Origin of the sequence: Mesorhizobium sp. BR1-1-15 (assembly GCF_020165475.1) — a bacterium.
Classification (GTDB): Bacteria; Pseudomonadota; Alphaproteobacteria; order Rhizobiales; family Rhizobiaceae; genus Mesorhizobium.
In genome coordinates, this window is sequence record NZ_JAIUIF010000019.1 from 1 (window position 1) to 55063 (window position 55063).

Here is a 55063-nt window from a genome sequence, read left to right on the forward strand (position 1 = left end):
CCCCCCCGCCCCGCCCCAACGCCCGGGTCTAAGGCGCCGGCCCCGGCCCCGGGCCGGCTCCGCCATTTCTGGCGGAGGCCTAGACCTTCTCCAAACCCGCCTTGAAGCGCCTGCCGTTGGCGACATAGTGCGCGGCCGAGGCCCGCAACCTTGCAATCGCAGCCTCGTCCAGGACCCTGATCGCCTTGGCCGGCGAGCCGACGATCAGCGAATTGTCCGGGAATTCCTTGCCTTCGGTGACCAGCGCGCCGGCGCCGACCAGCGAATTCTTGCCGATCCTGGCGCCGTTGAGCACGATTGCGCCCATGCCGATCAGGCTGTTATCGCCGATGGTGCAGCCATGCAGCATGGCGCGGTGGCCGATCGTGCAGCCTTCGCCAATGGTCAGCGGGAAGCCGGGATCGGTGTGCATGACCGTGTGCTCCTGCACGTTGGTGTCGGCGCCGATCACGACAGGTTCATTGTCGCCGCGGATGACGACGCCGAACCAGAAGCCGGCATTGCGGCCGATGCTGATGTCGCCGATCAGCGTCGCATCGGGCGCGATCCAGTTTGAGCCCGCATCCGCGAAGTTCGGTTCGGTGCCATCGATCGCATAAAGCGGCATTTCTGGTCTCCGATTCGTCTCAAGCCTGGAAGTCGAACGACCCTAGGTTGACACCTCCCAACACGCAACGGCCACAAGAACGATGCCGAGCGCCAGCGTCCAGGCGACCGCCGTGCAGCCACAGGAAATCAGCGCCACCGACGAAATGCGACCCTCGCGGCGGGCGTCCAAGGCATCGTTGACCAGCATGAACGGCCCGGCGCACGCCGTGGCGGCGAGCGAACGCAGTACGTGCGCGGAGGACACATAAGGCTCGGTGAACGCGACCTTGCGCCCGGCAACCAACTCCATCGCCGATCCGACCAGCCCGCAAGCCGTCAACCCGACAAGAAAAGCGAACGCAGTTAGCTCAACCGGGCCCATCTTTACCTTCCGTTTACCATGAAATCGCACAGTCGCTGGAAGGACTGCAAGAGCCGTGCCGTGCGATGCGTGCCGTCACGGGACAGGAATCCGGGGACAGAGATGAAGCAGGCAGCGATCGCCGACGACCCCCAATTCACCGTGGTCGATTCCACGCTGATGAAGCGGGTGTTCTACGCCTTCGCAGCACTCGCCCTGCTGTCGGTCGCAATCAGCCTGGGCGGCAAATGGTTCGGCCATTCGATCGCCATGGCCGGCTACACGGATGATGCGACGATGCGCAAGGTGGTGATCGGCAACAATGTCATCGCCGTGCCTGCCAACTTTATCCGTTTCGAACAGGCGCGGCGCGACGGCATCGCCTCGCGGCTCGACCTCTACCTGCGCTATCCCCAGATGGATGGCTACAGCGAAGCTGCCCGCGGCGATTTCAATCACACGGGGCCAGCCAAAAGCATCGTCTTCCTGTCCTTCGAACAGCAGATGATGTCTCGCGACATGAGCGGACGTTTCGGGCCGATCTACAGCGCGTTGATCGTGCAGCCCGGCACGGCAGGTCCGGGCGGCACGACGATTTACGGTTTCAACGCGAAATCAGGTTACCTCAACGAGGTGCTCGTTGTCGGCAACCGGCCCGGCAAGGACCCGTTCGTGGCCCGCTGCCTGAGTGGGCCGGCAGCCGAACAATCGCTGGCGCCTTGCGAGCGCGACATCCATGTCGGCGAGGATCTCAGCCTCACCTATCGCTTCCCGAAGGAATTTCTGGGGGATTGGCAGGCGCTTGACGCGGCAATCACCGCCGAGGCCGGGCGTGTCCTAAAGGCCGGACGTTGACGGGAAAGGCCGGTCGCGTTTGCGTCCGGCATCGCCATGGGATGCAAGGATCAGCCCAGATCGATGTCGAGGATCGCCATCGAGAAATTGTAGTCGCCGTCATCCTCGTCCTTGAAGACGATGCCGAGGAATTCGTCGCCGACATAGACTTCGGCCGAATCCTCCTTGCGCGGCCGTGCCTTGACCTCGAGCTTGGGATTCTGGAAGACGCGCTTGAAATAGGCGTCCAGCTTTCTGATTTCGTCAGGCTTCAACAGTCTTCTCCGATCATCGGGCTTGCTCGTTTGAACGGCGCTTCTGACACGTCGACGATGGCCATGTAAAGGCAAGCTCGCCGTATTGCACGGCAATCGGACCCGTCGACGCGAGCAGTGCGAAACTCCCCGACGCCCTCAGTAAAATTAGATGTCGAAGCTGACGACCTGGTCCATCGTCTGCGACGGCAGAAGCTGGTCCATCTGGCGCGACGGCTGGTCGCAGCCGGTCTCGCCGACGACGCGAGCCGGCACGCCTGCGACCGTCTTGTTATGCGGCACCGGCGACAGCACCACCGAACCGGCGGCGATCTTGGAGCAATGGCCGATTTCGATGTTGCCGAGAATCTTGGCGCCGGCACCGATCAAGACGCCACGACGAATCTTGGGGTGACGGTCTCCGCCGGCCTTGCCGGTGCCGCCGAGCGTGACACCGTGCAGGATCGACACGTCGTCCTCGATGACCGCTGTCTCGCCGACGACCAGGCCGGTGGCGTGGTCGATGAAGATGCCCTTGCCGATGCGGGCCGCCGGATTGATATCGGTCTGGAAAACCGAGGACGAACGGCTTTGCAGATAGAGCGCGAAATCCTTGCGCCCCTGGTTCCACAGCCAATGCGCCAGCCTGTGGGTCTGGATGGCGTGAAATCCCTTGAAGTAGAGCACCGGCATGATGAAGCGGTCGCAGGCCGGATCGCGGTCGTAATAGGCCTGGATATCGACACGCACGGTGGTCGGCCAATCCTTGTCGTCGGCCAGCATCGACTTGAAGGTCTGGCGGATGAGATCGGAACCTATGTCCTGGTGCGCCAACCGCTCGGCCAGCCGGTGGATGACCGCCTCCTCCAGGCTCTCCTGGTTGAGGATGGTCGAATAGAGGAAGGCGGCGAGCAGCGGGTCGCGATTGACCGCGTCCATCGCTTCGTCACGGATCGAGCGCCAGATCGGATCGACCGGCTGCAACGCGCTGTGTCGGGAAATGCTGATGCTGTTCATCGACGTCGTCCTGCCGCCTTGCCTAATATCGGGCCGCACATATAAGCCAGATCATAGCACGATTGAACTCAATTTTCCTTAGTGCTCTGTCAAATGGATTTGGTTCGCGGGAATTCAAGCCGCCATGGAAAATGAACTCTTGCTCGACAATGCCCTCAAACGCGAGCTTTCCGCCCACTATAAGGGACAGGATCGCCACTACCACAACCTTGCCCATATCGAGGCGATGCTGGCGCTCGCCGGCGAGTACCAGAAGCTGCTCGGCGATCCCGAGGCCGTCGAGGCGGCGATCTGGTTCCACGACGCCGTCTATGACAGCCGGGCCAAGGACAACGAGGCGCAAAGCGCAGCGCTCGCGGAAAAAAAGCTCGCGGGCCGCATCGACGCCCAACGCCTCGGCTGCATCTGCGCCATGATCCTTGCCACCGCAACACACCAGTTGCCGGACTTCGAAGACACGGCCGCGGTGCGTGACGCCGCTCTTTTCCTGGACATGGACCTGTCGATCCTCGGCGCAGCGCCGGATGCATTCGATGCCTATGAGCGCGCGATCCGCGCCGAATATCAATGGGTGGAGGAGCCGATATGGCGGGCCGGACGTGGCGCGGTGCTGAACAGCTTCCTGACACGCCCGCACATCTTCCACAGCGAGGAATTCCGCCGGCGCTTCGAGCAGCAGGCTAGGCTGAATCTCACCCGGTCGCTCGAAGCGCTGCAAAAACCGGCGTGATATCGGGCTTGTGCCTTTCGGTTTATCGGGCTCTTACGCCGGGTCAAAGCGGATTTTCGGCGTAGAATTCCAGCACACGCCGCTTGAAGGTCTTGTCGCCGACGGCCAGCATATGGTCACGGCCTTCGATGTGGAAAGCCTTGGCGTTGGGCATCAGTGCGGCAAGTTCGTCGGGCGAGCCGCCAATGTCATCGGTGGTGCCGACGGCGATCAGCGTCGGCTGGGCGATCCGGGCAATTTCATCCTCGCTCAGCAACTCGCGAGAGGTGGCGATGCAGGCCGCGAGCGCCCGGCGGTCGCTGCGAGTCTGGTCGGCGAAGGCGCGAAACGAACGGCCGCGGGGATGAGTGGTCTTGGCCGGATCGTCGGCAAGAAGGGCTGCCGCGATCGGATCCCAATCGCCGACGCCGTCGATCATGCCGATGCCGAGACCGCCGAAGACCAGCGTCGCCACCTTGTCGGGATCCGACAGCGCCAGGAATGCCGCTATCCTCGCGCCCATCGAATAGCCCATGACATGGGCGCGCCCGATGCCGAGATGATCGAGCAAAGCAGCCGCGTCCGAGGCCATCCGGGCCGGGGTGTAATCTGCCTCTTCGTAGCTTTTCGATGACGAGCCGTGGCCGCGATTGTCCAGCGCAATGGCGCGGTAGCCGTCATCGTTCAGCGTCTTGAACCAGCCGGGCGAAACCCAGTTGACGTAATGGCTGGAGGCAAAGCCATGGATCATCAGCACAGGATCGCCCCGGCCCGATTCCGGCTGGCGGTCGAGGAAGGCGATATCGAACCCGTCATGGGAAAAAAACTGCATCGGCTATACTGCCCGCGTCCTCAACCGCCACCGCCGTTCGGCGCATCGCCATTGTCCGATGGCGGCACCTCGGGGCCTGATATGGTGCCAACGGCCGGATGGCGCACCAGGTCGCCATAATCGATACCGTTCCTGGCGGCGGTGCCCGCCTTGAGCTCAAGCACGAAGCGCACCGGCACGCCGGGCGAAATCAGCGCCTGGGATTGCGGCTCGCCGTGCTTGACCGCCCGGATCTTGCCATCCTGGCCGATAAAAACCAGGTCAAGCGGCATCGGCGTGTTCTGCATCCAGAAGTTGACCTGCTGCTGCATGTCGAAGACGAACAACATGCCGTGATCGTCCGCCATGTCCTGGCGATACATCAAGCCGGCCTCGCGTTCAGCATCGGTGTCGGCGATTTCGATGGAAAAGGAGCGATCTCCGCCTTTCGTCGCCACGACCAGCGGCGTCGGGTCCACCGGCAGGGTCATCACCCGGCTGTCGGCCGCCGTCGGTGCAGGCAAATAGAAATAGGCGCCCGCGGCGACGATGACGGCAGCCAGGACGCACATTGCGCCCGCCGTCAGCCAGTTCCTATGTGTCATGCGAAAATCCTCGGCAACCGCCCTAATGCGCGACCGGCAAGGTTCCCATATCGGGGTGGATTTCGGCAGCCATAAGGCCTTTGTCGCCGCGCCCGAAGCGGACAAGCACGACCTGCCCCGGCCGAAGCTCGGTGATGCCGTAGCGACGCAAGGTTTCCATATGGACGAAGATGTCCTCGGTGCCCTCGCCCCGGGTCAGGAAACCAAACCCCTTGGTGCGGTTGAACCACTTCACCAAGGCACGTTCCAGCCCGCTTTCGGGTGTCACCGAGACATGGGTGCGCTGTTCCTGCATTTCCGCGGGATGGACCGCTGTGGTGACATCCATCGAGAGAACCCGGAAAGCCTGCAATCCGCGCTCGCCCTGCTTGACGAGGCAGACAACGCGCGCTCCCTCCAGAGCAGTCTGGAAACCATCCCGTCTAAGGCATGTCACATGGAGGAGGATGTCGCCTGAAACGCCGTCATCCGGGAGGATGAAGCCATAGCCCTTGGCTACATCGAACCACTTGATGGCGCCGGATATTTCGGTCAGATCGACGGCATCGCCGCCTTCCTCGCGCTTCATGGCGTCGCCAAGGGTTTCGGACCGCCCCGTCAAAGAGGCTTTTTCCCCCATAAGAATGCCCCCTTTTTTCAAGAACACCGCAACTGATTCTTGACACCAGATTAACACTGCGGCTTCCGGTGAGTGCAAGACCTGACGTGCCTTTTTTCACGGTTCATTATGCGAATACCGGATTTGTTCTTTGGCGGCGCCGGCAGCCGCCTGGGATTTGCCCTTTGGACGGCCCACCCCTATGTTGCGCCGCAACCCAACAAGTCGAGGAAATCACATGCGCTATCTGCACACCATGGTTCGCGTCGCCGACATCGATGCTTCGCTCGATTTCTACTGCAACAAGCTCGGCCTGAAGGAAGTGCGCCGCTACGAGAACGAGCAGGGCCGCTATACGCTGATCTTCCTGGCCGCGCCGGAAGACGAGCAAAGCGGCATCGACGAGAAAGCACCGCTGGTCGAGCTCACCTACAATTGGGACCCGGAAGACTACAAGGGGGGCCGCAATTTCGGCCACCTCGCCTATGAAGTCGACGACATATACGCCACCTGCCAGCGGCTGATGGACAGCGGTGTCACCATCAACCGGCCGCCGCGCGACGGCAACATGGCTTTCGTCAAGTCGCCGGACGGAATCTCGATCGAACTTCTGCAGAAAGGTCCGGCGAGGGCAAAGGCCGAACCGTGGGCGTCGATGCCGAATACCGGAAGCTGGTGATCGATCACCTTTTAGAGCGGTCGGCAGCCGGCCTATGGCGGCGGGCGAGCTTGCGCCTATCTATCCGGCGATAGCGCCCGCTTCGAAAGCGGCCGCCGTTTCGTGCGTTTCACCCTCGGAGATCCCTTCATGACGATCAGCCATGCCGATGTCACCACCGCACATGCAAGCCGTTATCTGCAGCAATTGTGCAAACATTGGGCGCACAAATTCCCCGTGGAATTCGATCCCAACCATGGCGCCATCGACCTTTCGCTCGGCCGCACCATCATGGATGCCGATGGAGCTGCGCTGCACATCACCGTATCGAGCGACGACCCCGGCTCTATCGAACGCCTCGAAAGCGTCGTCGCCGACCACATCAAACGCTTTGCGTTTCGCGAGGAGCTGACGTTCGACTGGAAACGCGCCGAGGCGGCGTAGGCTCTTGTCTGCGTATTACGGCAGGCATTAATCAGCCGCCGCCGGGCTTGCCGGCCATCTCCAGCAGCGCCAGCACCGAGCGCCAGTTGCGCGCAGTGCCAGGTACCTTCAGTACGCGTGGGATCAGATTGGCAAACACCGATTTGCCCAGTCCGCCGGGTGCATGCAGGTAAAGCACGTCGCCCTTGATCTCGAACCGCTCCGGACCCGTACATTTTTCGGCCAGCCGCGCCGCCTCCTCGGCGGTAGGCGCGCGCTCCAGCGCATACGCGTGCAGCTTTGTCGGCTCCTCGGCAATCTCCGGATAGGGATTTTCCCTGACCAGCCGTTCGACCCAGCCGAGATCGCGCACCATGATGCGCGAATGAAAACCCCATTTCTCCTCGAAAGCCGCTTCGATCTGTTTGGTCAGCGTGGCGGCGTCACCTTCCTTGGCCCGGAACACCGCATTGCCGCTCTGCACGTAGGTAGCGACATCGCAAAACCCGAGATCCTCCAAGAACGCCCGCAACTCGGCCATCCTGACGATGCGGTTGCCGCCGACATTGATGCCTGAAAACAGGGCGATGAAGACGTTTCTGCTCATATGATGAACCCGGCCAATGTCTCGTTGTCGGTGATATCCTGATACTGGACGCCTTCGGCCTCGAAATTCGATTTCAGCAGGTCGAAATTGCGGCGATCCTTGGTTTCGATGCCGATCAGAACCGAGCCGAAATTGCGTGCCGACTTCTTCAGATATTCGAACCGGGCGATGTCGTCGTCCGGCCCCAGCATTTCAAGGAAGTCGCGCAGCGCGCCCGGCCGCTGCGGAAAGCGGATGATGAAGTATTTCTTCAGGCCCTCGAAGCGCAGTGCCCGTTCCTTGACGTCCGGCAGCCGTTCGAAATCGAAATTGCCGCCCGAAACCACGGCCACGATGGTCTTGCCGCGGATTTCCTTCCTGGAAAAATCCTTCAGCGCATCGATAGCCAGCGCGCCGGCCGGCTCCAGCACCACGCCCTCGACATTGAGCATCTCGATCATGGTCGCGCAGAGCCGGTTTTCCGGGATCAACCGCACCGTGTCGGTGGCGAAGTCCTTGAGGTGACGCAGGGGCTCACGGCCGATCTCGGCGACCGCCGCGCCGTCGACGAAATTATCGACCTTGGCGAGTTTGAGCCGTTTTCCCGCCGCAAGGCTCTCGCGCAGGCTTGGCGCCCCTGCCGGTTCGCAAAAGACGAAGCGCGCCTCACGCCCCTGATCGGCGAAGTAGTGCGTCACCCCTGCGGCCAGACCTCCGCCGCCGACCGGCAGCATGACGATGTCGGGCATGCCCGCGCCGGGCATCTGGTGGGCGATCTCATAGGCGACCGTCGCCTGTCCCTCGATGATGTCCTTGTGGTCGAAGGGCGGCACCATATGAGCGCCGGCGCTTTCGGTGAATTCGATGGCGGCGCGATAGCAATCGTCGAAGAAATCGCCGACGAGCCTGATCTCGACGAAGTCGCCGCCGAACAGCCGCGTCTTGTCGATCTTCTGCTGCGGCGTCGTCACCGGCATGAATACAACGCCCTTTTTGCCGAAATGACGGCAGACGAAGGCGAAACCCTGCGCATGATTGCCGGCGGAAGCGCAGACGAACAGTTCGGCCTGATTGCCTTCGCCAAGTGCCTTGCGGAAGAAGTTGAACGCGCCGCGGATCTTATAGGAGCGCACCGGGCTCAGGTCCTCGCGCTTCAAAAGCACCCGCGCGCCGGTCTTCTTCGACAGATAGTCGTTCTCCTGCAGCGGCGTTTCCGGAAAGATCCGGCGGATCGCGGAAGCAGCGGTGGCAACACGGGAAGAGAAGCTGGTCATCGGAAAGCCACCTTGAACGCATGTCGTTTGGGAACGTCTATCATCGATTGGCTGCGGAACGCCCTTTTGTCGCGAGCCTTGCCGCCAAGCAACCCGATTCCGTCTATTGCACAGGCGACCCCGTGAAACCATTGCCCGTCACTCATGTTCCCAAGCGGTCGGCGTTTAGTGACATATTTGCCGTTAGTTGGAGGTGATTGTTCATGTAATTCTTAAAATCCATGCGGGTGCCAAGGCCCGTCGGGGCTCGCCCTGATGCAGTCTGGCTTTCGTGCAACACTGCGGCGGCGGTCGCGAGACGCCGACCGCTTTTCGGCTGGGCACGACTTACTTCCGCCGCACTTGCGCTGTCGGGGGAGACTTGCGGAGGCGATTGGCCTTTTCGGGCCGGAGTGGAATTTCAGACGTGCCGTTGAAGACGATTTTTGCCATTGGCCTAGCCTTGCTTGTCGCGGGCTGCGCGGGACAGCAGACCCAGGAACTGCTCGGCAGCGCCATCGTGGCAGCGCCGGTGACCGAGATCGCCGGCAATCACAGCATCTTCATCGCCACCACGCGCAAGAAATCCGACGATCCGAACAAGGTCTTCGACGGCGAGCGATCGGCCACGCTGAACTACGCCCGCGTCAACGTCACCGTGCCCGGCATCCACCAGACCGGGCAGATCGAACGCCGCTCGCGCGGCAAGTCGAACGATCCGGCCAAGTATTTCATGGCCTCCGAGGTCGTCGGCTACGACACCCAGCCGAAATTCGCCAATGCGCTAAGTGCTGACATCGCGGCGCGCGGCGACCGCGTCATGGTCTTCGTCCATGGCTACAACACCGGCTTTGACGACGCCGTTTACCGCCTGACCCAGATCGTCCACGATTCCGGCTATCCCGGCACACCCGTGCTGTTTTCCTGGGCATCCGGCGCCAAGACCACCGACTATGTCTACGACAAGGAAAGCGCCAGCGCCGCGCGCGACCAGCTCGAGGTGACGTTGCGCATGCTGGCGCAGACCGGCGCGCGGCGCATCGACATCGTCGCCCATTCAATGGGAACCTGGGTGACCATGGAGACGCTGCGCCAGCTCGCCATCACCGGCGACCGTGATCTCGGCGGCAAGCTCGGCGACGTCGTGCTCGCATCGCCCGACATCGATGTCGACGTGTTCAAGAGCCAGATGCGCCGCTATGGCAAACCCAACAAGCCGTTCATCCTGTTGTTGTCCGATGATGACCGCGCGCTCCGGCTCTCCGGTCTGATTGCCGGCGCGCGGCCACGCGTCGGCGACTACAAGGACGCCGCCGACCTTGCATCCTACGGCGTAACGGTCGTCGACCTCTCCAAGATCAAGGGAGCGGACAGTTTCAACCATACGAAATTCGCCGACAATCCCGCGCTGGTGAAGATGATCGGCCAACGGCTGCGCGAAGACGATGGATTTGCCAGCGACCGCGACGTGACCGACCGCATCAGCCTGCTCGGGCAATAGATGCATCGCCGCGGGTTCGCGTGGCCCGCTCGGCCTTGCGGACGGTGTCGACCAACTTTGAACTGGACCGCGCCAGCCTCTGGCCTTATCGAAATATCCAGCGACGTCACGCGTTTGACGTCCTCCTTTGCGGGAGCCGGCGTGTGACGGTGCATTCGAAGAGTTTCGTCGTCATTGCGTTCACGCTGCTGGTCGCGGGCTGCGCCGGCCGAAACACGCACGATCTGCTGAACAGGACGACGGTTGCCGTACCCGCGTCCGACATCGCGGCCACCCACGAGATATTCGTCGCCACCACCCGCCAGAAGGCGACCAAAGACCCGCGGCAGGTGTTCGACGGCGATCGCTCCTTGACCACCAGCTTCGCCCGGGTCGACGTCACCGTGCCGAAAAGTCACAAGGTCGGCATGATCGAGCGTGTCCGGGGGTCTGCCAACAGCAATCCAGCCAAGGATTTCACCGCCAAGGATGTCGCGTTCTATGCGGATGCGCCGCAATTCGCCAAGGCGGTCGGTGCCGACATCGCCATGCGCGGCGACCGTGCGCTGGTTTTCGTGCACGGGTTCAACAATGGTTTCGACGACGGCATCTACCGGCTGACGCAGATCGCGCACGACACGAAATATCCGGGCACGCCGGTGCTGTTCTCCTGGGCCTCGAGCGGCAAGACGACGGGCTACATCTATGACAAGGAGAGCGCCAACGCGGCGCGTGACGACCTTGAGGCAACGCTCAGGATGCTGGCCAAGACGCGGGCTAAGAGCATCGACATCGTCGCCCATTCGATGGGAACATGGGTGACCATGGAGGCGCTGCGCCAGCTTGCCATCACCGGCGACCGCGATCTCGACGGCAAGCTTGGTTATGTCATCCTGGCCTCGCCCGACATCGACGTCGACGTGTTCAAGAAACAGATGATCCGCTACGGCAAGCCGGACAAACCGTTCGCCATCCTGCTTTCCGCGGACGACCGGGCGCTCAAACTGTCTTCCCTGATTTCGGGCGACAAGCCCCGCGTCGGCGACTATGGCGACGCGGCCGATCTGGCCAGCTATGGCGTGTCTGTGGTCGATCTCAGCCAGACCAAGGGTGGCGACCGGCTGAACCACGCCAAATTCGCCGACAATCCGATCCTGGTTCAGTTGCTCGGCGACCGGCTGCGGGCCCCGGCCGGCCTGGCGTCGGACGAACCTCCAGTGCAGCTCAACAATCTCGGCCAAGGCCTCGGCAAGGCCGTCGGCTCGGTTGCCGAGATCGTCATCACCACGCCGTTCAAGGTGCTGACGATCGCCACCGGCGGATGAGCGAAGCGACCGCAACTGCTCTTATACGAAGAGGTCGACCTTCTGGAAGGTCGTCACGTCGATCAGGCCGACATCGGAAATCCTGAGCTCCGGAATGACGACCAGCGCCAGCAGCGAGTGCTGCATGTAGGCGTTGTTCAGCGAGCAGCCCATCTGGCGCATGGCCTCGGTCAGTTTGTCGGCCTTGGCCGCGACGATTTCGGCCCGCTCGTCCGACATCAGCCCGGCGATCGGCATTTCGACCAGTGCCAGTTCCTTACCCTTGGAAAACAGCACGACGCCGCCACCGACCTCGCCCAGTCGGTTGACCGCCAGCGCCATATCCCGCTTGTTGGTGCCGACGACGATGATGTGGTGGGCATCATGCGCCACGCTCGACGCCATCGCGCAATCGCCGATGTAACCGAAGCCGGAGACAAAGGCATTGGTGACGCCGCCGGTACCCCTGTGGCGCTCGACCAGCGCGATCTGGCAGACGTCGTTGCGGCGATCCATGGCGACCAGCCCGTCCTCGACGGCGAGATCCGCTTCCAGCGCCCGCGTCGGTGCCTGATTTTCGATGACCCCGATGACCCGGACCCGGACTTCGTTCGCGCCGTTGGGTGCCGTGATGTCGAAATCGTGGGCCTTCAGCTTCTTGCCGAGCTTGACGGTGTTCTTCGCCGCCTTGGGATAGTCGTAGACCGGAATGTCGATGTCGAGCTTGCCGGCCTTGGCCAGCCTGACGCCACGCGCATAGACCTCGTCGATGGTCATTTCGGCGAGATCCGAGACGATTAAAAGGTCAGCCAGCCGCCCCGGCGCGATCGATCCGATCTCGCGCTCCAGCCGGAAATGCTGAGCGGTGTTGAGCGTCGCCATCTGGATCGCGGTCACCGGTTTCAAGCCCTGGCTGATGGCGTGGCGGACCACGCGGTCCATATGCCCCTGGTGAACCAAGGTGCCGGAATGGCTGTCGTCGGTGCACAGGATGAAATTGCGCGGATCGATGCCGCCCTCGGTAACCGCCTTGATCTGCGAGGCGACGTCGTACCAGGCCGAGCCCAGCCGAAGCATCGCCTTCATACCCTGGCGCACGCGGGCGATGGCATCTTCGGCGCGCGTGCCCTCATGGTCGTCCTCCGGGCCGCCGGCGACATAGCCATGGAACGGCAAGCCGAGATCGCGCGAGGCATAGTGCCCGCCGACGGTCTTGCCGGCTTTCACGGTCGCGGCGATCTCGCCCGACATCACAGGATCGTTGGCGGCGACGCCAGGGAAATTCATCACCTCGCCCAGCCCGATGATGTTTTCCCAGCCCATCGCCTCGGCGACGTCGGCGACCGTCAGTTCGGCGCCGGCATGTTCGAGCCCGGGGGCCGAGGGCACGCAGGACGGCATTTGGACATGCACGTTGATCGGCATGGCGACGGCCTCGTCATGCATCAGCCGCACGCCGGGCAGGCCGAGCACATTGGCGATCTCGTGCGGATCGATAAACATCGAAGTCGTGCCGTGCGGGATCACCGCGCGGCAGAATTCGGTCACCGTCACCATGCCGCTCTCGACATGCATGTGCGCGTCGCAAAGACCGGGCACCAGATAGCGCCCGCCGGCATCGACCACCTTGGTGCCCTGCCCGATGGCATGGCCGGCATTCGGGCCGCAATAGGCGAAGCGGCCGCCGGCAATAGCGATGTCGGTGCCGGCTACGATCTCGCCGGAGTGAACATTGACCCAGCGCCCGTTGCGGATGACGAGATCGGCGGGTTTCCTGCCCATGGCGACATCGACCAGATGCGTTGCCATTTCAGTCCATGGTCTGGGTTTGCTGCCCGACGGCGTGTTCGCCATGAAGCGACTCCTGTTTGCCCGACTGTGCCAAGCCGCCACGGTTTTGACCAGCCTTACACTTTCTCCCGATTGTTCCAAGACCGACGGAGAGCGTAAATCGGCCGCACAGAAATGCGATTCCGTTTTGCCGCAAATCGGGTTACCGTGCCTGCCAGGATCTTCCAGCTCTTCGTTCGGGCAGTTCGATGCGTCGCCTAATGCTTGCAAGTGTCGGTTTTCTTGCCGCTCTGGCCGCACCGGCTTTCGCAGCCGAACCTGTGGCCGATGTGCCGATGACCGCCCCCGGTTTCGACTGGACCGGCTACTATGCCGGCCTGCAAGGCGGTTATGGCTGGGGCAGTTCCGACATCTCGGGAACCGAGGGCGAGCCGTTTGCCGCCTCGCCAGACCTCGACGGCGGTTTCGTCGGTGGCCATGTCGCCGGTCTGTGGCAATTCGACGAGGCTGTGCTCGGCGCCGAAGCAGAGCTTAACTATTCCTCGGCAAAGGGCGCCGAAGAACTGGGTGCGGGAAATCTGCTCGGCACGGATGTCAAGTGGTTCGGTTCCATCAATGCCAAGGCCGGCTATGCGATGGATCGGTTCCTGATCTACGGCATCGGCGGCGTCGCCTTTGCCGGCATCGAAACCTCCCAAGATGCCGGTACTTCGTTCGACAACACGCGAACCAGCATAGGCTGGACGGTTGGGGCCGGCGTCGACTATGCGCTGACCGACAGGTTCGTCGTCGGGGCGCAGTATCGCTACTATGATTTCAGTAAGGAGCATTTTGATGCGCCGGACGATTTTCTCGATCGCGACCAGAATGTGAAGCTGAATACGGTCGGCATCAATCTGAGCTACAAGTTCTGAGCCCCATCGCCGCGCCCGGTCACCGGGCAGGATCATGCTCGATCTCGCATGGTCCGCGACGGCAATTCTACGGCAATTCCAAGGACTGAGGGGCCGGCGTCCCCAGTGGGCGGGGGGATGGGTTGGGCCTGGTAGACGCCGGCCTCGACGGATCAGATCCGCCGCGCAGACACCGTATCATTGCCTGCGGCGCGCGGAATTGCGTGATCGCACCAGTATCACCATGCCCGCTTGTCTGAACGTCACCGGCGCAGCACTTGATGCCGCGTGCCGTTTATGATCCTGCCCTCGCACGCAGGCGCGCGTCCGCCATCGCAGTACCCGCGCCCGATCGCGCAGTGAACACTCAAAGAATTGCAGCGAGAAAAGAGCCATCGAACCCGCAAGTGCGGACGAAGGTCCAAGAACATCAGCAAGACCTTGGTCCGAATACCTACAGCAGAGGTCCGATCAGCTCTCCTGCAAGGAACGTACTCGCATTCCTTTCATTTGTTGAACGGGTGCAGCAATGGTCCTTCATGTGCCCACGAGAGCAGGGTTGCCATCATTGCACCCTCAACCCCCTGCTCAGTTCGCAGGCAGAAAGCTCAAATCGAGATCTCGTGCGGCTTGAGCTGTCGTGAAACTACCCCGAGGGATCTGGAATGGAGAAACACTTATGAAAGCGATTTTTCTGACAAGTGCCATGGCGCTCGTTTTCGTTGCAATGCCGGTTGTCGCTTCGGCGGCAGAAGCCGACGTCGTCATCAAAACCCATCGCCATCATCACCGTCACGTGGCAGTGATCAACGATCAGGGCCAGCGCCTCCATCATCGGCGCCATGGCACGGTGGCTTTCTATGACCAAGGTCGCCGGCATCATCGCCGCGACACCGTCGTCATAACGGGCTCAACTGAACGCCGTCACCACCGGCGTCACCCAGTGGTGATCTACGACAGCAACGACTAATATTGTGCAATCCGGCCCGGCTGATCGCCAACCCTGCCGGGCCGTGCCCGCGAGCGGCGGACCGACAACAAGGGAAGGAAGCCAGGCGGGTCTTCCCTGTTGAAAATGAGTGCTTAATCGCAGCCCGGGTATGAGAGGCCGGTCGTGCTCTCCAGCTTGAGCTTCTGGTCCCTCAAGAGGGCGCCAGTAAAAAATAAACGCCGGCGACCAGTGTCGATGTCAAACAAATCGCCATTGCCACGACCACCTTGGTCGCGAACCGCTCGGCTCTCGCGCAAAGCGCGTCAGCAAAATCGTCGCTCTGGATACTTTTCAAGAGCGGCTTGGTGTCGACGCCAGCCATGTGATTGTCGTTGTCGGGGATTGTGACACGGTCACGGCCATCAGTTTTGATGGAACCAGGGGTCATGCTTTGCCTCACGAAGCGTCGGATTGACATCAGCCACCGTTCGACGGAGCTGCCGGATTCGCCGATGCGGACGGCACTTTGGCTTTGGGAGCGTCAATCTTGACGCCAAATATTTTTTCCGCCTGCCAGAACAATGGCCACGGCAGCGCTGCCGCCAGAATTTACCACAGCGGGGCCGGCTGCCATGATCGGCCTCCAGTTGAAGATCATTAGCAAACGCAACGCACGCTTCCTACCGGCGGTTCCACTGCTGGGGCTTGGGTCCTATTGAACATGCGACCAAAGTCAGATCGTGGCGCGCAAAAGGCCCAAACCCACGGTTGTTTGGAACCCACGCGTCTAAGAGCGATTGCCTGACAGGCCATTGAACGATGGTTCCCCTGATCGATGGCCAGCATTGGGAGCCCTTGCCAACCCTGGCAATCCTTCGGGCGCCACCGCGCTTCGCGTCAAGCCCAACGAGAGAGAAAGGAAGCAACAATGAGAACCGATCTTACAACCGTCGTAGCGGGATTCCTGCTGCTTGCCGGCATCGGTGCCGCCGCCGCACAGGATGTGGTCATTCAGCCGCAGGACGAAACCGTCATACAAGAATACGTAAAGAAACAGCCTCTGGCCTCAGTCAAGATTCCCGGCGTTGAGCTCAATGTCGGGACCGCCCTGCCCGATACAGTCGAGCTTCATGAAATTCCCAACGTCAAATATCGCTATGTCGTCGTGGACAATCACACCGTCGTCGTGGATCCCGGCACACGCAAGATCGTAAAGATTATCCAGTGAGCGCTTGAACGCCACGATCCGCCGTTTCAGGTCGGCGGATCGTGGCAACGTTCGCCGAGGGCCCATAGCCGACGGCGCGCCTCGGCGCACGGTCGCCGAGCCGCCGCTAGAAGACCCGGGTGGCACCCGTTGGTGGCGGCTAGGCTCTGCAGAGCATTGAAGTAGAGTTAAGGTGGTGCGGACGACGGGAATCGAACCCGTACGATCAGAGATCGAGGGATTTTAAGTCCCTTGCGTCTACCAATTCCGCCACGTCCGCGCGCCTTTCGTTTCAACTACCTAGGCGATCTCGTCAATTAGGGCCATGCAGTCCCAAAAAAGCGTTGTGCAAAACACGTTCGTTTTCATTCGCCCCGCACCGATTCTTCGTCCCGCAGGGGCGACCGGTATCGGTCAAACAGCGATCGGATGGAGCTTCAGATGCTGGATCAGGATGATGGTCTTGGCGTCGATGATGCGGCCATCGGCAATGCCGGCCAGAGCCTCGTCGAGCGGCATTTCCAGCACCTCGATGTCCTCGCCTTCGTCCGCTGCGCCGCCACCGGCCGAAATGCGGTCGGCGGGCGAATAGAGGGCGGTGAAGAACCAGAGCCGCTCGGTGACGCTGCCTGGGCTCATGTAGGGCGAAAACAGCCGCTCCACATGGTTCAGCCGATAGCCGAGCTCTTCCTCCGCCTCCTTGCGGATGCAGGTCTCCGGATCGTTTTCGTCGAGCAGTCCCGCGCAGGCCTCGACCAGCGGCTCGCGGTGGCCGGTGACATAGGCGGGATAGCGGAACTGGCGCACTAGGAGCACGGTCGAACGATGGGGATCATAGGGCAGGATCACCGCGCCATCGCCGCGATCGTAAGTCTGGCGGATTTGTGTCTCCCATTGTCCGTCGCGGCGACGGTAGTCGAGGACGGTCTTCTTCAGAACCGCCCAGTCGTCGGATAGGATTTCTTCAGAACGGATGCGGATACGATCTTCCATCGGCTGCCTCCACGTTGCCCGGGAGGCGTAGCCGCGAACCAGCGTTCACGCAATCGGGGCAGCGGTTGGTCCAGCAAGCATTTCACTCTCTCGTGTGTGGCATGGCGGCGATCGATCGCCTAAATAGCGCATCCTATTCCCGGAGTTTCGTTCATGACCACATCGCTTTTCCAGCCGATCACGCTCGATGGCTTGAGCTTTCCCAACCGCATCGCCGTCGCGCCGATGTGCCAGTATTCGGCCGAGGACGGCTCGGCGAGCGACTGGCATCTCCACCACTGGATGAACCTGGCAATGTCCGGCGCCGGCATGGTGACGGTCGAGATGACCGATGTCGAGCGGCGTGGCCGCATCAGCCATGGCTGCCTCGGCCTCTATTCCGAAGACAATGAAGCCGCTGCGCGCCGCGCCCTGGACGCAGCAAGGCGCGTGGCCGCACCCGGCACCAAATTCGGCACTCAGCTTGCCCATGCCGGCCGCAAGGCCTCGAACCGCAAGCCTTGGGAGGGCGGCGGACCGCTGCAGCCGAACGAGGATCCCTGGCAGACCGTCTCGGCTTCGGCAATCGCCTACGATACCGGCTGGAACGTGCCGCGAGCGCTGGAGGAAGAGGAGATCCTCCAGCTCATCGAGCGGTTCGCCGAGGCGGCGAGGCGGGCCGAACGCGCGGGCTTCGACTTCATCGAGCTGCACGCGGCGCACGGCTACCTGATCTTCCAGTTCCTGTCGCCGCTCTCCAACCAACGCACGGACAGCTGGGGCGGCTCGCTGGAAAACCGCATGCGTCTTGTCGTCGAGATCGCCAAGGCGGTGAAAAAGGCAGCGCCAAAACTGATGCTGGGCGCCCGGCTGTCGGTCAAGGATTGGGTCGATGGCGGTTTCGACGTCGAGGATGCGATCGAAGTGGCGAAAGCGCTGAAGGCCGAAGGCGTCGCTTATCTCTGTTGCTCGAGCGGCGGCAATTCGCCCTTGCAGAAACTGCCCTCCGGCCCCGGCTATCAGGTACATCTGGCGGAAGCCGTGCGCAGGGGCGCCGGCATCCCTACCCGCGCGGTCGGTCTGATCGACGATCCCAAGCAGGCAGAGGCGATCATCGCCGAAGGCCGCGCCGACATGGTTGCGCTGGCGCGCGCCTTCCTCGCCGACCCGCGCTGGGGGTGGCGAGCGGCCGCCACGTTCAGCGAGACGATCCATCCCGCGCCGCAGCTCGCGCGCTCGGTGACGACGATGCAGCACTGGATGAAGGCGGCGGACTGAGCGACCCTTCCGAGAAGGGCGGAACGCGTCGTCGGACGACCGCCGCAATAGAGCTTCCAAGGAGGTTTGGGACGTTTGGGCGCAGGCTGAGGACACGGTTGCAACCAAATTGACTGCTTTGCGTTGCGGCCATGATGGACAACAAGCCTTTTGAAACACCGGTCGTGGTCGAACTCGGCCATGTCGGCAAATATCGCCACATCCGCAGTACCCAGGAGGCGGCGGAGTGCCTGATGACGGTTTGGCCGCTCAATCGCGGCCCCCGTCATCGTGATGCTCTCGACACTTGCCTCAAAGTGCTGGAAGGTTATCGTTCGACAGCGGATGCGCGCCGGGCCCTTATCGAAGCCGCCAAGGAATCGGAAGTGCTGGTGCCAGACGACAAGCTGTCCGACGACCGCCTGCATTGAGCGGACGGACCTTTAAACCGGAGGTTATTGATGGCGAAGCTGACTTACAAGATCGTCGAGCATGACGGCGGCTGGGCCTACAAGGTCGGAGCGACCTTCTCGGAGACGTTTCCCACGCATCAGGACGCGTTGCGGGCCGCCGAGATCGCTTCAGCCGAGCAGCAGGTCGCGGGGTCGACGGACGGCATCCAGTACGAGGATGCCGACGGCAAATGGCATGAGGAACTGGCTGATGGACGCGACCGGCCGCAGACCGAGGTTTCCGACTGATCTTTCAGCCCAAAGCCCGATCGCCCCAAAGGCCGGCCGCCCCGGAGCGCCGACCGCGGACGTCGGGAGAGAAAACGCCCTACGGTCAGCAGGGAAACTTACGGCTGATTATTTGCCGCAGTACTGGTCATTGACGTTGCCTTGAGCATTGGCGTCCGGACCTGGAGTGTTGTGAGCACATGGGCCCATCCCACCGGTATTGCCTTGGGTGCTCAACCCGGAGCCGTATGCGTTGATGCTCCCGGTGGTGCTCTGGTCGATGGCTGATGAATCCTCATTGCCGAACAGCGACCAATTGTTCCACCAACTGTCATGGTTGTAATACCTGCCGTCCGTCGACTGCGCCATCGCCGATGTGGCAAGACCGGCCGTCAGAACGAATGCCGCGAAAAGTTTTTTGTACATTGGATCACTCCGTTTTGTCTTCGTCGCCTTGGGTGCGACACGGGGCAAACCAGTCATCAGCCGAATGGTTCCTTGAATTCCTTGTGAAGCGTCGGTGAAGCGACGATCCACGGCGTGGACCACAAGCATCGCCAGCAGGAGCAACGCCGGCAGGCACCGGCGGCACAACGATCAGCCGTGCAGCTTCGCGGCGATTTCGGCGACGCGCCCGCCCTGGAACTTCGCGCCTTCGAGTTCCTGCGCCGAAGGCTGGCGCGAACCGTCGCTGTCGCTTGTGGTGGTCATGCCGTAGGGCGCCCCCCCACGCACGACATCGTTGCCCATCTGAGCCTGATAGGCATAGGACAGGGGAACGATGATCATGCCGTGGTGCTGAAGCATGGCCTGGGTGCTGATCAGCGCCAGTTCCGCGCCGCCGTGCTGGGTCGCGGTCGAAGACATCACCGAGCCGATCTTGTTGATCAGCGCGCCCTTGACCCATAGCGGGCCGGTCTGGTCGAAGAAGTTCTTCAGTTGCGCGCACATCATTCCGTAACGCGTCGAGGCGCCGACGATGATCGCGTCATAGTCGCTCAGTTCCAGCGGGCTGGCGATCGCCGCTTCCTGGTCGAGCTTGTAGTGGGCGGCCTTGGCGACCGCTTCGGGCACGAGTTCGGCGACGCGCTTGATGGTCACCTCGGCACCGGCTTCGCGCGCGCCTTCGGCTGCGGCCTTGGCCATCTGCTCCATGTGACCCCAGCTCGAATAGTAGAGAACAAGTACTTTCGCCATTTGCGTCTCCTTGACGTGATGATCCTCGCCCGCCCCAGCCACGCCAGGGTACTTAGGGCGCCAATATTCGGGGAATACCGCGTATGCGGGCACAGTTTGTTCACCGGTCGGATGGCATTGCCGCTGGCCGCGTGCCGCGCTATTTCAGGCGACCCGTTTTTGCCGGAGCCATCGATGTCCGAAATCGTTACCGCCGCCATGCTCGTCATCGGCGATGAGATCCTGTCCGGCCGCACCAAGGACAGGAATATCGGCCATCTGGCTGACATCATGACGGCCATCGGCATCGACCTGAAGGAGGTGCGCATCGTTCCCGATGAGGAAGACGAGATTGTCGCCGCGGTAAATGCGGTGCGGGCCCGCTATACCTATGTGTTCACAACCGGCGGCATCGGCCCGACCCATGACGACATCACAGCCGATTCGATTGCCAAGGCCTTCGGCGTGCCGTGCGAATACGATGCCAAGGCCTATGCCCTGCTGGAAGCAAGCTATGCCGCTCGCGGCATCGAATACACCGAGGCCCGCAAGCGCATGGCCCGAATGCCGCGCGGCGCCGACCATATCGACAATCCGGTGTCGGTCGCGCCCGGATTCCGCATCGGAAATGTCCACGTGATGGCGGGCGTGCCCTCGATCTTCCAGGCCATGCTCGACAATGTCGTGCCGACGCTGAAAGCCGGCACGAAAATGCTGTCGGCAGCGGTGCATTGCCCGTTCGGCGAAGGTCTCGTCGGCGGGCCGCTGGGCGAGATCCAGAAAGCGCATCCGGACACGATCATCGGCTCCTATCCGAAATACGGCGACGGCAAGTTCTGGACCGAACTGGTGGTCCGTGCCCGCAGCCAGCAGGCCCTGGACGCTGCGCGCGCCGATGTCGAGGCGATGGTGGCCGGCTTTGCCAGCAGCGCGAGCTGATCCGGTCCAGGCCGGAACCAAGCACAACGCGGCGACGTTCCTTGCCGCGGGCGGATCGCTCGCAAAATGAGGGGATCACCATGCGCTTCAAGACCATCGTCGCCATTCTGCAGAACGAGCAGGACGCGGAGCGCGTGCTCGACTTCGCCATTCCGCTTGCCGGCCGCTTCCAGAGCCATCTGATCGGCATCCACGCCGAAGCGCTTCCGGTGCCCTACACGTCGGCCACCGGCTTTCCCGACACCGAGTTCCTGCAGGTTTCGGCCGACATGAACCGCGAACGGGCCGAAAAGCTGCGGGCCGCGTTTCTCAGGCATATCGAGAATTCCGGCCTGTCCTTCGAATGGCACAGCCTGGAGAGTTTTTCCGGCGACAGCGCCCTGACCGGCATTTCAAGCGTGCGTGCCGCCGACCTGATCATCGCCGCGCAGCGCGAGACGGGCGGCGATGCGAGCGCCGACGTCGACACACTGGTCTACGACGCCGGACGGCCGGTGCTGGTAGTGCCGCACCTGGGTCCACTGATCACCACCTTCAAGCGTGTGCTGCTTGCCTGGAACGGCAGCAAGGAGGCCGCACGCGCCGCCTTCGATGCGCTGCCCTTCATCATCGAGGCCGACAAAACCGACATTCTGGTCATCGATCCGCCGGACACGCTCGATGAACGCCCCGAGGCCGCCGGAGCGGAAATCGCTTCCGCCTTGTCGCGTCATGGCGCCAGCGTGAGTGTCTCGGTGCAGAGATCGGGCGGCACCTCGGTCGACGAGGTGATCCAGACCAGGATCGCGGAGACCGGCGCCGATTTGCTGGTGCTTGGCGCCTACAGCCACTCGTGGCTGCGCCAGCTCCTGTTCGGCGGAGTGACGCGCTCCGTGCTGCGCACCGCGCCGGTGGCGGCTTTCCTGTCGCGGTAAGTTCACAGTGTCGTTTGCGGCCGCTCTTGCCAAGCGCGAGGTTTTCCAGTTACTTCCGCGCGCATTCCCCTGTTTTCTGCGCGCGACCGCGCGTGCTGCGGAGTGCGCGAAAGATGTCCCTTCCCGAAAAAGCCTTTCCGGTCTCGTGGGACCAGTTCCACCGCGATGCGCGCGCGCTCGCCTGGCGGCTTGCCGGCACCAACAAGGCGCAATGGAAAGCGATCGTCTGCATCACGCGCGGCGGCCTGGTGCCCGCGGCGATCATCTCGCGGGAGCTCGGCATCCGCGTTATCGAGACGGTCTGCGTCGCCTCCTATCATGACTACAGCAGCCAGGGGCAGCTGCAGGTGCTGAAGGAGGTCACGCCGGCCCTGCTTGCCGACGACGGCGCGGGCGTGCTGATTATCGACGACCTGACCGACACCGGCAAGACGGCTGGCATCGTGCGCGCCATGATGCCGAAGGCGCATTTCGCCACCGTCTACGCCAAACCGAAGGGGCGACCGCTGGTCGATACTTTCGTCACCGAGGTCAGCCAGGATACCTGGATCTATTTTCCCTGGGACATGGGCTTCACCTACCAGAAGCCGATCGCCGACGATCACGCCGGCTGATTCGCGGCAAGCAACCTGCTGCAAATCGAGCCGCAGGGAAGTCTCATCCACTAGGCAAAGGGTCTCGCGAGGCTGGCTGGCGCGCGGAAATCGGCGTCTATTGGCGAAAATCGGCCATCCTGATGAAAGTTTTTACTTTTATTGCCGACAATTGGCCGTAAGATTCGTGAGACGGCAAACGATTCTGGAGGCTGGGGCTAGCTTCTCCGATGCTGACGAGGCCAACGACGCACAACCATCTGGCCGAAAGGGTCCGGCGACTCTTCGGCACCGCGCCGTGCCGTCTGCAGGTAGCCGCCCTGCCCTGGCGCGAAACCGGAAACAGCGTCGAGATCATGCTGATTACCAGCCGCGATACCGGCCGCTGGGTGCTTCCGAAGGGCTGGCCTGAAGCCAGGGAGCCGCTTTGCGAAGCCGCGGCGCGCGAGGCTGTCGAGGAAGCCGGACTGCGCGGGACGATCTCGCATCTCGAGGCCGGCCGCTACTTCTACGCCAAGGCCCTGGCCTCCGGCGAGGAAGTGCCGTGCGAGGTATTGGTGTTCCCGCTGCATGTCGACAAGGTCGCCGACCATTGGAAGGAAAAACGCTCCCGCACCCGCAAATGGGTCAGTTCGAGCGAAGCGGTGCGCATGGTCAACGAACCGGATCTTTGCCAGATCATCGCCTATTTCTGCGCCGACCCGCGTCGGTTTGCCTGAACCGGGACCGGCCGCGCCACCAAGCAGCTCGGACGGGGGCGCCTGCGGCGTGAATGCTTTTCTAATGAAGACGTAATAGGATCTGATCCGATCCTGGCGTTTTACCGATGACAAATCCCGCAAATCCCAATCCAGAGAGATCCGACGAGCACAAGCGCGAGCATCGCCAGCGCGTGCTCAAGGGCGGCACGATCATCACGGGCATCTCGAATTCGGAAGTTGGCTGCACGCTGCGCAATCAAAATGAAGGTGGCGCCGAACTCAAGGTTCCGCCCGAAGCAACGATTCCGGATCATTTCCTTCTCTATGTGCCCGTCGACGGCATCGGCTATCGATGCGAGGTCCGCTGGCGCCGCAACGGCCGGATCGGGGTGCACTTCACCGGAACCGAGCCGAAGCCCAGGACGCATTACGGCTGATCCGCGACGTCGGATGCGCCAGATGGTCTGTGCCTGGATCACGCCCCGGAGCCGTCGCGAAGCCTGACAAGCGCGTCTTTGTCCCCTCGGCCGGGGGCTACCGCGGCAGCTCCATTCTATCCCCGTTATCCACATGTGTGACACACAAGATGTTGAGGTCACAAAAGCTACGCAAACGAATCCTTGACGGCGCAAAACGAGTCGCCTTTTATAGGCCATGCGCTCCTGTTGAGAGCGCGACCGGAAAGTTCTGAGCCCGGTCTTTTTCCCGGATTATGTGCGTTTTTCCCCACATTTCCGCCTGTTTACGAGGCTGGCGGAAGCGTTGGGATTGTGGGGGCGTGGGCGATAAAAGGGAGAATTGTCGGACTGGAATAAATTGTCTGTTAACACTATATTTAGTGTTTGCAGGCAGGTTCGACGCTAGATAATGTGAATTTCCCTCGAGTGAGGGAATCGGAAAAAATCAGTTTTGAGGGACCCGCGGGTTCGTCGGTGAGTTGGACAGGCGCTTCGCAAGAAGTTTGACCAGCAAGGCGGACGAAGACCGCGAAAATGGAGAGCCGGCCGTTTTCGAACGCCGGCAGACGGCGGACATGCGCGTTTCGCATTGGGAGCAGAAATCTCCTGACGAAAGCGCTATATATAGACAAAAGGGACCGGACAATGCGCATCGAGCGTCGTTTCACCAGACAGGGACAATCGGCTTACGCGGAGATCGAATTCCGCAAGGCGCTCTCCGAGATCAAGAATCCGGATGGCTCGGTGGTGTTCCGCTTGGACAATATCGACGTGCCGGCGCAATTCTCCCAGGTCGCCGCCGACATCCTGGCGCAGAAATATTTCCGCAAGGCCGGCGTCCCCGCGCGGCTGAAGAAGGTCGAGGAGAACGATGTTCCCTCCTTCCTGTGGCGCTCCGTCGCCGACGAGGCCGAACTTGCCAAGCTGCCGGAAGCCGAGCGCTACGGGTCCGAGATCGACGCCCGCCAGGTCTTCGACCGGTTGGCCGGCACCTGGACCTATTGGGGCTGGAAGGGCGGCTATTTCAAGTCGGAGGAAGACGCGCGCGCCTTCCGCGACGAGCTTGCCTACATGCTTGCCACCCAGCGCGTGGCGCCGAACTCGCCGCAATGGTTCAACACCGGCCTGCACTGGGCCTATGGCATAGACGGCCCGAGCCAGGGCCACTTCTATGTCGACCCGTTCACCGGCAAGCTGACCAAGTCGAAATCCTCCTACGAGCACCCGCAGCCGCATGCCTGCTTCATCCAGGGCGTGCAGGACGACCTCGTCAATGAGGGCGGCATCATGGATCTGTGGGTGCGCGAGGCGCGCCTGTTCAAATACGGCTCGGGCACCGGCTCCAATTTCTCGCTGCTGCGCGGCGAGGGCGAAAAGCTGTCCGGCGGCGGCCGTTCGTCCGGCCTGATGAGCTTCCTCAAGATCGGCGACCGCGCCGCGGGCGCCATCAAGTCGGGCGGCACGACGCGCCGCGCCGCCAAGATGGTCATCGTCGACGCCGATCACCCCGACATCGAGGAATTCATCGACTGGAAGGTCAATGAAGAGCAGAAGGTCGCCTCGCTGGTGACCGGCTCCAAGATCGTCAAGAAGCATCTCGAAGCGATCATGAAGGCCTGCGTCAACTGCGAAGGCCATGACGACGACTGCTTCGACCCCGCCGTCAACACCGCACTGAAGCGCGAGATCAAGGCGGCCAAAAAGGACGCGGTGCCGGAGAACTATATCTACCGCGTCATCCAGTTCGCCAAGCAGGGCTACACCTCGATGTCGTTCAAGACCTACGACACCGACTGGGATTCCGACGCCTACCTCACCGTGTCGGGCCAGAACTCCAACAATTCGGTGTCGCTGAAGGACAATTTCCTGCGCGCCGTCGAGGATGATGCCGACTGGCATCTCACCGCCCGCAAGGACGGCAAGGTGCTGAAGACGCTGAAGGCCAGGGATCTCTGGGAAAAGATCGGCTACGCCGCTTGGGCATCCGCCGATCCGGGCCTGCACTTCAACACGACGATGAACGACTGGCACACCTGCGCATCCGCCGGTGCGATCCGGGCATCCAACCCGTGCTCGGAATACATGTTCCTCGACGACACGGCCTGCAATCTCGCCTCGATCAATCTGCTCCCCTACCGCAATGCCGACGGCACGATCGACATCGCTGCCTATGAGCATACGGTGCGGCTATGGACCATCGTGCTGGAAATCTCGGTCATGATGGCGCAGTTCCCGTCGAAGGAGATCGCCAAGCTCTCCTACGACTACCGCACGCTGGGCCTCGGCTATGCCAATATTGGCGGCCTGTTGATGACCTCGGGCATTCCCTACGATTCCGATGAGGGCCGCGCCATCTGCGCCGCGCTCACCGCCGTCATGACCGGCACCGCCTACGCCACCTCGGCCGAGATGGCGTCCGAGCTCGGCGCCTTCCCCGATTACGACCGCAATGCGCAGAACATGCTGCGCGTCATGCGCAATCATCGCCGCGCCGCCTATGGCGACAAGGACGGCTACGAGAAGCTGGCCGTCAACCCGGTGCCGCTGGTCGCTTCCGACCTCAAGCAGCAGGAGCTGGCGACGCACGCCAAGGCTGCCTGGGACCGTGCCATCGAACTCGGCGAGGAGCATGGCTATCGCAACGCGCAGGCGACCGTGATCGCGCCGACCGGCACGATCGGTCTGGTCATGGATTGCGACACAACCGGCATCGAGCCCGACTTCGCGCTGGTGAAGTTCAAGAAGCTCGCCGGCGGCGGCTATTTCAAGATCATCAACCGCGCCGTGCCGGAAGCGCTGCGCACGCTGGGCTATTCGGAAAGCCAGATCGCCGAGATCGAGGCCTACGCCGTCGGCCACGGCAATCTCAACCAGGCGCCCGGCATCAACCCCGGCTCGCTCAAGGCCAAGGGCTTCACCGACGACAAGATCGCGGCGCTCAACGCGGCGCTGAAGTCGGCCTTCGACATCAAGTTCGTCTTCAACCAGTGGACGCTCGGCGCCGACTGGGTGAAGGAGACCTTTGGCTTCACCGACGAGCAGCTCAACGACTTCTCGTTCGAGATGCTGCCGGCACTGGGCTTCTCCAGGAAGGACATCGAAGCCGCCAACATCCATGTCTGCGGTGCGATGACGCTCGAGGGAGCGCCCTTCCTCAAGGCCGAACACCTCCCCGTGTTCGATTGCGCCAGCCCCTGCGGCAAGATCGGCAAGCGCTCGCTGTCGATCAACAGCCACATCCAGATGATGGCGGCGGCACAGCCTTTCATTTCCGGCGCCATTTCCAAGACCATCAACATGCCGAATGACGCCACGGTGGAGGACGCCAAGAACGCCTACATGCTGTCGTGGAAGCTGGCGCTGAAGGCCAACGCGCTCTACCGCGACGGCTCGAAGCTCTCGCAGCCGCTCAATGCCTCGCTGCTCGCCGATGGCGAGGAGGACGAGGACGAGGCGATCGAACAGCTGGTCGCCGCGCCTGCCGCGCAGCGTGCGGTGCAGGTCACCGAAAAGATCGTCGAGCGCGTCGTCGAGCGTCTCTACCGCGACCGCGAGAAACTCCCGAACCGCCGCAAGGGGTATACGCAGAAGGCGGTCGTCGGCGGCCACAAGGTCTACCTGCGCACCGGCGAGTTCGACGACGGTCGTCTCGGCGAGATCTTCATCGACATGCACAAGGAAGGCGCTGCCTTCCGGGCGATGATGAACAATTTTGCCATCGCCATCTCGCTCGGCCTGCAATATGGCGTGCCGCTGGAGGAATTTGTCGAAGCCTTCACCTTCACCAAGTTCGAGCCGGCCGGCATGGTGCAGGGCAATGACGCGATCAAGAACGCGACGTCGATCCTCGACTACGTGTTCCGCGAACTTGCGGTCTCTTATCTCAACCGCCACGACCTCGCCCATGTCGACCAGTCGGATTTTGACAAGACGGCACTTGGCCGCGGCATCACCGAAGGCAAGGCCACGCCGTTCTCCAAGGGCCTTTATCGCGGTGCCTCGCCGGTCAAGCTGGTGTCGGGCGCCGAGCCTAAGGGATTTGGCGGGTCTGGCCCGGCCACGGCCCCTGCCCGCGTGGCGCCGACGGCCTTCTCTGGCTCCAACGTGCTGGCGCTGAAGCCGGCGAGCGACGAGGCCATCGCCTACAAGCGCGACTATGAGGAACGCGCCAGGGAACTGGTCGAGGACATCGCCGAGGAGGAAGCCGAGGCTTCGGGTGCCGAGGGGCTGTTCTCCAACGCCGCCGCGCACGAAGCCGCGGAAGCCAAGGCGCTCGCCGCCACCCGGCGCCAGCAATCGCTGATGCAGGGCTATACCGGCAACGAATGCTCCGAGTGCCACAACTTCACCATGGTGCGGAACGGTACCTGCGAGAAGTGCGATACGTGTGGAAGCACGAGCGGGTGCAGCTGAGAATCTGAAGCGCTAGTAAAACGCAGCATTTTGGCCCGATCGTACGATCGGGCCGAAATGGCAAAGGGAACAAAAAGGGTACATCGTATAAGGAAGTCTTTATGTGACATCCCCGAAACACCAAAGGCCAATCCTTCCGGATCGGCCTTTGGTGCCGCGAATAAGCCGAAGCCCACGCGGGGCGACGAGATCAGAATCCCATCTCCTATGACAAGGTTACTATATGGAGATTCTGATCTAAGAGTCGAGAAGGCATCGGCAGCTAGTGTGACTTTAACGGCTCCCGGAAAGGGCTTTTTCGTTATGAAAATTGAACCCAGAATTAGCGCTAGTAAATTGGTTGAGTATTGTTTCGCTCGCTCCACTCGGCGAACTGCGATCATTGAAGACATCATCAGACCTAAGAACTTCCTCCTCGACACCCGCTACAACGAGATTGAACGTGCAATGATGCATTTCATTGAAACTCACGGGCAGGATGACAGCCGACTGTTCCAGCTCGACAGGGCCTTGTTGTCGCGCCAACCTGCCACCTCGCACGATGAACAAAGGCTTCTCACAGCTCACGATGCTATCGAACTTTGCCGTACTATGAGCTTGGCCAAGCTACCTACTGCTGCCAAATTAACCGGCGTTTCCGATAGCCAGCCAAAATTCCTTCTTGCCGGTGTCTCTATTAGCGTTCGACCGACAAACTCGGTCAAGATACCACAGGCAGGAAGGAGGGAATTTGGCTTCGGCTTGATCAAACCTTATCTCTCCAAAACACTACCATTGTCGCCAGAAACTTCGGCGCTGCATGGAGCGCTTCTCCATTGGTACGCGGAGAAATGTTTCGGGGATGCCGGAGAACCACGCGCCGAACTTTGTTTTGTGGTTGATGTGTTTGCCCAAAAGACTTTCGCTGCACCCGGTAGCTTCAACCAACGCAGGAAGCTGCTGGCAGCTTCCTGCCAAGAGATCGCGGACAGGTGGCAGTCAATTCGGGCGAGACTAATTACTGACGAAGAAGCTAGCCGGAAACGCCATTAATAGCCTTGGTGCTGCAGTAGTTCTTGGTGCTGCTCGCCTTCGCCCCTTGATGTGGCAAAGGGTGAGCAGCGCCAGGAACAGCATGAAACTTTTAGGCAGCTTTGAACGAGGACTGTATGCGCTACGCCGTAGCGATTGAAAAAGCAGGCGATAATTTCTCAGCTTATGTGCCGGATTTGCCCGGCTGCATCGCGACGGGTACGAGCGTATCTGAGGTGAAAAACGAGATTCACACCGCAATACCCTTCCACATCGAGGGTTTGCAAGCCGACGGGCTGGACGTGCCGAAGGCGTCAGCTTTGCGGAATATGTAGAGGCATAGTCGATATCCAGGCACTGCTCAACACGGCGCTTAAAGACCTTCTTGCGAGCGAGGAGCAACTGGCCGGAGCAAGTAGATTAAAAAGGCACCAGGAAGGGGTGAACGATCGGCGCGCGTTTCAATCCGCGTCGGCCACCGTCTGCCGGCCGCCGGCCCAGGCGCGCCATTGGCGCTCGTCGCCGTGGAAGACGTTGAGGTCGATGCGGCCGGTGACGCCATGCGATAGGCCGGAGCCGGAATATTGCCAGAACAGCCATTTGCGGCCGGGATAGACCTTTGAGGGGTGCTGCGCCACGGCGCGCAGCCAGAATGAATAATCGAGGAATTCGCCCCGAAGATTGTCGCGGTAGAAATCGGGCGCCGTGTAGATGATGGGTCGCTGGCCGTAATGGCGCTCAAGCTTGTCCATCAACACCCGCATCTTCTCCAGCACCTTTTCGCGCGACGGGCGCCGCTTGCAGCTGGATTCGCCGTTCCATTCGACGTCAATCACCGGCGGCAAGGCGCCCTCGACCCTGGGCACGTTGCGGATGAACCAGTCGGCCTGCTCGCCGGCGGTGCGGCACCAGTAGAAGAAGTGATAGGCGCCGCGCTTCAGCCCTGCGGCGTCGGCGTTGCGCCAATTCCTGGTGAACATCGGATCGAGATGGTCGCCGCCGTCGGTCGCTTTGATATAGGCGAAATTGGCGCCCTGGGCGCGCAGCTTCTCCCAGTTGACGTTGCCTTGCCAGCGCGACACGTCGACGCCATGCACGGCAAGGTGTCGCGGCGAAGAGCGGCCGAAATTGATCGGCTTGGCATCGCGAAAGCCGTAGCGCGTGACAGGCCCGGCCAGCATCGGAGGTGCCGCCCGTGACAAGAGCTTCGGCGGCGATACAAGCGCCGCCGGCTCGACGACCGGCGGCTCGACGCTGTCCGGCAGGTCGGGCGCCAGAAACGCCACCGTCTCTTCCTCCGCCAGGCCATAGGGCCGGACATTCTCGTCCACCGGCGTGGCTTCCGCCACCCTCCGTTCGGCTGCCATTCTCCGTTCGGCCTTGGTCACTGGGGCGGATGCGATCGGCGCGCTTGGTCGCACCACCGAGTTGGTGATCTCGTTCGACGGCTTCTGGATGTCCAGCGCGTCCATGCCGGATGTCGATGAGCAGCCGGCAAGGCACAGCGTTGCGATCACGAAACTGATGGCGCCTGGTAACCGCATCTGGACCTGTACTCAAACACAACAGACCGAAGGCAACGGCCGACGGACAAACCAAGTCTAGTTATGAACGAGAAATTACCAATAAAGATTGAATCAAGTTTTTAAGCATGTTGGGCACGGTTCCGAGTGTCGGCCGTGCGCGACGACAAGCGCAATCTACGCCTGCCCATCCTATCGCCTGAAGACGCCGATCATCGGCCCCAGGTTCCAGTAGTCGTCATTGCGGCCGATGGCCGGCGCGAGCAGGCTCGATATCGACCCGTCGAGGAACAGCGCATTGTCGCAGCCGAGCCCGTCGCGAAACAGGCGTGCGAATGTATGGAATGTCACCGTGCCATTCGAAATGGCGAAGACGGCGACACCGTCCCTTCGCACCCCGACACCGTCGCGCGTCTTGCGCGAGGTGCTGTCGGCCCGGAATTTCTGGTGCAATCGGCCGTCGATCACCAGCATCGGCCCGGACTGCGTGGCATTATCGGTGGGCGGACGCCTCTTTAGGAAATCCCTTGTCGCGCGGACCGCGGCCTTGCCGTCGCTGATGTAGAAGATACCATTGGGCTGAAGCGAAAAATTGCCGCTTCCCTCCCCGACCTTCGCCGAGGCCAGTTCCTGCCCGCGCTCGACATACAGGCCGACCGGCGCGAGGTTTGGATGGTACATTCCGGCATTGATGGCGAACAGCATCGTGCGCCCGGCCCGCCGCTGGGCGTCGTCGAGATTGTGCAGCGATTGATAGGGCTTGCCGGCCGGATCCTTCCAGAACAATTCGATCCGATATTGCCTGGGATCGACCTCACAGACCAGGTAGCTGGTGGCCTCGAAGACGAGGTCGCGGCACGGCGGCAACGAGGCGAACCATTGGCCGACCCCCATGATCGCCGCCGCCGACGGCAGCGCGGTCTTGATCAGCGCGAGCAGTAATGGCGCGGATTGGAGGACAGTCAAAAGATCCATGCGCGCACCGGATTGCCAGTTCCAACGAGCCGCCGCCAGCATTCGCCGGCACGACGCAAGAACGGTCCCAAGCGGGAATGGATCAAACGGCCAAGGTCGAAGTGCGGCTGCCGACGCAAGACATCGGCGACATCATTGAACAGAGCTGACGAGCCGCTCGTCGCCGCCAAGGATGGAAACCCAGCGACCGCTGTTGTCGCTCGCCTGTCTCTTCAGATAGCGATAGCCTGTCTGGTTCCAGAGGCGAACCTTGTCGCTGAGATTGTCGAGGACGAAATCGCCCTTGTCGGTGCGCACCGTAAGCACGGCGTGGCCTTCGCCGTCGGGCTTGCGCACCACCGTCATCAGCAGATTGGCAATGGCAATGCCGGCGGCCTGGAGTTCGCGCTGCTTTTCAAGCGCGTAGTCTTCGCAGTCGCCAAACCCGTTATCGGGGTAGGCCCACCACTCATCCTTGCCGTAATTGTCCATGTCGCTCATCGGCTTGACGCGGGTGTTGACCGAGAGATTTACGGCGGAAATTTCCCGCAACAGCTGGCCGGTCATGCTCTCCGGAGCGTTGGCGGGCGAGCGGATGGAGCATTCGGCAGAATGGACCTTGCAAAAATCATAGTGCCCGATCGGCTGGGAGGTTTGCCCGCCGATGGTCATGGAAAGCGGTCCCGCATTCGCCAAACCCGCGGCCGAACAAAAAGCCGTCAGCGCAAACGCAAACCCCAAACCCCTCGCCTTGCGGCGCCAACCCACCGAGGATGCCATACGGCCCCACCCATCTATTTTTGTTAACAGAACGTTAAAGATGGATTTTGCCTGGAGTCAATGAAGGCGGCCGATCACATCTTTTGCGATCGACTCATGCCCGACCGGGGTTGCGCCGAAGCAACACCGGCTCGCACGTTCCTGGAGTTGCCTTTTAGTCCCTTGTCTGAAGTCGGCGGAAAACCGCTGCGCGCTTTTCCGGGATTGCTTCAGGCAAGCCATCCCATCGCCAGGCCCAGCAGCAAAGCGATGCCGAGCACGCCGCGATAAATGACGAAAGGCCAGGCCGAGAAGCGTTCCAGCACACGCATCAGGCTCCATATAGCAAAGAAGGCGGATAGCGAGGCAACCACCAGGCCGACCGCGAGGATCGACCAGCCATGGGCATCGAGATGGGCCTTGTGCAGTTCCCAAAGCTCCTTGAGACCGGCGAGTGCGATGGCCGGCAGCCCAAGCAGGAATGAAAAGCGCGCCGCTTCTTCCCGCTTGAAGCCGAGCCCCAGTGCCGCCGTCAAGGTCGAACCGGACCGCGAGACGCCCGGGATCAATGCGCCGATTTGGGCGATGCCAACGAGCAGCGCATCGGCCATGGAAGCCTGGCCCATGGTGCGCGCATGGCGGGCACGGAGTTCGGCCAGCGCCAGCAGGAGTGCCATCACGATGCAGGCCCAGCCGATCACCCCGAGGCCGCGCAGCGGCGAATTGCAGGCGTTGAGAAGGCCAGACAGAGCCACGCCGGCGATGACGATCGGGATCGTCGCCAGCACGATCCAGAGCGCCAGCCGGAAATGTCGGTCGGCCAAATCGCGCCGTTTCAAGGCACTGACCGAACCGGACAGGATGTCCCTGACATCGTTCCAGAAGTAGCTGATCACCGCGGCGAGGGCCGCAAGCTGCATGGCGGCGGAGAAAGCGGAGCCGGGATCCTGCCAGCCCAGCATCGCCGGGACGACGCGCATGTGGGCGGTCGAGGAAATCGGCAGCAGTTCGGTGATGCCTTGCACCAAGCCGAGAAATGCGACCTTGGCGTAGCCCAGGCCGACAAAGCCCATGTCCATGCCTTGCATGCAGCTGTCGGCCATGTCGAATTCCATGTCAGAGAGATCGGAGTTGCGCGGGGAACGACTGGTGCGATCGGCCCCTGGGCAAGCCATACCGCCATGGGACGGAAAATCAATTTACGGATTTGTGAACTGGCGCCCGGGAATGGGCGTCAGCGAGTGCGGAAGGCGCGTTCGAATATCAACACCGCGCCGCCTCGGCGCGTTGGCAGCACCAGGCAGTGGCCAGACCGGCCGGCGGGTCGGTCTGCAAAAACTGGAGGAAATCACGATGCGATCAGGGGCACAGCCAGAGTTTCTGGCACGCCCTGGCGATCACGTGCGCCGGCGGGACAACCGGCTCCTCGACGGAAGGCCGACGCGCCCGTTCGAGCAGCATGCGCACCTGTTCCGGGCGCACACGATCGCGCTCCATCACAAGCAGGACCATCGGATCGCTCAAAAGCTCGTCCAGGGTACTGATGCTGTCGTTCATCCGTCGTCTCCTCGAATGCCGGCCCGCACCGGTTAAATAGGGAGACAATGATGGCTCGCCAATGACGCTTTGCCGGCTTTCGCGTGACTGTTTCGGTTATTTCGTGACTGTTTCGTCTTAGTCGCGTAACTTCACCCTTCTGTTGGCCCACTTCATCCGGTACGGCTCATCGGTTTCGGCGCTCAAGCGCAGATCCACCTTCTTTCATAAGTCGAGAAGGGAGGCCGGAGGCCTCAGGCAGGCGGCGCGCGTTCGTGCTGCGGCAAGCCGTCATCGAGCACCACCCAGGGCTGCTTGGAGGCGGTCCAGATATGCATCTGCGGCTTGAAGACGGACGGATCGTCGAGTGACCCGGTGGTGACGCCCATGATGCCGGCGGCATCGCGCCGCGAAAACATCGTCGTACCGCAGCTTGGGCAAAACCCACGCTTAATATCCGGCGAGCTGTTCACGATCGCGAACGGCCCTTCGACCGTCACATCGTCGATGCGAAACAGCACACGCGCGTTGAAGGCGGCGCCGATCGCCTTTTGACAAAGCCGACAATGGCAGATGCGTTCGTTGACGGGCTCGACGTCGGCGCGATAACGCACCGCTCCGCACAGGCATCCGCCCTGATATTTAGCCATTGCCGCATCCGTTCGTGAGAAGATTTGATGCGAGACTATCGACGCCCGACATCGGGTCAATTCAATAGCATTGATGCGATCCCATCGACGGCTGCGATGGCTGCGGCGACAAAAACTGCCGGCCGCCTCGAAGGAGACCGCCGGCAGCCAATGCCGGGCAAGCTATTCGGTTTCGCCGACCACCTCATCCCAGCTCTTCACCTTGGTCTCACCGTTGAGGAACGGCAGCGCGGCGGCCGTCAGCTCTGGAGCGAAGAAGACGTCGTAGTGGGTCCGGTTGGGCAGGATCGCCAGGCGGTTCCGCGACAGGTTTTCACGCATCCAGCCGGCGTCCTTCAAACCGCCGCCGAGCATCTGGTAGAACTTGATCTCGTGCTCGGGCTTGTACATGTCGCTGTCGCCGTAGGCCAGCATGACCGGCATCTTCAGCTTGGGAACATCGGCCGAGTAGTCGTAGTTCTGGCGCATGAAGTTGCCGAGCGTGTCGAGCAGCTTCGGGAACTCCTCGGGATGCGGCGCCACGGCGACGTAGGATTCGTACATCGGCGTGTCCTTCATGAAATCGGCCGCTGCCGCGCTCACCTGCGCCTGCTGGGGACGCATCTCGTCATAGAAACCGTCGGCGGCATAGCCGGTCGAGACCAGCACAAGCCGGCGCACCGCTTCGGGGTGCTGGACCGCCATGCGGAAGGCGACGCCGCCGCCCAGCGAATAACCCATGACGTCGACCTCGCCGTAGCCAAGCCGTTTGACGATATCAGCCATGTCGTCGCCCATCGCCTCCAGCGTGAACGGCCGGTCGCCAAGTGCGGTGCGACCATGGCCTTGCAGATCGACGGTGATGACAGTGCGATGTTCGGCAAGCTTCGGCAGAATGGGGGCGAACATGTCCGATGTACCGAGACCGCCATGCAACAGAAGCAGCGGCTCACCCTTGCCGTGGACGGCATAATAGTAATTCAGGCCGTTGATCGGCAGCAGGCCGGATTTTTCAGGCTTCGGCGGTGTCTTCGCTTCGGTCATCATGGCAGATTTTACCTCTTTTGCGTTAGTGATGCCCGGACAGGCGAGAAGCGCCGCGGCCGAAGCAAGAATGGCGAAAAGCAGGGCTTTGGACATATCAATCTCCTCCAGTCTGTCCGTGTGTCGGTGCGTTCTTGAGCTGGCTGGTGCATCGGCCCCAACCCGCGCGAAAACCGATCGAGAATATTGGTCTGACCGGCTTCCGTCCCAAGGACGAACCAGCGAAATGCAAACCGACATCATCAAGGAGAAATTCTGGGGCTTTCCCGTGGACGAGGACCAACGGCGAAATCGAGGACGCGTCAGTGGCGCTTGGCTTGCACCAGATAGGCATCGATCTCGGTCTCGCCGAGCCACTTGGCCGCTTCCAGCCGATGCAGGCCTTCTACCAGGATATGACGCTTGCCGTCGTGACGGACCTGGATCGGCATCTTCATGCCATTTTCCAGAATGTCCTCGGCGAGATGACGGACCGTCTCGGGATGCAGCGTCTTCTTACGCGCCGTCGGCACGTAGATGTCGTCGACCTTGACCTTCTGCACTCTGAGCATGTCGACCCCCCGGGCGGAACGCCGCCTTGTCCTGAGATAGTCGCTTTGTTGACGAGGGCCAAGGGCGTGGCGACGAATAGGGCGGAGGCAACCGGGTTTGTCTGCCGCCGCGCAGTCGATATTGCGTATCAGCCTTTGTAGATACGGTCCTCGAGCGGCGTCTCGGCAATCAGCGCCTGCAGCCCTGATAGCAACGCCTTCTCGGCGCGGTTCATCGCCTTGTCCGGATTGACCAGCAGGAAGATATCGATGGCCGGCGGCGCATCATAGGGCGGCAGCCGCCACAGCGCGCCGTCGGCCACATCGCGTCGCGCCACATGCAGCGGCAGCGGGCCGATGCCGAGCCCGGCGACGATCATGCGCCGCACCTCCTCCAGGCTCGACGAAACGCCCACGACATCGGCGTTCAGCCGTGCTTCGCTACGCAACAGTGCGACCGGCCGCAGCGCATCCGAAATATGGTCGGTCTGGAACGATACTGACGGCTCGTCGCGGAGATCGGCGAGCGTCAGTCCGGTTTGCCCATAGAGCCTGTGCCGCGGCCCGCAAAAGAAGCCGAAGAACTCGCGATAGACCATGTCGTATTGCAGCGCCGGATCGCGCTGGCTGACCAGGCAGACGCCAAACGAAGCACGGCGCTCCCTCACCTGCTTGGCCACTTCGGTGCTTGCCGCGACCGAAATGGTGATGCTGGCGCGCGGATAGTTGCGGTGGAATTCCGACAGCGCCCGATCGAACAGCGGCGAGACCACATGGCTGGCGGTCGCGATCATGACGTGGCCGGTGACATCGTCGCTGATGCCGCGCATCAAGAGCGGCAGCTGCGATATGGTGCCGAACACCTCGATGCTCTGCTCGTAGAGAAGCCGTCCAACCTCGGTGAGCTCGAAGCGCGTCGCATCGCGTTCGACCAGCCGCCGGCCGACCCGGTCTTCCAGCCGCCGCAGCGCATTGCTGACGCTTGGCTGCTTGAGGTTCAGCCTCTCGGCGGCACGCGTTATGCTCTTCACCTCCGCGATGACGACGAATGTCCGCAAAAGGTTCCAGTCCAGATCCCAGACCAGCCGTTCGGGGCGCGGCAATGCCATTCCTGATATCTATGCTCCCTATTTCCACTATCTATTTGCGCAATGCTACCGCAAAGGCAATCATTGCCGTCAGGAGTGCGCCCCAACGCCTCCCAAGAACAAGCCTTCGCGCTCCATCCAGAGGACAGGTTTCAAATGAACAAGGTATTTTCCGGCATTGCCGTCGCGGCGCTGCTGTTTGCGTCTTCCTTCGCTAACGTGTCGGCCAGGGCCGATGACCTCGAGAAGGTCAAGGCGGCGGGCGAATTGAAGATTTCCATGAGCGGGCAGTATCCCCCCTTCAACTTCGTCAACGACCAGAACGAGGTCGTCGGCTTCGACGCCGATATCGGCAAGGCCGTCGCCGAGCGCATCGGCGTCAAGGGCACCATCATCACGACCGCCTGGGACGGCATCATCGCCGGCCTGCTCGCCAACAAATACGACACCGTGGTCGGCTCGATGACGATCACGCCGGAGCGTGAGAAGGTGGTCGATTTCGTCGGCCCCTACTACCACGCCGGCCGTGCGGTTTTCGTCAACCAGGATTCCAAGGTGCAGAGCCTCGACGATCTCAAAGGTAAGACCCTTGGCGTGACGCTCGGCGAAACGCATGAGAAATGGGCGCGCCAACAGGGCGGCTGGGACATCCGCACCTATAAGGGACTGCCGGAATTGCTGCTTGAGCTGAAGGCGGGCCGCGTCGACGCCATCGTCGTCGACAACATTCCGGTCATGGTCGCCGTCAAGGAGACCGGCGAGAAGGTACGCAAGCTCGACACGCCGGGTATCGAAGGCGGCAGCGTCGCCATCGGCATCGCCATCCGCAAGGACAATCCCGAGCTCAAGGCCGCCATGCAGAAGGCGCTGGACGGCATGATGGCCGATGGTACCTACGAGAAGATATCGATGCACTGGGTAGGCAGCGACATCCGCTAACTTCGCCAGGCTTCGGCGGTCCAGGCCGCCTGAAGCCGAAAGCCACTGCGCCGGGCCATTCCATGGATTTCTCCTTGATGCAGCGCGTCTTCCCGTTCTTCGTGGAAGCCGCCTTGGTGACGCTGGAACTGACAGCGCTGGCCCTGGTTCTGGGGCTGGCCGTGGCAGCACTGGCCGCGACCGCAAGAATGTCGAGATCGGCGGTCCTGCGGGCCATCGGCACGCTCTATGTGAGCCTGTTCCGTGGCACACCGTGCCTGATCCAGCTCTTCGTGCTCTATTTCGGCGGTCCGCAGATCGGCATCAATCTGGATCCGTTCGCGGCCGGCGTGATCGGCCTCGGCCTCAACATCGGCGCCTATATGGCGGAGTCAATCCGAGGCGCGGTGGTGGCGGTCGACCGGGGCCAGACGGAGGCGGCCCGCACAATCGGATTCGGCCGGTTCCAGACCTTGCGCAAGGTCGTGCTGCCGCAAGCCGCCCGGCTGATGATCCGCCCGCTTGGCGTCAACACGGTCGCGCTGTTGAAAGGCTCGGCCCTGGTGTCCACCATCTCGGTCGTGGAATTGACCTACACCGCCCAGCGCTTCATCGGCTCCACCTACAAGCCGTTCGAGATCTTCGGCGTCGCGGCCCTGCTCTACATGGTCATGGTCTATGCCGTCGCCCGTATCGTCGACATGCTCGACAAGCGCTTCGCAATCATCTGAGGGGCGGAAAACAATGCAAGGCCTGGATTTCACCGTCGTCGCGCCCTACTGGGATCTTCTGCTGACCGGCGCCTGGTGGACATCAGTGCTGACGGTCTCGGCTGGAGCGCTTAGCTTCGCCGGCGGCATCTTCTTTGCGGTTGTCGTACTCTACGCGCCGGCAATCCTGGCCTACCCCGTGCGCGCCTTCATGTGGGTGTTCATGGGCACGCCGCTGCTGTTGCAGCTCTTCCTGATCTATTTTGGCCTGGTGCAGGTCGGCATCGACATCCCTGCCCTCGTGGCCGGCATTGTCGGCCTTGGACTGCATTTTGCCGTCTACAATGCCGATGTCATCCGCGCGGGCATCGTGGCCGTCGATGTCGGCCAGACGGAAGGTGCACGCAGCATCGGCTTCGGCAAGTGGCAGACGCTGCGCCATGTCGTGATACCGCAGGCCATCCGCAACACGGCGCCGCCGATCGGCAGCAATTTGATCGCGCTGTTGAAGGAATCCTCCATCGTCTCGGTCATCGGCATTGCCGAGCTGGTTCACTCGGCGCAACTGGCGATCAGCGAAACGTTTCGCCCTTTCGAATTCTACATCACTGCCGCCGCGCTCTACTACATTCTCAACCTCGCGCTCGAAGCGGCCCTGCATAGGTTCGAAAGACATGTGGAGGTTTCCCGATGAGCACGCAGCGGCCGATGGTCGAGGTCCGCGGCGCACGCAAATCGTTTGGCGCCGTCGAGGTCCTCAGAGGTATCGACCTGTCGGTCGAACGTGGGCAGATCGTCGCAATCATCGGCCCGAGCGGCTCCGGCAAGAGCACGCTGCTGCGTTCCATCAACCATCTCGAGGGTTTGAACAGCGGTGAGGTCTGGCTGGACGGCCTGCAGGTCAACCAGAAGCTGCATGGCCAGGCGTTCGAAAGGCACATCAACAAGGTGCGCCAGCAGATGGGCATGGTGTTCCAGCACTTTAACCTGTTCCCGCATTTGACCGTGATCGAGAACATCACGATGGGGCCGGTGATCCTGAAAAGCATGCCGAAAGCCGAAGCTCGTGCGCTGGCGCTTGAACTGTTGTCCAAGGTCGGGCTCTCCGACAAGATCGACGCCTATCCCTCGCGTCTTTCGGGCGGGCAGAAGCAGCGTGTGGCGATTGCCCGCGCGCTGGCCATGCAGCCCAAGGTGATGCTGTTCGACGAGGCCACCTCGGCGCTCGATCCGGAGCTGGTCGACGAGGTCAACGCGGTGATGAAGCAGCTTGCCGCCGAGCACATGACCATGCTCATCGTAACGCACGAAATGCGCTTTGCCGGCGAAGTGGCCGACAGGGTGCTGTTCATGGATGGCGGCGTGGTAGTGGAAGAAGGCCCGCCGGGCGACATCTTCCGCGCCCCGCAAAAGGAACGCACCCGCACCTTCCTCAAGAAATACCTTTCAGCCTGAGCATGACAATGACCAGATTGACCACTGAATTCCCCGATTTCGGATTGACGCCAGAGCAACGCCGGCACGCGGTGCGCGGACACTACTACGAATGGCCAGGTATGGATGGCGAGCGCGGTGAAATCTGGTGCTACAGCGACCGGTTTTCCTATCGCGCCGGCGAGACAGTGACGCTGCATGTCAGTTCGACGGCTCCGTCCTTCATCATGACGATCGTCCGCGACGGTGGCACCGAGACAAAGGTATTCGAGAAGTCCGGCATTCCGGCGCGTTGGCAGGAAAGTCCAGACCAGTGCTCGGCCGAAGGCTGCGGCTGGGAAGCCTCGTTCGAATTCAGCGTCGGCAGCGACTGGCCGTCCGGCGCTTACCGGGTGACGCTGACTGCTGAAGGCCGCGACGGCAAGCCGATCCAATCCCATCATCTTTTCATCGTCGCGCCCCTGCCCGGCAAGAAGCCAGGCCGTGTACTGCAGGTGGCGGCGACAGGCACCTGGCTCGCCTACAACACCTGGGGCGGCTCCAATCACTACCAGGGCATCACCGGGCCGGACCGTAACGAATATTCTCCGATCGTCTCGACGCAGCGCCCCTGGTGCCGCGGCTTCGTCGTGCTGCCCAAGGAGGCGCCGCGTGTGCCGTTGGAAGTCGCGGTGCCGCCGAAGACAGTGCCGCGCTATCCACACATGGAATGGGCGCTCGCCACCGGCCATTCGAAGAAATACGCCTCGTCGGGCTGGGCGAGCTATGACAGCCACTTCTTCCGCTTCGCCGAACGGGCGGGCTACGCCGTCGATCTCGCCAGCCAGCACGATCTGCATTTCTCGCCCGACATTCTCGATGGCTACGACTGCGCCGTCTTTGTCGGCCATGACGAGTACTGGACCTGGGAAATGCGCGATGCGGTCGACAGCTACGTCGAACGTGGCGGCCATGCGGCGCGCTTCGCCGGCAACTTCATGTGGCAGACGCGGCTGGAGGATGAAGGCCGGCGGCAGGTCTGCTACAAATACCGCGCCCGAGCCGAGGACCCCGCCTATCGCGGCGGCGACGTCACCCGCGCCACCAATTCCTGGGAGGCGCCCGAGATCGGCCGGCCGGGTTCGGCGACCTTCGGGCTCAACGCCACACGCGGCCTCTATGCCGGATGGGGCGGCTGCGCGCCACGCGGCGTGCGCGGCTTTCCCGTGTATCGGCCCGAGCACTGGGCCTTTGCCGGAACCGGCATCTACTATGGCGACCTGCTTGGCGCCGACAGCCATGTCTATGGCTATGAGGTCGACGGGCTGGATTTCGAAATCCGCGGCGGCCTTCCCTACCCGACCGCGACCAGCGGCGCACCGGACGGCTTGCAGGTTCTCGCCGTCGGCATGGCCAGCCAGGTCGAGGAAAGCGCCGATATCCCGATCGAGGATCAGTTTCTCACCGACGAGGATGGTCGCTTCAGCGCCGAGACGCTGTTCGGCGATCGGAGCGACGCCAATCTGGAAAAAGTCAAACGCGGCAACGGCATGATCGTCAATTTCCCGCGCGGCAAGGGCGAGGTCTTCCACGCCGGAAGCTGCGAATGGGTCGCCGGCCTGCTGAGGCAGGACCCGATGGTCGAACGCGTTACCCAAAATGTCCTCGATCGTTATCTCGGAAAGTCCTGACATGTCGAAAGCCCAGACCGCCGCCCCGGACACCGAAGCCCGGCGCCAATCGCATCTGTTCTATCTCTCCAGCCTGCGCCGGCCGCTGATCGACCGTGCCGAGGGCATCTATATGTGGACGCAGGACGGCCGCCGCTTCATCGACGGATCAAGCGGCCCGATGGTCGCCAATATCGGTCATTCCAACCGCAATGTGCTCGACGCCATGAAGCGGCAGATGGACCGCGCCACCTTCGCCTACCGGCTGCATTTCGAGAACGAACCGGCAGAAGAGCTGGCGCGTGAGCTGGCCGGCAAGCTGCCCGAAGGCATGGATCGCATCTTCTTCGTCTCAGGCGGCTCGGAAGCGACCGAATCCTGCATCAAGCTGGCGCGGCAGTGGGCGGTGGCCACCGGCCAGGCCAGCCGCTGGAAGGTGATCACGCGCTTCCCCTCCTATCACGGCGGCACGCTGGGTTCACTGTCGATCACCGGCGACTACGCGCTGGCCGAGACCTTCACGCCAATGATGCGGGTGATGCCGACCGTGCCGGCACCGGCGGCCTGGCGCGACCGCGACAATCTCTCGATGGAACAGCGCGGTCTCCGCTATGCCGACATGCTGGAGGAGAAGATCCTGGCCGAGGGGCCGGAGAGCGTGGTCGCCTTCATCATGGAACCGATCGGCGGCGCGGCGACAGCGGCGCTTGTCGCGCCGGACAGTTATTATGGGCGCATCCGCGAAATCTGCGACCGCTACGGCATCCTGCTCATCCATGACGAAGTGATGAGCGGCGCCGGCCGCACGGGAAAATTCCTCGGCGGCGACCATTGGAACTGCAAGCCGGACATCGTCGCGCTATCAAAAGGCCTGGGATCGGGTTACGCGCCGCTCGGCGCGCTGGCGGCGCCGATGCGGCTGGTGCAGCCGCTGCTCGCCTCCGGCGGCTTCCAGCACGGCCATACCTATGCCGGCAATCCGCTCGCCTGCGCCGCAGGGCTGGCCGTGCTCGGCGAAATGGACCGCCTCGACCTGATCGCCAATGCCGCCGCCATGGGCGATGTGCTGATGGACGGATTGCGAGAGCTAGCCAAGCGCTTCCCGTTCATCGCCGACGTGCGCGGCAAGGGCCTGCTCACCGGCGCCGAGATGCTTGCCGATCCCGAAACGCTGCGGCCGATCGACCAGAGCAGGAAGGCGACGCAGCGCCTGCTCGACCTCGCCTATGAGCGCGGGCTGATCATCTATGGCCGCAAGGTCAAGGGCGGTGTCGACGGCGACAATTTCATGGTCGCACCACCGATGATCGTCACCAGCGAGCAGGTCGGCGAGATCATCTCCATCATCGGCGACTCGCTCGAAGTTCTGGCTGCCGAACTCGACCTTCCGGTCGAAGGCCGGGGATAAAACAATGGCGCCGAGAAAGGTCATCATCACCTGCGCCGTCACCGGCTCGGTGCATACACCGTCCATGTCGCCTTATCTGCCGGTAACGCCGGACCAGATCGCGGCGGATGCCATCGCCGCGGCCGAGGCCGGCGCCTCGATCCTGCACTTGCATGCCCGCGACCCAAAAAACGGACGGCCTACGGCCGATCCGGACGTGTTCATGCAGTTCCTGCCGCGCATCAAGCAGGCGACGTCGGCGGTGATCAACATCACAACCGGCGGCTCCTCCCTGATGACGCTGGACCAGCGGCTGGCGGCACCTTTGCGGGCCGAGCCCGAAATGTGTTCGCTCAACATGGGCTCGATGAATTTCGCGCTGTTCCCGATGCTCGACAAGCCAAGGGAATGGCAACACGAATGGGAACCGAAGTTGCTGGAAGCCACACGCGACACGATCTTCAAGAATACCTTCGCCGACATGGAGGGCGTTCTCGAGAGACTGGGCAAGGGTTGTGGCACGCGTTTCGAATTCGAGTGCTACGATGTCGGCCACCTCTATTCGCTGGCGCATTTCCGCGACCGTGGGCTGGTGTCGGGGCCGCTGTTCATCCAGTTCGTGCTGGGCATTCTTGGCGGCATCGGCGCCGACCCGGACAATCTCATCCACATGAAGCGCGTCGCCGACAAGCTGTTCGGCGACAGCTACCAGTTCTCGGTGCTGGCCGCAGGCCGCCACCAGATGCCGCTGATCTCGATCGCCGCGGCGATGGGCGGCAACGTCCGTGTCGGGCTCGAAGACAGTCTCTACGACGGCCGCCAGCTGGCGAAATCCAATGCCGATCAGGTGCGCCGTATCCGTGGCATTCTCGATGGACTGTCGCTGGAGGTTGCCACCCCGGCCGAAGCACGCGACATGCTGGCGCTGAAGGGTGGCGACAGGGTAGCGTTTTAATGCGACTGGCTGAGATGATAGTGCTCCGTCACACCTTGGCTCCCTGCTTGCCATGACAAGTCCGGAAAAAATCCTCCTCCGCCCCGGACGAATCGAAGACGTCGAAACCATCCATGGCGCAATTCTGAAGCTCGGCACCCATATCGGCGCGCCCGAAGAAATCGTCTCAACGCCAGACGATCTCAGGACCTGGGGCTTTGGCGAAAGACCTGCCTTCTCGACCCTGATCGCCGAAGTCGATGGCGAATTCGCCGGACTGTGCCTCTATTTCCCGATCTTCTCGACCTGGATGGGGCGGCCCGGCGTCTATGTGCAGGACCTCTATGTCGAGGACCGGTTTCGCGGTCGCAGGATCGGCGAGCGCCTGCTGCGGCGCGTCGCGACCGAGTGCCGCAAGCAAGGCGGCGCTTATCTCAGATTGTCCGTCGATACCGACAATGAGAGCGCAAAGGCCTTTTATGAAAGGCTGGGCATCGCCTGGTCGAGCTACGAGCAGACGCAGAAGATCATCGGCGACGCTTTCTTCGCCTTTGCCGACGCGCCGGAGGAAAAAGAATGAAAGCCTTCTACGCGCAGGAGCAGAAGCGCCACGACCCCAAGGCTTTCCTTTCCAGCGGCGCCCCGCAGCCCAATCCCGAAAAGCCGGAGCGCGTCGAGAGATTGTTAGCAGGCGCAAAATCGGCCGGCTGCACGATCGAGCGGCCGCGCAATCACGGACTTGGTCCGGTCGCGGCGGTGCACACGCCCGAATATCTCGATTTCCTGGAGCATATCTACACGCGTTGGCAACGCATCGAGGGTGCCTCGGCTGAAGTGATCCCCAACATTCACCCGATCGCGCGCAACGGCTCCTATCCGGCCTCCGCGGTCGGCCAGGCTGGGTACCACATGGCCGACACGGCCTGCCCGATCTCTGGCGAGACCTGGCAAAGCGCGCTGTGGAGCGCCTGGAGCGCGGTCGAGGCGGCGGAAGCGGTGATGGCGGGCGCGCCGGCCACCTATGCGCTTTGCCGCCCCCCCGGTCACCATGCGTTCGCCGACGTCGCCGGCGGCTTCTGCTTCATCAACAATTCGGCCGTCGCAGCACAGGTACTGCGCCGCCAAGCGGCACGGGTTGCGATCCTCGATGTCGATCTGCATCACGGCAACGGCACGCAAGGCATCTTCTATGCGCGGCCCGACGTGCTCACCGTGTCGCTGCATGCCGACCCGGTGCGCTTCTATCCGTTCTTCTGGGGACATGCCGACGAGCGCGGCGAAGGCCCCGGTCTCGGCTATAATTTCAACCTGCCCTTGCCACGCAAATCCGCCGACGCGGCGTTTCTGGAAGCGCTTCAGGTGGCGTTCCAGCGTATCCGCGCCTTCGCGCCCGACGCGCTGGTCGTGGCGCTCGGGCTCGACGCGTTCGAGGGTGATCCGTTCGGCGGGCTTTCGGTGACGACGCCAGGTTTCTCGCGCATCGGCGAAGCCATCGCCAAGCTCGGCCTGCCGACGGCAATCGTCCAGGAAGGCGGCTATCTCTGCGACGAACTCTGTGACAACCTCACCGCTTTCCTGACCGGGTTCGGCACCAAGGCACGCTGACAGGTCGAGCTGCGCCTGAGACCTCCATCGGTCAGAGCGAGAGCGGGAAATTTTCCACGCAATGTTTCGATCGGAAAATCCACCATCGTCTCCATCCCGCTGTTATTCCCAGACAATTCAACTTCCGAGTCGATCAAGGACAGGGATTGCCGACCCGCTGATGAATGGCGTCCACTGCCTTCTGCATCTCTTCGGTCCAGACAACCTCCACTGAAGACAGCGCCATTTCCAGCTGCGAAATGGTCGTGGCACCAATGATGTTCGACGTGACAAAGGGCCGGCTCGATACATAGGCGTTGGCGAACAGCGCCGGCTCCAGGCCGAAGGAGCGCGCCAGCTCGTTGTATTCAAGCTGCGCCTCGGCGGCATTGGGGGTCTCGTAACGCTGGCCGCGGTTGAAGAGCTGCGAGCGCGACCCCTGCGGGCGCGCGCCGTGATCGTATTTGCCCGAGAGATAGCCCTGCGCGAGCGGCGAATAGGCAAGCAGCGAGACCTCTTCGCGATCGCAGACTTCGGCGAGGTTCACCTCGAAGGTCCGGTTGACCAGATTATAGGCGTTCTGGATCGAGGCGACCCGTGGACCAATAGCTTTGTCAGCCTCTGCAATGAAGCGCATGACGCCCCAGGAACTCTCGTTGGACAGGCCGAAATGGCGGATCTTTCCGGCCTTCACCAGGTCATCGAAGACGGCAAGCGTCTCCGCGATCGGCGTTTCTCCGGTCGGCGCCCCGACGGAATCAGCGCGGCGCGCCACGGCCCCGACGCGCGTCGGATTGGCGCCCCAGGGTATGTCCCGCTCCGGCCAGTGGATCTGGTAGAGATCGACATAGTCCGTGCCGAGCCTGGCCAGGGACTTGTCGACGGCATCGAAGATATCGGCGCGCACCAGCTGCGACGGCCTGTCGCCGCGAAACCAGCTGTTTGCGGTGCGACCGACGACCTTGGAGGCGAGTATCACCTTGTCGCGGTTGCCCTTTGCCTTCATCCAGCTGCCGATGATCTTCTCGGTCCGCCCTTGCGTCTCCGCCTTGGGCGGGATCGGGTAGAGCTCGGCAGTGTCGATGAAATTCACCCCGCGCGAAAAGGCCAGGTCCATCTGGGCGTGGCCGTCGGCTTCGGTGTTCTGCTGGCCCCAGGTCATCGAACCGAGGCAGATCTGGGTGACAAGAAGATCGGTCCGACCGAGACGGCGTTTGTGCATGGAAGTGTGCTCCGGCGGGAAAAGCTTGCGCGGCTGCGCGGGGAAGGAAGTTTCATCCTACAAGAAAGCAGAGGCGCTCTCCAAGCCTCGGCAAGCCGACTTTTGCGTGAACCAGACTGCGCTAGCGGCGAGCCCCTGCCAGGGCGCGCCGCTTGGCCTCGTCGATCAGCATGTTGGCCACCTGCATGCGGATCATGGCGCGCTGGCGCAGGTGCGGCGCGACGCGATCGGGATGGTTGGAAAAGGCGAAACTGCGGCGCATGCGACCAAAGTCGGCGACAGCCTTAGGCGTGTCCAATCCCAATTCCACGGCAATCGATTCGGGATCGATCGGAGGCAGTTTTTCTTCGGGCCTTGTCTCTTCGCCCGCAAGTGCCAGCTTCGCATGATCGAGCAGGGCCGCGAACTCTGCGGCGAGATCCGCGCCTGCCTCGCGATATTCCGTGGCAAATCCGCTGCCAGAAACCTTGATGCGGCCCGAATGGAGCTCGTCGGCGACGGAAAGATAGTCAAACGGAATGGATGGGCGAGTGGCCGCCTCTTCGCCTCCCCCGTCCTTGTCGGAGGCGACGAAGAGGTCATCGAGCAACGAAGCGAAATCCCGCTTGGCGCTGGTAACGATGTCAGCCTCCCCAGTCTCACGGTGTGTTCGAGACATCCACCTTAGGGTCCGCTCGTTAAAAATGCATGCCGCCGATTTTAACAATTGAAAGCGTTGACGAGACTGGACCGCAGCCCCGTCAGTCACAAAAAGCCGGACTGCAGTTTCGTGCAGTCCGGAATTCGCCAGAAGCGCGAGGAAAAACCGGCCATGTGATACGATTCGCGATCTGCGAAAGTTTCAGGCGATGCAGGATCATGGCAGAAAATTTTGCTGAGCATGGCAGGCATGCAAATGCTGCACTGCACAATTGTCACGAATCCCCTATACTCGGACGCTGGGAGGTCCAACAGGGGCCTGGATTATGGGGTTCTTCACTGAAATGTTCGCGCGGCCACGGCCGCAGGAACATCTGCGTTATCGTGCCGCGCTCGCGCTGCTGCATTCCATGAGCAATGCGGACCGCGCCGACATCGGCATCAAGCCCGCCGATTTCCCGCGCATCGCCCGCGAAATGTCCGTTCGCTAGTTCGGCCAGCCAGGGATATTCCGGCTCCGGACGGGCAACGCCTTGACGACGTGATCCGTCAACGCGAGCCCAGGAACGTTGCCTTGCCCAGCGGCACGCCATTATGGCGAAGAATGTCGTAGGCGGTGGTGAGGTGGAAATAGAAGTTGGGCATGGCCAGATGCAGGAGATACTGCAAACCGGCCATCGAGACCTCGCGCCCGCCGACCCTGACCTCGACAATCCGCTCGTCCGAACCTTCCAGATCGGCCGCGGAGAACGTCGCCAGATGGTCAAGCGTCTTAGCGATGCGCGCATGCAATTCGGCAAAGCTCGCCTCGTTGTCCTCGTATTTGGGAACCTCCCGGCCGGCGAGCCGCGATGGGGCTCCCTTGGCATGGTCGGTGGCGATCTGCACCTGCCTGGTCAAGGCGAACATGTCGGGCGCCAGCCGCGCCGTCAGGAACACCTGCGGGTCGATCTTGCGCTCGCCGGCGTTTTGTTCGGCCGTGGACAGCACGCTGGACAGCGCTTTCAACCGGGCCGAAAACACAGCCACCGATACTTCATACATGGATAGGGTCACGCAATTATCTCCCGGGGCAGTTGAAGCGCCGCGAGCGCGAACTAGCGCCTTCCCGGGCGATTCTTCAAGCGATACCCGCAAGGCGTCACCACGTCGCCGCAATCACCGTGGTAGAATCTCCGTTACCGCGTGGAGATTCCCGATGAGACACGCTTTTCTCGCAGCGACTGCCTTGTTCTCCCTTGCCTCGATCGCCCAGTCGGCACCTGCCGACGAGGCGCCCTACGTCGATGACAGGTCGAGCGCCGAGGCAGTTGTCCGCTCGCTCTACAGTGCCATCAACCGGCATGAATTCGCACGTGCCTGGGGTTACTATGGCGATACCAAGCCGGCCAAGGACTTCGACAGCTTCGTCAAGGGCTATGACGGTACCGACAAGGTGGATGTCAGGACCGGCGCCGTATCCAACGAGGGCGCGGCAGGCAGCATCTACTACAGCGTGCCGGTCGCCATCCAGGCAACCGACAAGAAGGGCGAGGCGAAGGTCTTTGCCGGCTGCTACACGCTGCGCCAGGTCAATGCCCAGATTCAGGCGCCGCCATTCCAGCCGATCTTCATCGACAGCGGAGCGCTGAAGCCGTCGAGCGCGGACTTCGAGGAGGCTGTGCCGGCTAGCTGTGGCGACGGCCCGCCGCCGCCGAAGAGGGATGCAGCGCTGGAGCAGGCCAAGAAGGCTTTCCTGGCCAGCTATAGCGACCAATGCGACAAGGATCTCGCGGCCAAGGAGCCGGAGATTTTTTCCATCAAATACAGGGACAAGGATGCGGCGGCCGGCGATCCCGACAAGGAAACGCGCCTGTTCCATTTTTCCTGCTCGGCGGCCGCCTACAATGAAAGCTCGATCTACTACATGACCGACGAGGCGAACGGCGTCAGGCAACTGCAGTTCACCGAACCGGAGATGGACATCCGCTACGTGAACAACGACAGCGAAGGCAAGGTCGAATCCATGCACATCGTCGGCTTCCGGACCACCGGCTGGGCGACCAATTCCAGCTACGACCAGGACGCCCACACGATAACCACCTTCAACAAGTGGCGCGGCGCCGGCGATGCCTCGTCAGCAGGCACCTATCTGTTCCGCAACGGCGATTTTTCACTCGTCCAGTACGACGTCGACGCCTCCTATGACGGCGAGGAAAACCCGCAAACGGTTGTCGACTACAACACCGCTCCCTGAGCCCCGCGAGGTCCGATCACGGCGCCTTCGACAGCATCCAGTTCAACGCGCCGCGCCAGTCGACCATGCGGATGGGGGTGCCGTGCGTGCCGGTCTCGAAGCGCACGAAGCGGGTCGGATAGGCTTTCGACTTGGCGATGATGGACCGGAAGAAGGATTCCTGGTTTGCCACGGGAAAGACCACGTCATGGCTGCCTTGACCGAAGAAAACCGGCACGTGGCGTCTGAAGGCAAGGCTGGAGAAGAAACTCTCATCCCACAGCGAGCCAAGCAGCAAAAGCCCGTCGATTTGCCTGCCTGTGTCCGTGCGGGCGGCAAGCTTCCAGCACAATGCGCCGCCCATCGAGCCGCAGGCGACGAAGATCTTCGCGCCCGGCGACTGTTGCGCATAGTGATCGATCAGCGCCGCGACCTGTGCCGCCCCCTTGTCGCCGAAATCTGGGAAGTCAGGGCTGAGATAAAGGCCGCCATTGCCTGCCATCAGGTTTTTGATGCGGTTGAAATTGCCGCCGAAGGTGAAGTCATCGATACCTTGCTTGCGGCTGCCGCCCTGCCCGTGCAGGTAGAGCACGATGACGGAAGCCCCTTGCGTCTTGCCTACGGCGATGTGCCGGACGTCGCCGGCATCGGTTTTCAACAGCAGATCCTGCTGCACCTTGCGCACACCGGTATCGGTATACTGCGCATGCACGCGCTTTTCCGGCACCTCGTCGCGCTGGTTGATGTCGCGCATCTCGCGGTAGTCGATCACCGTGTAGTCACCGTTGGTGTCTGACGAGAGCGTAGCGGGATAGGCGAACAGATCGTCCTTGAAGGGTTTTAGTTGGAGAGCAGAGGCCTGGGCAGCAGAAAACAGGAAGAATATCGAAATCAGAAAGGCAGGGAGCGTGAGCACCCCCCTCTGGCCTGCCGGCCATCTCCCCCTCAAGGGGGGAGATTGGCAGTTTCGGCGGGGGCGCCCTTCTGCCGGCCGTCGAGATTGGCGAAAGCCGAAATGATGTCCAATCTCCCCCCTTGAGGGGGAGATGGCCGGCAGGCCAGAGGGGGGTAGAAGCGTTGACATTAACGAAATGAAACCGGAAGCCATACCGCAGGCTTGCGTAATTCGGCCCGGGTTTGTCAATCCTGCAGCACGCCGCCGGCGCCTTCCAGCGCCTCGCGAGTGTCGACATCGACGGACGCGCCCTCGCCGATCTCTACATCGACGACGTCAAGTCCTCCGGCCTCGACCAGATGGCGTGCGCCGGTATCACCTTCGAGATGGGCGACAGCCGGGAACAGCGAGCGCGGCAGAAGTACCGGGTTGCCGCGTTTGCCAAGGTGCGAGGCGCGGACGACCAAATTGCCTCCCGCCCCGCGAAACGCATCGATCAGCCGGTCGAGATCGCCGGTCGAGACACCCGGCATGTCTCCGAGAACGATCATCGCACCGGCGGCATCTCCCGGCAGATAGGCCATACCGGCTTTCAGGGAGGTGGAGAGCCCATCGGCAAAATCGGGATTGTCGGCGAAAGTCACGTCCAGGCCCGATAACGCGCCGCGCACCCGCTCACGCTGGTGGCCGGTAACGACGATCGTGCCCGAAGCTTTCGAGGCGAGCGCACGCTCTGCTGTACGGCGGACCAACGGTTGGCCGTCGAAAAGCGCCATAAGTTTGTTCGGCCCGCCCATGCGGCTCGAACGGCCTGCCGCCAAAAGCACGATCCCGACCTTGAGCCGGCTTACGGCCGGCAGCGGTTCGCGCGGCTGCGGGCGTGTCGGGATTTCCATCAGCAGGCCGCCGACGCCCATGCCGGCGATGTCGGTCGCCGTTACGTCGAGGCCGGCGATCAGCCGGTCGAGCACCCAGTCGAAGCCGTTCTCCTTGGGGCTGCGGGCGCAGCCCGGCGCGCCGATGATCTGCTTGCCGGCGAGCCTGCCGAGCACCAGTAGATTGCCGGGGTCGACCGGCATGCCGGCGCGGATGACAGTACCGCCCGCTTCCTCGATCGCGGCCGGAACGACGTCGGCGAAATCGCTCATGGCCGAAGCGCCGAAGATCACGACCATGTCGTTATCGCGCGCCAGCGAGGCGGCCGCCTCGGCAACCGGCGCAACCTCGTGCGGCGTGCGGCGCTCGGCCGTCAGCCGCCCGCCCGAACGCGCCAGCCGTGCCTCGGTGACGCGCAGCGTCTTGTCGAGCACGCTCGGCTTGACGCCCGGCAAGACGGTCTGGATAACACCGACACGAATGGGCCGATAGGCATTGACGGCAAAGATCTCGCCGCCGGCGCAGATTTCCATGACCGCATCGACCAGCGCCGACCCAACGGCGAAGGGAATGATCTTCACGGTTGCCACCATCTGGCCCTTTTCGACCGGCGCATGCTGGCCAAGCGTGGCGATGGTGATGGTTGGATCGACGGCATTGATGGCGTCGATCATCGCGCTGTTGACGGTGAAGACGCCAGCGGCTTCGGCATGGAGGTTGACCCGCCCCGTCGCGGCAGGCTTGGCCGCGACATTGCGGTGGCGCATACCGGTCGCGATCCGTTCGGCGGCGGCGTCTTCGCCCAGATCGCCGGGAGAAAGCACGGCCGCGACGACTTCGCTGATGCCCGCCGCTTTCAGCACCCCGACATCCTCTGCACTCAGCCGATGCGCTTTGCGGAAACGTCGCTCGCCGACCGTCGTCGCGTGCGCAAGCACGGCGCCTTCGGCCTGTTCGATAGGAACCGGGCCGAATTTCACGCTGCGGCTTCCCTGGCTTCAAGGCCGCGCGAGCGAAACGCGTGAATGACCTGCGCCAGCACGGCGACGGCGATCTCGGCGGGGCTGGCCGCGCCGATATCGAGACCGATCGGCGCCTGGATGCGACCGATCTGCTCGGAACTGGCGCCCAGCGCCAACAGGCGCTCGACACGCTTGGCATGGGTTTTCCTGCTGCCGAGTGCCCCGACATAGAAGCACCTGGCGTCGAGCGCCGCCTTCAGCGCGAAATCGTCGATCTTGGGATCGTGGGTGATGGCAGCGACTGCCGTGTAGCTGTCGAGTGGCTGTCGTTGCAGGACCTCCTCAGGCCATTCGGCGTGCAAAGCGACATCGGGAAAGCGGTCCGACGTGGCAAAAGCCGTGCGCGGATCGATGATCTCGACTGGATAGCCGGCGATCCTGGCCATTGGCGCCAGCGCCTGGCTGATATGCACGGCACCGATCACCACCAGGCGAGGATGCGGCAGATGCGCGTTGAGAAAAAAGGTCCGCCCTTCCGCTTCGACGGAGCCGGAATTCCCGGTGCGGAACGCCTTGCTGATCGCGGCACCGAGATCGCCGGCGACCGGATCGCCCTCGCGCACGACACGGTCGCGGCCGTCACCAAGATCGGTGACCAGGATCGCGGCGCGGCGCGCGCGGCGCTCGGCGTTGAGTGTTTTCAGCGCATAGGGATCCATCGAAGATCAGCCTAGCCTTTCCACATACACTTTGATGCGGCCGCCGCAGGAAAGGCCCACCTGCCAGGCGGTCTCGTCGGCGACGCCGAATTCCAGCATTCTGGGCTTGCCGGTGCCGATGACGTCCATGGCATCCGTCACCACGGCGCCTTCGACACAGCCGCCCGAAACCGAGCCGTGGAAATTGCCGTCGGCGTCGATGACCAGATGGCTGCCGGCCGGGCGTGGCGCGGAACCCCAGGTCTCGACAACGGTCGCGATGGCGACATCCTTGCCGTCCTTCATCCAGCCTTCCGCGATGATCAGCGGGTCACGGGCCTCGTCGAGATAAATGCTGTCGCTCATCGTTGCTTCTCTCAGGGTCTGTTTTTCCCGGAAATATGTGTCTTCAGCAGCATATGGCTACGCGGCGCGCCTCGCGCCACCCTCCATCCATCGCCGCGGATCGACGGCATATCCAGGCTTCCGGTCCAGCGAAGCGCAGAGATCGGCAAGCGCGTCGAGATTGTGCACGGCACGGAATTCATCGACATGCGGCAGCATCGCCCTGACGCCGCGGGCGCGCGCCTGGAAACCGTCGAAGCGCAGCAAGGGGTTCAGCCAGATCAGCCGCCGGCAGGATTTGTGCAGACGCTCCATTTCCTCCGACAGGCCGTCGACCTCGTCTCGCTCCAGCCCGTCGGTGATCAAAAGCACCACCGCGCCCTGTCCTAGCACGCGCCGCGACCATATCAGGTTGAACTCGGCCAGCGTGTCGCCGATGCGCGTGCCGCCCGACCAGTCCTTGACCGCGGTGGAACAGTCGGCCAGGGCGGCGTCGGGATCGCGATGGCGCATCTGTCGGCTCAGATTGGTGAGCCTGGTGCCGAAAACGAAAGTGTGCACGCGCCGGCGCTTTTCCGTCAGAGCATGCAGGAAATGCAGGAAGATGCGCGTGTACTGGCTCATCGAACCGGAAATGTCGGCAAGCACGACCAACGGCGGATACACTTCGCGGAGCGAGCGGAACTTCGGCAGGATCAGTTCGCCCCCAGTGCGTGCGGCCGAGCGCATCATGGCACGCGGATCGATGCGGCGACCGTGCGAATCGGCCTTGAAACGGCGCGTCCGCACCATATCGAAGGGCAACCGCAGTTCGGCGATCGCTTTCCTGGCGTCGGCCATCTCGGCGGCATTCATCTGAGCGAAATCCTTGGCCCTCAGCACCTCGTTGCCGGAGAAAGTAAAGCGCGCGTCGACCTCGATCTCGGGGATTTCCTGCGCCGGCTGGTTCCTGCTGTGGCCTGCGAACATGGCCTGGCTGACACGGCTTTCGGCCGCGCGTGGCTTCTGCTTCTCCCTGGTATCGGGCGCCACCGGCGAAAGCATCGCCAGCATCTTTTCGATCAGCTCACGCGACTTCCAGAATAGCCGGAAGGCCTCGTCAAAGATGGCATGGT

The 55063-nt window shown here is 62.3% G+C and carries 62 protein-coding genes and 1 tRNA gene (1 of these 63 cut by a window edge); 31 read left to right on the forward strand and 32 right to left on the reverse strand.

Annotation, left to right across the window (positions count from 1 at the left end; translation table 11 throughout):
* Positions 1-79: 79 nt before the first annotated feature.
* Both LB541_RS24735 and LB541_RS24740 read right to left on the reverse strand, forming a co-directional pair.
* Positions 80-607, reverse strand: coding sequence for a gamma carbonic anhydrase family protein (locus LB541_RS24735; RefSeq protein WP_140493693.1), 528 nt, complete (start codon positions 605-607; stop codon positions 80-82).
* 42 nt (positions 608-649) lie between these two features.
* Positions 650-970: a DUF6949 family protein gene (locus tag LB541_RS24740; protein ID WP_140522113.1), complete on the reverse strand. Its 321-nt coding sequence runs from the start codon at positions 968-970 to the stop codon at positions 650-652.
* Between the two features lie 102 nt (positions 971-1072).
* Between LB541_RS24740 and LB541_RS24745 the strand changes: the two genes are divergently transcribed.
* Positions 1073-1804, forward strand: a complete 732-nt coding sequence (locus tag LB541_RS24745; protein ID WP_140880421.1) for a hypothetical protein — start codon at positions 1073-1075, stop codon at positions 1802-1804.
* A gap of 50 nt (positions 1805-1854) precedes the next feature.
* Here the strand turns inward: LB541_RS24745 and LB541_RS24750 are convergent, their stop codons facing one another.
* Positions 1855-2058, reverse strand: coding sequence for a DUF3126 family protein (locus LB541_RS24750; RefSeq protein WP_019857879.1), 204 nt, complete (start codon positions 2056-2058; stop codon positions 1855-1857).
* A 147-nt stretch (positions 2059-2205) separates the two neighbouring features.
* The gene (cysE, locus tag LB541_RS24755) at positions 2206-3054 is read right to left on the reverse strand and encodes a serine O-acetyltransferase (RefSeq protein WP_140493699.1); all 849 of its coding nucleotides are present in this window, start codon (positions 3052-3054) and stop codon (positions 2206-2208) included.
* Between the two features lie 124 nt (positions 3055-3178).
* On the opposite strand from cysE, the gene LB541_RS24760 reads away from it, so the two are divergent.
* Positions 3179-3784 (forward strand): hypothetical protein, encoded by a 606-nt coding sequence (locus LB541_RS24760; RefSeq protein WP_140558493.1) that lies wholly within the window; start codon positions 3179-3181, stop codon positions 3782-3784.
* Positions 3785-3827: 43 nt separating this feature from the next.
* Here LB541_RS24760 and LB541_RS24765 read toward each other — a convergent pair whose 3' ends face one another.
* From LB541_RS24765 to LB541_RS24775, 3 genes are read right to left on the reverse strand one after another with little or no spacing between them, the layout of a single operon-like run.
* The gene (locus LB541_RS24765) at positions 3828-4595 is read right to left on the reverse strand and encodes an alpha/beta fold hydrolase (RefSeq protein WP_140558495.1); all 768 of its coding nucleotides are present in this window, start codon (positions 4593-4595) and stop codon (positions 3828-3830) included.
* Positions 4596-4615: 20 nt separating this feature from the next.
* Positions 4616-5179: a DUF192 domain-containing protein gene (locus LB541_RS24770; RefSeq protein ID WP_140522103.1), complete on the reverse strand. Its 564-nt coding sequence runs from the start codon at positions 5177-5179 to the stop codon at positions 4616-4618.
* Between the two features lie 22 nt (positions 5180-5201).
* Positions 5202-5747, reverse strand: a complete 546-nt coding sequence (locus tag LB541_RS24775; RefSeq protein ID WP_181167391.1) for a cold-shock protein — start codon at positions 5745-5747, stop codon at positions 5202-5204.
* A gap of 268 nt (positions 5748-6015) precedes the next feature.
* Between LB541_RS24775 and gloA the strand changes: the two genes are divergently transcribed.
* Both gloA and LB541_RS24785 read left to right on the forward strand, forming a co-directional pair.
* A complete protein-coding gene (gloA, locus tag LB541_RS24780; protein WP_140880420.1) occupies positions 6016-6456 on the forward strand; it encodes a lactoylglutathione lyase in 441 nt (146 codons plus the stop codon).
* A 129-nt stretch (positions 6457-6585) separates the two neighbouring features.
* Positions 6586-6879 carry a DUF2218 domain-containing protein gene (locus LB541_RS24785; protein ID WP_140522099.1) on the forward strand — a complete coding sequence of 98 codons (294 nt, stop codon included), beginning with the start codon at positions 6586-6588 and terminating at the stop codon, positions 6877-6879.
* Between the two features lie 31 nt (positions 6880-6910).
* Here the strand turns inward: LB541_RS24785 and LB541_RS24790 are convergent, their stop codons facing one another.
* Positions 6911-7465 carry a DUF1697 domain-containing protein gene (locus tag LB541_RS24790; RefSeq protein ID WP_140880419.1) on the reverse strand — a complete coding sequence of 185 codons (555 nt, stop codon included), beginning with the start codon at positions 7463-7465 and terminating at the stop codon, positions 6911-6913.
* Positions 7462-8718: a threonine ammonia-lyase IlvA gene (gene ilvA / locus LB541_RS24795; RefSeq protein WP_224619846.1), complete on the reverse strand. Its 1257-nt coding sequence runs from the start codon at positions 8716-8718 to the stop codon at positions 7462-7464. Before ilvA ends, LB541_RS24790 begins: the two co-directional genes overlap by 4 nt.
* Positions 8719-9124: 406 nt before the next feature.
* On the opposite strand from ilvA, the gene LB541_RS24800 reads away from it, so the two are divergent.
* Both LB541_RS24800 and LB541_RS24805 read left to right on the forward strand, forming a co-directional pair.
* Complete coding sequence (locus LB541_RS24800) at positions 9125-10198, forward strand: alpha/beta hydrolase (RefSeq protein WP_140493715.1); 1074 nt, start codon at positions 9125-9127, stop codon at positions 10196-10198.
* Between the two features lie 143 nt (positions 10199-10341).
* Positions 10342-11502 carry an alpha/beta hydrolase gene (locus tag LB541_RS24805; protein WP_140584166.1) on the forward strand — a complete coding sequence of 387 codons (1161 nt, stop codon included), beginning with the start codon at positions 10342-10344 and terminating at the stop codon, positions 11500-11502.
* A 21-nt stretch (positions 11503-11523) separates the two neighbouring features.
* On the opposite strand, the gene ade is transcribed toward LB541_RS24805, so the two are convergent.
* Positions 11524-13335: an adenine deaminase gene (gene ade, locus LB541_RS24810; protein WP_140493720.1), complete on the reverse strand. Its 1812-nt coding sequence runs from the start codon at positions 13333-13335 to the stop codon at positions 11524-11526.
* A 185-nt stretch (positions 13336-13520) separates the two neighbouring features.
* Between ade and LB541_RS24815 the strand changes: the two genes are divergently transcribed.
* Both LB541_RS24815 and LB541_RS24820 read left to right on the forward strand, forming a co-directional pair.
* Complete coding sequence (locus LB541_RS24815; protein ID WP_140517657.1) at positions 13521-14186, forward strand: outer membrane protein; 666 nt, start codon at positions 13521-13523, stop codon at positions 14184-14186.
* A 658-nt stretch (positions 14187-14844) separates the two neighbouring features.
* Positions 14845-15135, forward strand: a complete 291-nt coding sequence (locus tag LB541_RS24820; RefSeq protein ID WP_140517658.1) for a hypothetical protein — start codon at positions 14845-14847, stop codon at positions 15133-15135.
* A 172-nt stretch (positions 15136-15307) separates the two neighbouring features.
* Here the strand turns inward: LB541_RS24820 and LB541_RS24825 are convergent, their stop codons facing one another.
* Complete coding sequence (locus tag LB541_RS24825) at positions 15308-15544, reverse strand: hypothetical protein (RefSeq protein ID WP_140517659.1); 237 nt, start codon at positions 15542-15544, stop codon at positions 15308-15310.
* Positions 15545-16024: 480 nt separating this feature from the next.
* On the opposite strand from LB541_RS24825, the gene LB541_RS24830 reads away from it, so the two are divergent.
* Positions 16025-16324, forward strand: coding sequence for a DUF1236 domain-containing protein (locus tag LB541_RS24830; protein WP_140493726.1), 300 nt, complete (start codon positions 16025-16027; stop codon positions 16322-16324).
* A gap of 173 nt (positions 16325-16497) precedes the next feature.
* Here LB541_RS24830 and LB541_RS24835 read toward each other — a convergent pair.
* Both LB541_RS24835 and LB541_RS24840 read right to left on the reverse strand, forming a co-directional pair.
* Positions 16498-16583 (reverse strand) — tRNA-Leu (locus LB541_RS24835).
* A 134-nt stretch (positions 16584-16717) separates the two neighbouring features.
* Positions 16718-17296: an NUDIX domain-containing protein gene (locus LB541_RS24840; protein WP_140517660.1), complete on the reverse strand. Its 579-nt coding sequence runs from the start codon at positions 17294-17296 to the stop codon at positions 16718-16720.
* 153 nt (positions 17297-17449) lie between these two features.
* Here LB541_RS24840 and LB541_RS24845 point away from each other — a divergent pair, with 153 nt between their 5' ends.
* The 3 genes from LB541_RS24845 (at position 17450) to LB541_RS24855 (ending at position 19233) form a co-directional block, all read left to right on the forward strand.
* On the forward strand, positions 17450-18553 hold the full coding sequence (locus LB541_RS24845; protein ID WP_140517661.1) for an NADH:flavin oxidoreductase/NADH oxidase: 1104 nt from the start codon (positions 17450-17452) through the stop codon (positions 18551-18553).
* Positions 18554-18684: 131 nt separating this feature from the next.
* The gene (locus LB541_RS24850) at positions 18685-18963 is read left to right on the forward strand and encodes a DUF982 domain-containing protein (protein WP_140517662.1); all 279 of its coding nucleotides are present in this window, start codon (positions 18685-18687) and stop codon (positions 18961-18963) included.
* Positions 18964-18993: 30 nt separating this feature from the next.
* Positions 18994-19233, forward strand: coding sequence for a DUF2188 domain-containing protein (locus LB541_RS24855; protein WP_140493732.1), 240 nt, complete (start codon positions 18994-18996; stop codon positions 19231-19233).
* Positions 19234-19341: 108 nt separating this feature from the next.
* Here the strand turns inward: LB541_RS24855 and LB541_RS24860 are convergent, their stop codons facing one another.
* Positions 19342-19638, reverse strand: a complete 297-nt coding sequence (locus tag LB541_RS24860) for a hypothetical protein (RefSeq protein WP_140494988.1) — start codon at positions 19636-19638, stop codon at positions 19342-19344.
* A 171-nt stretch (positions 19639-19809) separates the two neighbouring features.
* A complete protein-coding gene (wrbA, locus tag LB541_RS24865) occupies positions 19810-20409 on the reverse strand; it encodes an NAD(P)H:quinone oxidoreductase type IV (protein WP_140517663.1) in 600 nt (199 codons plus the stop codon).
* Between the two features lie 174 nt (positions 20410-20583).
* Between wrbA and LB541_RS24870 the strand changes: the two genes are divergently transcribed.
* From LB541_RS24870 to LB541_RS24905, 8 genes are all read left to right on the forward strand, one after another.
* The gene (locus LB541_RS24870) at positions 20584-21327 is read left to right on the forward strand and encodes a competence/damage-inducible protein A (protein WP_140517664.1); all 744 of its coding nucleotides are present in this window, start codon (positions 20584-20586) and stop codon (positions 21325-21327) included.
* Positions 21328-21407: 80 nt separating this feature from the next.
* Positions 21408-22241, forward strand: a complete 834-nt coding sequence (locus LB541_RS24875; RefSeq protein ID WP_140493736.1) for a universal stress protein — start codon at positions 21408-21410, stop codon at positions 22239-22241.
* Positions 22242-22354: 113 nt separating this feature from the next.
* Entirely contained in the window at positions 22355-22855 is a 501-nt protein-coding gene (gene gpt / locus LB541_RS24880; protein ID WP_140493737.1) for a xanthine phosphoribosyltransferase, read from the forward strand.
* A gap of 209 nt (positions 22856-23064) precedes the next feature.
* Entirely contained in the window at positions 23065-23553 is a 489-nt protein-coding gene (locus LB541_RS24885) for an NUDIX hydrolase (RefSeq protein ID WP_140493739.1), read from the forward strand.
* Between the two features lie 107 nt (positions 23554-23660).
* Positions 23661-23972 carry a PilZ domain-containing protein gene (locus LB541_RS24890; protein WP_140493741.1) on the forward strand — a complete coding sequence of 104 codons (312 nt, stop codon included), beginning with the start codon at positions 23661-23663 and terminating at the stop codon, positions 23970-23972.
* Between the two features lie 666 nt (positions 23973-24638).
* Positions 24639-28406 (forward strand): vitamin B12-dependent ribonucleotide reductase, encoded by a 3768-nt coding sequence (locus LB541_RS24895; RefSeq protein ID WP_224619848.1) that lies wholly within the window; start codon positions 24639-24641, stop codon positions 28404-28406.
* Positions 28407-28709: 303 nt separating this feature from the next.
* A complete protein-coding gene (locus tag LB541_RS24900; RefSeq protein WP_140650672.1) occupies positions 28710-29438 on the forward strand; it encodes a hypothetical protein in 729 nt (242 codons plus the stop codon).
* A gap of 116 nt (positions 29439-29554) precedes the next feature.
* Positions 29555-29752, forward strand: a complete 198-nt coding sequence (locus LB541_RS24905; RefSeq protein WP_140561005.1) for a type II toxin-antitoxin system HicB family antitoxin — start codon at positions 29555-29557, stop codon at positions 29750-29752.
* A gap of 126 nt (positions 29753-29878) precedes the next feature.
* On the opposite strand, the gene LB541_RS24910 is transcribed toward LB541_RS24905, so the two are convergent.
* The 9 genes from LB541_RS24910 to LB541_RS24950 all read right to left on the reverse strand — a co-directional run bounded on the left by LB541_RS24910 (position 29879) and on the right by LB541_RS24950 (position 37501).
* On the reverse strand, positions 29879-30961 hold the full coding sequence (locus LB541_RS24910; protein WP_140650675.1) for a GH25 family lysozyme: 1083 nt from the start codon (positions 30959-30961) through the stop codon (positions 29879-29881).
* Positions 30962-31132: 171 nt separating this feature from the next.
* A complete protein-coding gene (locus LB541_RS24915) occupies positions 31133-31915 on the reverse strand; it encodes a phosphodiester glycosidase family protein (protein ID WP_140650677.1) in 783 nt (260 codons plus the stop codon).
* Between the two features lie 132 nt (positions 31916-32047).
* Entirely contained in the window at positions 32048-32674 is a 627-nt protein-coding gene (locus LB541_RS24920; RefSeq protein WP_140561002.1) for a transglutaminase-like cysteine peptidase, read from the reverse strand.
* 209 nt (positions 32675-32883) lie between these two features.
* A complete protein-coding gene (locus tag LB541_RS24925) occupies positions 32884-33756 on the reverse strand; it encodes an undecaprenyl-diphosphate phosphatase (protein ID WP_140558518.1) in 873 nt (290 codons plus the stop codon).
* 256 nt (positions 33757-34012) lie between these two features.
* Positions 34013-34210, reverse strand: a complete 198-nt coding sequence (locus LB541_RS24930; RefSeq protein ID WP_140493757.1) for a hypothetical protein — start codon at positions 34208-34210, stop codon at positions 34013-34015.
* 233 nt (positions 34211-34443) lie between these two features.
* A complete protein-coding gene (locus LB541_RS24935) occupies positions 34444-34839 on the reverse strand; it encodes a GFA family protein (RefSeq protein ID WP_140650680.1) in 396 nt (131 codons plus the stop codon).
* Between the two features lie 162 nt (positions 34840-35001).
* A complete protein-coding gene (locus LB541_RS24940) occupies positions 35002-35958 on the reverse strand; it encodes an alpha/beta fold hydrolase (RefSeq protein ID WP_140650683.1) in 957 nt (318 codons plus the stop codon).
* Positions 35959-36164: 206 nt separating this feature from the next.
* Positions 36165-36413, reverse strand: coding sequence for a ParB N-terminal domain-containing protein (locus LB541_RS24945; protein WP_006206067.1), 249 nt, complete (start codon positions 36411-36413; stop codon positions 36165-36167).
* 128 nt (positions 36414-36541) lie between these two features.
* Complete coding sequence (locus LB541_RS24950; protein WP_140493763.1) at positions 36542-37501, reverse strand: LysR family transcriptional regulator; 960 nt, start codon at positions 37499-37501, stop codon at positions 36542-36544.
* A 135-nt stretch (positions 37502-37636) separates the two neighbouring features.
* Here LB541_RS24950 and LB541_RS24955 point away from each other — a divergent pair, with 135 nt between their 5' ends.
* The 9 genes from LB541_RS24955 to LB541_RS24995 all read left to right on the forward strand — a co-directional run bounded on the left by LB541_RS24955 (position 37637) and on the right by LB541_RS24995 (position 46117).
* Entirely contained in the window at positions 37637-38419 is a 783-nt protein-coding gene (locus LB541_RS24955; RefSeq protein ID WP_140650685.1) for an ABC transporter substrate-binding protein, read from the forward strand.
* Between the two features lie 62 nt (positions 38420-38481).
* Positions 38482-39129: an amino acid ABC transporter permease gene (locus LB541_RS24960; protein ID WP_140517677.1), complete on the forward strand. Its 648-nt coding sequence runs from the start codon at positions 38482-38484 to the stop codon at positions 39127-39129.
* Positions 39130-39142: 13 nt separating this feature from the next.
* Complete coding sequence (locus LB541_RS24965) at positions 39143-39802, forward strand: amino acid ABC transporter permease (protein WP_140650691.1); 660 nt, start codon at positions 39143-39145, stop codon at positions 39800-39802.
* Positions 39799-40563 (forward strand): amino acid ABC transporter ATP-binding protein, encoded by a 765-nt coding sequence (locus LB541_RS24970; protein WP_140560999.1) that lies wholly within the window; start codon positions 39799-39801, stop codon positions 40561-40563. Before LB541_RS24965 ends, LB541_RS24970 begins: the two co-directional genes overlap by 4 nt.
* 8 nt (positions 40564-40571) lie before the next feature.
* Positions 40572-42212: a N,N-dimethylformamidase beta subunit family domain-containing protein gene (locus LB541_RS24975; RefSeq protein ID WP_140650694.1), complete on the forward strand. Its 1641-nt coding sequence runs from the start codon at positions 40572-40574 to the stop codon at positions 42210-42212.
* Position 42213: 1 nt separating this feature from the next.
* The gene (locus LB541_RS24980) at positions 42214-43599 is read left to right on the forward strand and encodes an aspartate aminotransferase family protein (protein WP_140560997.1); all 1386 of its coding nucleotides are present in this window, start codon (positions 42214-42216) and stop codon (positions 43597-43599) included.
* 4 nt (positions 43600-43603) lie between these two features.
* On the forward strand, positions 43604-44533 hold the full coding sequence (locus LB541_RS24985) for a 3-keto-5-aminohexanoate cleavage protein (RefSeq protein WP_140560996.1): 930 nt from the start codon (positions 43604-43606) through the stop codon (positions 44531-44533).
* A 52-nt stretch (positions 44534-44585) separates the two neighbouring features.
* A complete protein-coding gene (locus LB541_RS24990) occupies positions 44586-45092 on the forward strand; it encodes a GNAT family N-acetyltransferase (RefSeq protein WP_140560995.1) in 507 nt (168 codons plus the stop codon).
* On the forward strand, positions 45089-46117 hold the full coding sequence (locus LB541_RS24995; RefSeq protein ID WP_140560994.1) for a histone deacetylase family protein: 1029 nt from the start codon (positions 45089-45091) through the stop codon (positions 46115-46117). Before LB541_RS24990 ends, LB541_RS24995 begins: the two co-directional genes overlap by 4 nt.
* A 133-nt stretch (positions 46118-46250) precedes the next feature.
* On the opposite strand, the gene LB541_RS25000 is transcribed toward LB541_RS24995, so the two are convergent.
* Together LB541_RS25000 and LB541_RS25005 are read right to left on the reverse strand one after the other, a co-directional pair.
* On the reverse strand, positions 46251-47318 hold the full coding sequence (locus LB541_RS25000) for an aldo/keto reductase (protein WP_140517684.1): 1068 nt from the start codon (positions 47316-47318) through the stop codon (positions 46251-46253).
* 121 nt (positions 47319-47439) lie between these two features.
* Positions 47440-47907 (reverse strand): hypothetical protein, encoded by a 468-nt coding sequence (locus LB541_RS25005; protein WP_140494990.1) that lies wholly within the window; start codon positions 47905-47907, stop codon positions 47440-47442.
* Between the two features lie 376 nt (positions 47908-48283).
* Here LB541_RS25005 and LB541_RS25010 point away from each other — a divergent pair, with 376 nt between their 5' ends.
* A complete protein-coding gene (locus tag LB541_RS25010; protein ID WP_140493788.1) occupies positions 48284-48448 on the forward strand; it encodes a hypothetical protein in 165 nt (54 codons plus the stop codon).
* 58 nt (positions 48449-48506) lie between these two features.
* Here LB541_RS25010 and LB541_RS25015 read toward each other — a convergent pair whose 3' ends face one another.
* The gene (locus tag LB541_RS25015; RefSeq protein WP_224619851.1) at positions 48507-49013 is read right to left on the reverse strand and encodes a DUF1993 family protein; all 507 of its coding nucleotides are present in this window, start codon (positions 49011-49013) and stop codon (positions 48507-48509) included.
* Between the two features lie 142 nt (positions 49014-49155).
* Between LB541_RS25015 and LB541_RS25020 the strand changes: the two genes are divergently transcribed.
* Positions 49156-50193 carry a DUF1176 domain-containing protein gene (locus tag LB541_RS25020; RefSeq protein WP_140493792.1) on the forward strand — a complete coding sequence of 346 codons (1038 nt, stop codon included), beginning with the start codon at positions 49156-49158 and terminating at the stop codon, positions 50191-50193.
* Between the two features lie 16 nt (positions 50194-50209).
* Here the strand turns inward: LB541_RS25020 and LB541_RS25025 are convergent, their stop codons facing one another.
* The 5 genes from LB541_RS25025 to LB541_RS25045 all read right to left on the reverse strand — a co-directional run.
* On the reverse strand, positions 50210-51058 hold the full coding sequence (locus LB541_RS25025; protein WP_140558562.1) for an alpha/beta hydrolase family protein: 849 nt from the start codon (positions 51056-51058) through the stop codon (positions 50210-50212).
* A 254-nt stretch (positions 51059-51312) separates the two neighbouring features.
* Positions 51313-52923 (reverse strand): NTP transferase domain-containing protein, encoded by a 1611-nt coding sequence (locus LB541_RS25030; RefSeq protein WP_140493794.1) that lies wholly within the window; start codon positions 52921-52923, stop codon positions 51313-51315.
* Complete coding sequence (locus LB541_RS25035; protein ID WP_140517689.1) at positions 52920-53624, reverse strand: XdhC family protein; 705 nt, start codon at positions 53622-53624, stop codon at positions 52920-52922. The genes LB541_RS25030 and LB541_RS25035 overlap by 4 nt, the downstream gene beginning before the upstream one ends.
* Positions 53625-53630: 6 nt before the next feature.
* On the reverse strand, positions 53631-53969 hold the full coding sequence (locus LB541_RS25040) for an XdhC family protein (protein ID WP_140493798.1): 339 nt from the start codon (positions 53967-53969) through the stop codon (positions 53631-53633).
* Between the two features lie 57 nt (positions 53970-54026).
* Positions 54027-55063, reverse strand: partial view of a vWA domain-containing protein gene (locus tag LB541_RS25045; RefSeq protein ID WP_140564735.1) — the 3' portion only. The gene runs 208 nt beyond the window's last position; 1037 of the gene's 1245 nt are visible here — the last part of the coding sequence; its start codon lies off the right edge, out of view; its stop codon occupies positions 54027-54029.

Bases quoted from the DNA above. Each gene is read 5' to 3' on its own strand.
- LB541_RS24735 (WP_140493693.1), bottom strand. From the start codon at position 607: ATGCCGCTTTATGCGATCGATGGCACCGAACCGAACTTCGCGGATGCG.
- LB541_RS24740 (WP_140522113.1), bottom strand. From the start codon at position 970: ATGGGCCCGGTTGAGCTAACTGCGTTCGCTTTTCTTGTCGGGTTGACG.
- LB541_RS24745 (WP_140880421.1), top strand. From the start codon at position 1,073: ATGAAGCAGGCAGCGATCGCCGACGACCCCCAATTCACCGTGGTCGAT.
- cysE (WP_140493699.1), bottom strand. From the start codon at position 3,054: ATGAACAGCATCAGCATTTCCCGACACAGCGCGTTGCAGCCGGTCGAT.
- LB541_RS24760 (WP_140558493.1), top strand. From the start codon at position 3,179: ATGGAAAATGAACTCTTGCTCGACAATGCCCTCAAACGCGAGCTTTCC.
- LB541_RS24765 (WP_140558495.1), bottom strand. From the start codon at position 4,595: ATGCAGTTTTTTTCCCATGACGGGTTCGATATCGCCTTCCTCGACCGC.
- LB541_RS24770 (WP_140522103.1), bottom strand. From the start codon at position 5,179: ATGACACATAGGAACTGGCTGACGGCGGGCGCAATGTGCGTCCTGGCT.
- LB541_RS24775 (WP_181167391.1), bottom strand. From the start codon at position 5,747: ATGAAGCGCGAGGAAGGCGGCGATGCCGTCGATCTGACCGAAATATCC.
- gloA (WP_140880420.1), top strand. From the start codon at position 6,016: ATGCGCTATCTGCACACCATGGTTCGCGTCGCCGACATCGATGCTTCG.
- LB541_RS24785 (WP_140522099.1), top strand. From the start codon at position 6,586: ATGACGATCAGCCATGCCGATGTCACCACCGCACATGCAAGCCGTTAT.
- LB541_RS24790 (WP_140880419.1), bottom strand. From the start codon at position 7,465: ATGAGCAGAAACGTCTTCATCGCCCTGTTTTCAGGCATCAATGTCGGC.
- ilvA (WP_224619846.1), bottom strand. From the start codon at position 8,718: ATGACCAGCTTCTCTTCCCGTGTTGCCACCGCTGCTTCCGCGATCCGC.
- ade (WP_140493720.1), bottom strand. From the start codon at position 13,335: ATGGCGAACACGCCGTCGGGCAGCAAACCCAGACCATGGACTGAAATG.
- LB541_RS24815 (WP_140517657.1), top strand. From the start codon at position 13,521: ATGCGTCGCCTAATGCTTGCAAGTGTCGGTTTTCTTGCCGCTCTGGCC.
- LB541_RS24820 (WP_140517658.1), top strand. From the start codon at position 14,845: ATGAAAGCGATTTTTCTGACAAGTGCCATGGCGCTCGTTTTCGTTGCA.
- LB541_RS24825 (WP_140517659.1), bottom strand. From the start codon at position 15,544: ATGACCCCTGGTTCCATCAAAACTGATGGCCGTGACCGTGTCACAATC.
- LB541_RS24830 (WP_140493726.1), top strand. From the start codon at position 16,025: ATGAGAACCGATCTTACAACCGTCGTAGCGGGATTCCTGCTGCTTGCC.
- LB541_RS24840 (WP_140517660.1), bottom strand. From the start codon at position 17,296: ATGGAAGATCGTATCCGCATCCGTTCTGAAGAAATCCTATCCGACGAC.
- LB541_RS24845 (WP_140517661.1), top strand. From the start codon at position 17,450: ATGACCACATCGCTTTTCCAGCCGATCACGCTCGATGGCTTGAGCTTT.
- LB541_RS24850 (WP_140517662.1), top strand. From the start codon at position 18,685: ATGATGGACAACAAGCCTTTTGAAACACCGGTCGTGGTCGAACTCGGC.
- LB541_RS24855 (WP_140493732.1), top strand. From the start codon at position 18,994: ATGGCGAAGCTGACTTACAAGATCGTCGAGCATGACGGCGGCTGGGCC.
- LB541_RS24860 (WP_140494988.1), bottom strand. From the start codon at position 19,638: ATGTACAAAAAACTTTTCGCGGCATTCGTTCTGACGGCCGGTCTTGCC.
- wrbA (WP_140517663.1), bottom strand. From the start codon at position 20,409: ATGGCGAAAGTACTTGTTCTCTACTATTCGAGCTGGGGTCACATGGAG.
- LB541_RS24870 (WP_140517664.1), top strand. From the start codon at position 20,584: ATGTCCGAAATCGTTACCGCCGCCATGCTCGTCATCGGCGATGAGATC.
- LB541_RS24875 (WP_140493736.1), top strand. From the start codon at position 21,408: ATGCGCTTCAAGACCATCGTCGCCATTCTGCAGAACGAGCAGGACGCG.
- gpt (WP_140493737.1), top strand. From the start codon at position 22,355: ATGTCCCTTCCCGAAAAAGCCTTTCCGGTCTCGTGGGACCAGTTCCAC.
- LB541_RS24885 (WP_140493739.1), top strand. From the start codon at position 23,065: ATGCTGACGAGGCCAACGACGCACAACCATCTGGCCGAAAGGGTCCGG.
- LB541_RS24890 (WP_140493741.1), top strand. From the start codon at position 23,661: ATGACAAATCCCGCAAATCCCAATCCAGAGAGATCCGACGAGCACAAG.
- LB541_RS24895 (WP_224619848.1), top strand. From the start codon at position 24,639: ATGCGCATCGAGCGTCGTTTCACCAGACAGGGACAATCGGCTTACGCG.
- LB541_RS24900 (WP_140650672.1), top strand. From the start codon at position 28,710: ATGAAAATTGAACCCAGAATTAGCGCTAGTAAATTGGTTGAGTATTGT.
- LB541_RS24905 (WP_140561005.1), top strand. From the start codon at position 29,555: ATGCGCTACGCCGTAGCGATTGAAAAAGCAGGCGATAATTTCTCAGCT.
- LB541_RS24910 (WP_140650675.1), bottom strand. From the start codon at position 30,961: ATGCGGTTACCAGGCGCCATCAGTTTCGTGATCGCAACGCTGTGCCTT.
- LB541_RS24915 (WP_140650677.1), bottom strand. From the start codon at position 31,915: ATGGATCTTTTGACTGTCCTCCAATCCGCGCCATTACTGCTCGCGCTG.
- LB541_RS24920 (WP_140561002.1), bottom strand. From the start codon at position 32,674: ATGGCATCCTCGGTGGGTTGGCGCCGCAAGGCGAGGGGTTTGGGGTTT.
- LB541_RS24925 (WP_140558518.1), bottom strand. From the start codon at position 33,756: ATGGCCGACAGCTGCATGCAAGGCATGGACATGGGCTTTGTCGGCCTG.
- LB541_RS24930 (WP_140493757.1), bottom strand. From the start codon at position 34,210: ATGAACGACAGCATCAGTACCCTGGACGAGCTTTTGAGCGATCCGATG.
- LB541_RS24935 (WP_140650680.1), bottom strand. From the start codon at position 34,839: ATGGCTAAATATCAGGGCGGATGCCTGTGCGGAGCGGTGCGTTATCGC.
- LB541_RS24940 (WP_140650683.1), bottom strand. From the start codon at position 35,958: ATGTCCAAAGCCCTGCTTTTCGCCATTCTTGCTTCGGCCGCGGCGCTT.
- LB541_RS24945 (WP_006206067.1), bottom strand. From the start codon at position 36,413: ATGCTCAGAGTGCAGAAGGTCAAGGTCGACGACATCTACGTGCCGACG.
- LB541_RS24950 (WP_140493763.1), bottom strand. From the start codon at position 37,501: ATGGCATTGCCGCGCCCCGAACGGCTGGTCTGGGATCTGGACTGGAAC.
- LB541_RS24955 (WP_140650685.1), top strand. From the start codon at position 37,637: ATGAACAAGGTATTTTCCGGCATTGCCGTCGCGGCGCTGCTGTTTGCG.
- LB541_RS24960 (WP_140517677.1), top strand. From the start codon at position 38,482: ATGGATTTCTCCTTGATGCAGCGCGTCTTCCCGTTCTTCGTGGAAGCC.
- LB541_RS24965 (WP_140650691.1), top strand. From the start codon at position 39,143: ATGCAAGGCCTGGATTTCACCGTCGTCGCGCCCTACTGGGATCTTCTG.
- LB541_RS24970 (WP_140560999.1), top strand. From the start codon at position 39,799: ATGAGCACGCAGCGGCCGATGGTCGAGGTCCGCGGCGCACGCAAATCG.
- LB541_RS24975 (WP_140650694.1), top strand. From the start codon at position 40,572: ATGACCAGATTGACCACTGAATTCCCCGATTTCGGATTGACGCCAGAG.
- LB541_RS24980 (WP_140560997.1), top strand. From the start codon at position 42,214: ATGTCGAAAGCCCAGACCGCCGCCCCGGACACCGAAGCCCGGCGCCAA.
- LB541_RS24985 (WP_140560996.1), top strand. From the start codon at position 43,604: ATGGCGCCGAGAAAGGTCATCATCACCTGCGCCGTCACCGGCTCGGTG.
- LB541_RS24990 (WP_140560995.1), top strand. From the start codon at position 44,586: ATGACAAGTCCGGAAAAAATCCTCCTCCGCCCCGGACGAATCGAAGAC.
- LB541_RS24995 (WP_140560994.1), top strand. From the start codon at position 45,089: ATGAAAGCCTTCTACGCGCAGGAGCAGAAGCGCCACGACCCCAAGGCT.
- LB541_RS25000 (WP_140517684.1), bottom strand. From the start codon at position 47,318: ATGCACAAACGCCGTCTCGGTCGGACCGATCTTCTTGTCACCCAGATC.
- LB541_RS25010 (WP_140493788.1), top strand. From the start codon at position 48,284: ATGGGGTTCTTCACTGAAATGTTCGCGCGGCCACGGCCGCAGGAACAT.
- LB541_RS25020 (WP_140493792.1), top strand. From the start codon at position 49,156: ATGAGACACGCTTTTCTCGCAGCGACTGCCTTGTTCTCCCTTGCCTCG.
- LB541_RS25035 (WP_140517689.1), bottom strand. From the start codon at position 53,624: ATGGATCCCTATGCGCTGAAAACACTCAACGCCGAGCGCCGCGCGCGC.
- LB541_RS25040 (WP_140493798.1), bottom strand. From the start codon at position 53,969: ATGAGCGACAGCATTTATCTCGACGAGGCCCGTGACCCGCTGATCATC.